Origin of the sequence: Spirosoma luteum DSM 19990, assembly GCF_000374065.1 — a bacterium.
Taxonomy (GTDB): Bacteria; Bacteroidota; Bacteroidia; order Cytophagales; family Spirosomataceae; genus Spirosoma; species Spirosoma luteum.
This window is the reverse complement of sequence record NZ_KB893256.1, coordinates 57,672-111,644: the sequence shown is the minus strand read 5'-3', so window position 1 is coordinate 111,644 and position 53,973 is coordinate 57,672. Positions and strand designations below refer to the sequence as shown.

Sequence of the window (53,973 nt, the reverse complement as noted above, 5' to 3'; positions counted from 1 at the left end):
CTTGGACAAACTTCTTCCGTCGGCTAGTAAAAGACTACGAACACACGCTGAGTTCATCAATAAACTGGCTTTATTTGGCTAACATTCAGCTAATGCTACAGAGAATACCCTCAGAATCAAGCACCTAATTCCCCAACACGCTCTAAATCTGACCTCTGCGGCCTGCAACCTGTCGACCGAACGCGTAATGAAAGCTAATCTATAAGACTTATATCCAACGCCATCGACGGACGATGGGCCGCAAGTAATTGCCTTGAACATTCGTAGCTTTCGCCCTTTTCGTCCTCGCTTTGTTGGGTACCAACGTGGCATACTTACCAAGACCCCAAGTGGCACATAGACTTATACTCTGAACCCCTTACCTAATGGCCTGTAAGACTTTTTCGCTAACTGAACTCTTTATGGATGCCAATCTGATACAAGCCGCTATTGCCGAACTGGAATCTCTGAACCTGTACACGCCACAGCCCCTCGAATTATGGGGATTGAATATAGCTTTTTATAATCAAGTGCTTGAGCGTGTGGGGATTGGAAAAGTTAAATTAAGCTACTAAAACACTCTTTCTATAATTGTTAAAGACAAGAATTAACATAATAACTATATAGAATAACAAAATTCCAGTTAATCCGAAAACCGAAAAAGCGATGTACTTAACACACTCCGTCAACTTTTGGTATTTCAAAATCATACCTGTACAATACAAAAAAAAAGAGGATACAACTATGTTTCTCAAATGATTATTTAATTGATTCCATTTTCTTGTTTGTACAACAAAAAGAGATGACCTACGCATCAAAGTTGGTGATACTTTATCGCTTTTTATTATATCACTAATTTCCCTTAAACTATCTTTTCTACTTAGTATAAAAGCATATAAAACAGTGAAAATCGACATTGCTATTCCGAACATAGTCAGATGAAAATTAACTACATCAGATAAGACATCTGAAATTACTTTATTTTCCATTGATTTGACTTAGATATTCAAATAGTATTGGCTTCATTTTACTTATTATAAAGTTATGATTATAAATTTCATTTACCAACTCTTCATCAGTAATTTGCACTTCTGAATTATATATCTCTTCAACAAGCTGCTTTATTGAATCGCCTGTTTCTTCATTTGAAAATTGAGTGAATTTTATTTCTTTTTTTCCTTTAATGAAACGCTTGACAGCCCTGAATACTACATTTGTAAGTACTGACGCATTGATAAGGCTTATAGCATTTTCAGCAGGCAAGTCTTTATAATGTTGTTCAGTAATTATCTTTGTTTGACCACCTACTAAATAGGTCCTGAACAGTGGCTTATCCGCTTCATAGTCATAATCGGTGGAAGTCAATCTTACAATAACGTCTGGTATAACTTCTTCCCTCTTGATGGATTCAAGGGCAGACTTTAACTTTACATTTCTTATCTTTATTTTAAGCACTTTACTTAAAGCTAACTTAGCAGTACTTATCAGGTCGGCACTATCCTTATTTGGATCTTCGTAAATTAAAATTACCCATTGGTATTTAAATGAATTATAATCATTGCCTTCAATAAGTGGATATATAAGTATAAAATTATTATCGCTACCAACCTTTGACTCTTTTGTGAACTCTATCTTACTTTCCTTTTTAAAGTACCCATCACTATAATTCGTGTTAAATGCTGAAATTTTTAGTAGTAGGATTGGCTCGGCATTTATATAAACATCTTCGTAAAAAATACTTTCAATACCTTTTTCATAAGTTTTATTTCTTTTTTTTGCTCTTAATGCAATTTCCTCTCTATTGAAATTATCTACATTTCTCTTAATATTACTTATCATTTCACGCTGCGTAATTGCCCCAAATAAACCAGCTGGCTTTGGTATTGATTCAGAAACATAAACTGGTATTTTAATTGATTTTTTTTCTTCTCCGGTGTTCATGTTATTGATTGTAACTTACAAGAGTGGGATATTAGGGCGGCCTGAGTCCGATTAAAGACATATAAATAAAGTAATTTATACAAGATAGATACTTGATTTTATATACGAAATAGCTCTCGTTGTCACCCAACCCCGCATACTCTCACCTTTCTACTCGCCAGCGCCAATCCTGACACGTCAACATAGCCCCGCTGGTGCGTTCTGAGAAAGCTAACAAAGCGGCAAACTTACGGATGGCTGCTGACAACAGGGCGGCAAATAGACTAATCAGACGTACAATATTTGTTGCAGGGTCGCCCGTGCGGGTGCGCGTAGCAAAAGTATAAACGAGAGCCCCCCAATAAAATATTGTACGCGATTTTGCGGAATTATTTACATACAAATCATTAACAATCACACCTTTATGATTTCTAAAAACCGCGCAAAACAAATCGGGATCAGATCCTGCTATTCAACAAATGAATATTTTTCACCCGAATTAAGCAATAGTGAGCTAACGAAGTGATTTAATGGTAAGTTGACGAGCGTTTTACTTCAGTTATCGGTGGTTAGTCGCACGAGTGAGCAGGAAACCCCAATCGATAGAATGTAGCGGAACGGGCGCTCTACAGAGCTATTCCGGCAACCGCCATTGAGGCTGAGGCTATTTTTCGGCCAGAAAAACCGACTTTCATTCGTCCCGCAAAAGTCAACGCTCATCCGGTTGATGTTTGCACTCATCGCCTTTCTTTTCCGTACGGTTGCCCCTTGCCCCATCTTTGCGGCAGTCAAATGCAACCAAAATGAAGACGAACAAATTATTCTCCACCTTTTTACTGGCCCTGGTCACCCTGCTGCTCCCGCTGGGCAGTCGGGCGCAGGATACGGCTGGCAAGTCATTAAAGGAGTGTATCGAATACGGGCTCAAGAACTTCGGCACCGTCCGCATTGCTCAGTACAAGGTAGAAACGGCCAACCAGCAGGGTCGCGAGGCTTTGAGCAAATACCTGCCGCAGGCATCGGCATCGGGTACCTTCACCAACAACATCAAGCTCCAGCAGTCGGTCATTCCGGCCGGCATATTCGGGCCCGAACCGCAGGTACTGGTCATCGGCTCGAAGTTTCAGAACAACGCGGTAGCGCAGGCGTCACAAACCATCTTCGACCAGTCGCTGCTGCTGGGTATCAAAGCCAACAAACCAAATCAGCAACTGGCCGAACTCAATACCCGCCAGACCCGCGAGGATATCGTTTATAACATTGCCAGCAACTACTATCAGGTGTACGTGGCCCAGCAGCAGATCAGCCTGCTGAAGGACAACATGAAGCGCACCCAGCAGGTACTGGACGTGCTCAAACTACAGCGCGACAACGGTGTCATTCAGCCCATCGACTATACCAATACGGAGGTAACGTACAACAACACCCGGTCGCAGTTGTCACTGGCCGAAAACGACCTCAATATTGCCCTAAACCGGCTTAAGTACCAGATGGGGATGTCGCAGGATGCCGAACTAACCCTGGCCGATTCGGTCGTCAGCGACCAGTTGCCCGTTATCGACGCGACACCCTTTGAAGCTAAAAGCCTGGTGAGTTTCCAGCAGGCGACCGCAAACCTCGACCTCCAGAAAATCCAGCTCCAGCGCATCCGGGCCGGTTATTTACCCACGCTTAGCTTTACCGCCAGCTACGGTGCCCTGACCAATGCCCGCACACTGGGAGATGCGTTCAACAACTTCAAAGGGTTTGGCGCCATCGGGCTGCGGGTCAATATTCCCCTCTTCGACGGGTTCCAGCGCGATGCGCAGGTGCAGCAGCAACGACTAACGGTGCTTACGCAAGAGGAGCAGCAAAAACTGAATACCGCATCGTACCGGCTCCAGTTCAGCAATGCCGTGTCGCAGGTACAGCGGGCACAGATAAACTCCCAGAATGACCGGCGCACGGTGGAGCTTGCCCAAAACGTGTACGATATCACGACGCTGCAATACAAGCAGGGCGTAAAAACCCTGACCGACCTGCTCAACGCCGATAACTCGTACCGGCAGGCCCAGTTCAACTACGTCAATTCACTCATCAGTTTCTACACCGCGCAACTCGACCGGCAGCAGGCGCAGGGTACATTACTGGATTTTTACACGGGATTATAAATTAATCGACAACCTCGAAGTCAATCATACATCAATGAAAAAGTCAACCCTATTCATCGTTGCCATTCTAATCGGTTCGCTTAGTCTAATCGGTTTCCGACTGGCTGCCAATAAAGCAACGATAGACGCGCAAAACGCGCCCGTTGCCACGGTAAATACCGCCATTCCCGTAACGGTCGCCACCGTTGCCGAGGGCATTGTGGACCAGCAGCTCGTTAAAACGGGCAACCTGATTCCCTTCCGCGAAGCTAATATCACCGCTACCACCGCCGGAAAAGTGATGCAGGTTAATTTCAACTTGGGTTCGTTCGTTAAAAGTGGTGCTACGCTGGTAAGTCTGGACAATGAGCTGAAGCAGATTTCGCTACAGGCTACGCAGCTCAACATCGACAAGCTCAAAAAGGACGTGACCCGGTACAACACGCTGCTGGCCGGTAACGCCACTACCGAGTTGCAGGTCAACGAAACAAAATACAATTACGAAAACGCCTTAAATCAGGCCGAGCAAATCAAAAAGCAGATTGCGGATGCCAACGTGAAAGCGCCCATCAGCGGACAGATTGTGAAGCGCGACATCGAACCGGGTGAGTACATCAGCCCCGGTACGGTACTCGGCACGGTGCTGGACGTATCGCGCCTGAAAGTGGAAGTACCCGTCAACGAAAGCGATGTGTATAAACTCAGCAAAGGGCAGTCCGTTCACGTATCGACCGAGATTTTTCCCGGCAAAACCTTCCGGGGGCACATCTCCTATATCTCTCCCCAGGGCAGCGCCGAGCACAGCTACCCCGTCGAAATCACCATCGACCAGGCGGGCGTGCTGAAAGCCGGAACGTTCGTCAGCGTCGATTTCACCCGTAAGTCGAACCAGAAAGCCCTCCAGATTCCCCGCTCGGCTCTGGTCGAAAGCGTTCAGAATCCGTATGTATATGTGCTGGAAGGCAACGTAGCGAAGCAGCGTAAAATTGAGCTAGGCCGCGAATTTGGCGACCAGATCGAGGTACGCAGCGGCTTGTCGGCAGGCGATAAAGTCGTCACCACGGGCCAGCTTAACCTGACCGATGGCAAAACCGTACAGGTAACTAATTAACTAAAGAGTGATAGAGTGCATGAGCGAAAGAGTGACTATCCACTCGCGCCAGCCACTCTTTTGCTCATTCACTCTTTCGCTCATTAAAACTATGTCTATCACAGAAATTGCCATAAAACGGCCGCTGCTGGTCACGACCATCTTTGTCGTTCTGATGCTGTTCGGGGGGCTGACGTATACCCAGCTTTCATACAACCTGCTGCCCAAATTTGAGGCTAACGTTATCGGCGTGACAACCGTGTACCGGGGAGCCTCGGCCGATGAGGTTGAAACCAACGTGACCAAACGGATTGAAGATGCCCTGTCGGCACTGGAAGGGCTTGACCGGATGACCTCCACCTCGCAGGAAGGTGCGTCTAATATCGTTATCCAGCTGAAAAGCGGTATCAACACCACCGAGGCCCAGCAGGATGCCCAGCGCCGGGTAGAACAAATCAGTAACCTGCTGCCCGACGGGGCCGACCGCCCAATCATCAATAAATTCTCGACCGACCAGGCACCGATTCTGCAAATGGGCGTTACGGCCAAGATGCCGCCCACGGCCTTGTATGACCTCATCGACAAGAACCTGAAACCCCAGCTTTCCAACGTGCCGGGCGTAGGGCAGGTCAACATCATTGGCGGCAATGAACGCGAAATTCAGGTCAACGTTAGTCAGGAGAAACTGAAAGCCTACGGGCTGTCCATTGGTCAGGTGGCGCAGGCCATCAACGCGGCCAACGCCAGTTATCCCGCCGGTCAGCTTGAAACCCGCGACGCGCAGTATTCCATTCGGTTTGATGCCTCGCTGGAAACTATCAACCGGCTGCGCGAGCTAATCGTAACCCGCCGGGCCAGCGGTGGTCAGGTATTACTAAAAGACGTAGCCGATGTGGTAGATGCCAGTGCCAAGCCAACGGCCATCAACCATATCAACGCGCAGCCCTCCATTGGTATTCAGATTCAGAAGCAGTCCGACGCCAACGCCGTGTCGGTCAGTCAGCTGGTGAAAGCCCGGATTGCGGGTATCGAAAAACAGTACGCCAGTCAGGACGTAAAATTCAATATTGCCTCCGACCAGTCGATTTACACGCTGGCCTCTGCCGATGCCGTTGTGGACGATTTAGGGCTTGCCATCCTCATTGTATCGGTGGTGATGCTGTTGTTTCTGCACAGTTTCCGCTCGTCGCTGTTCGTGCTGGTTGCGCTGCCATCGTCCATGATTCCGACGTTTGCGCTGATGTACATCATGGGCTTCTCGCTCAACCTGATGACCCTCATGGCCCTGTCGCTGGTAGTGGGTATTCTGGTCGATGACTCGATTGTGGTGCTGGAAAACATCAACCGACACCTGGAAATGGGCAAGAACAAGCGCACAGCCGCCCTGGATGGCCGGAACGAAATCGGTTTCACTGCCCTCGCCATTACCCTGGTAGACGTTGTGGTATTCGTGCCGTTAGCCTTCAGTGGTGGTCTGATTGGCAACATTCTGCGTGAGTTCTCGCTGGTCGTTGTCTTCTCAACGTTGATGAGTCTGCTGGTATCGTTCACCCTGACACCCCTGCTCGTATCGCGTTTCGGCAAGATGCAGGTGCTGAATCCCGGCACGCTGTGGGGCAAACTAAACCTGGGTTTCGAGCACCTGATCGAGCAAGTAACGGCCGGCTATGGGCAACTGCTGACCTGGAGCCTGGGCCACAAGCGGTACATTTTCCTGACCGTGCTGGGCCTGCTGATTGGCTCCATCTACCTGATTCCGGCGGGCTTTATCGGGGCAGCTTTCATCCCATCCAGCGACCAGGGCGAAATGAGTGTTAGCCTCGAACTGGCTCCCACGGCCTCCATTTATCAGACCAACGCCATCTCGCAGCGGGCCGAACAGATTATTATGAAGCATCCCGAAGTTACCAACGTATTTACCAGCGTTGGAACGGGCGGCAGCAGTGGGTTATCTACGGCATCCAGCAGTAATCTGGCTACCCTGAACGTAAAACTGGTGGACAAAAAGGAGCGCGCCCTCTCCACCGATGACATGGGTAAGTTGCTCAAGCGGGAAATCAGCCAGATTCCGGGTACGAAAGTAACCGTGAGCCCGTCCAGCATCAGCGGTAACAGTTCATCCCCCATTGCCATTTCGGTTAAAGGCACCGACCTGCCCACCATCCGTAAAGTCGCCGAACAGGTGAAACAGATTACGGCCTCGGTATCGGGTACGCAGGACGTGAAATTTTCGGTGAAAGACCCAAAGCCCGAAGTAACCGTCAAACTCGACCGCGAAAAAATGACCCAGTTGGGCATCAGTGCCACAGAAGTTGGGCAAGCCCTGCAAAACGCCTTTCGGGGCAACACCCAGTCGAAATATAAGCATTCGGGCAACGAATACGATATTCTGGTACAACTGGACCAGTACGACCGCAGCCAGCCATCGAACGTTCGTCACCTGAGTTTTGTGAACAAAGACGGCAACACGATTGAGCTGTCGCAGTTTGCCGACGTGCGGGAGCAAATTGGCGAGAGTGTACTGGAACGCATCGACCGGCTGTCGTCCATTACTATCAACTCACAGGTATTCGGTCGGCCGGTGGGTACGGTCGGCGCCGATATTCAGGCGAAGGTGAGCAAGCTGACCCTACCCGAAGGTGTCTCGATTTACTACGGCGGACAGATGCAGCAGCAGGCCGACGCGTTTGGCAGCCTGGGTCTGGCGCTGGCTATTGCCATCCTGCTCGTTTATTTCGTAATGGTGGGGTTGTATGAAAGCATTATCTATCCTTTCGTGGTGCTGTTCTCAATTCCGGTGGCTCTGATTGGTGCCCTGCTGGCCCTCGCCCTGACGATGGAAACGCTGAATATTTTCTCCATCGTGGGGTTGATTATGCTGCTGGGCCTGGTGGCTAAAAACGCCATTCTGCTGGTCGATTTTACTAATCACCTCAAAGAGCAGGGGCATAATGTGGTCGACGCGCTCATTGAAGCGGGTAAAGAACGACTGCGCCCTATTCTGATGACGACGCTGGCGATGGTATTCGGTATGCTGCCGATTGCACTGGCTTCCGGGTCCAGTGCCGAAGTCAAGAACGGCATGGCCTGGGTAATCATTGGCGGCCTGCTGTCGTCGCTGTTGCTGACCCTGTTGCTGGTGCCTTCCATGTACCTGGTCGTAGACCGGTTGAAGGAGCGTTTTTCAGGTAAGAAAACTGCTCCCCAGAAGGAACTGGACGTTGAGATGGCGTAAAAACGAGTAATGAAAAGCCTCCGGCCCGGCTGATGTAACCGGTGTTCTCAAATTCGGTTTATCCACCCGGCCTATATGCTCATGGACCATCTGGAACCCTGTAATAGCCAACGCCTGTTCGACGAAGATGGGTAGCCTGGGTATTCACCAGGTAAAGGCAGGCTAGACCGCTAGGTGTAAACGAGTGTTTGAGAAGACCCGGATTGAAAATTTAACCCGCTATGGTGGAATCAGTTCTACCATAGCGGGCTAAATTGCATAACGATTATGAAAAATAGTGTTTTTCACAGCATTTTCAACCTCAACTGGCTACTCACTCCGGTCATAGTGGTATGGCTCCTCGGGTGCCGCGCCAACGCTCCCGAACCGGCCATCATTATCAACACCAAAACCACAATTCCCTCGCAGGCGGCTTTAGTCTCGGTACAGCCTATAGGCGCGTCAACGGCCGGGATAGTCGTTAAACTGACCTCAGCCGTTGGCAATTCGGATTGGAAGCTAACCGTACTGCCGGTTTCGGGAGGGGGAACCTTCCTGCCGCTCGTGTCTGGCAAAGCCGAATCGCTCAACCTGTACAGTTTGAATTCCCTTACGCTGAGCGGCCTGAGCGTCGGGCAAACCTACCGAATGCGGCTGGGCTTTCGCTACAACGACAAGGATACGCTGACGGTAGAGCGTACGTACACCCACACGGCCTACAACCCCTGGAAAAAGCTGGCTGATTTACCGTTCGATAGTGGCGAATTTACGGGGGCCATCGTCTCACTTGACTACGACGCGCAACGGTCGAGCAACGTTGTTCGGGTAACCCGCTACGCCGATGCTGAAAAATGGCAGACGTTTGATTACGTGTATGAACGAAACGGCTGGTATCCGGGCAACCCACCCATCGTAAGTGTGCGCCGGGGGCTGATTGATTATGTTGTTTACTACAACGGCAAAGACCGTCATAATTTTTACGGCTTAGGCTACCAAACCGACGAGCTGTTCCCCGGTAAGTACGTTTACCTGCGCGATATGTTTGCCCTTTTGCCGGGTGCGGGCAGTTATGTCTTTCCGTTCTACGAGGGCGAGGATGGCGAGACAGCGTACTTCACCACCACCGAATGGGCCTTTTTCCTGACTAACAACGGCTCTCCCGCCATGCGGGGTATCTACGCGCAGTTTGAGCAGGAAAGCCGCGCCCCCCTGCCCGAAAAACCAGGCATACTGGCCACCTTCAGCATCGGCGAAACTGGCTATGTCGTCAATCAGGTGCCGGGTCGTCAGCCGCGCCTGTTCGCGTACGATTCCCAGCGGGATATCTGGAGTCGCAGGGCCGATTTTCCCGGCCCGCAACGGTCGCGGGGGGTGGGGTTTTCCGTGAAAAATAAAGGGTATTTCGGGCTGGGAACGGCCACTAGTCAACAGGGCCTGCGCGACATCTACCAGTATGACCCGGCTACCGATACATGGCAGTACCTGACTGATTACCCCGGACAGGGCAACCGGTATCCAATCGTTTGGAGCGGTCTCAACCGGGCCTATATCGGGTGGGGCTACGAAAGTCAGACGGTTGTTGGCTCGGCGGGGTACCGGCTGGTGGGGTGTACGGATTTTTGGGAATTCAAGCCGTAGTGGAACGACCATGAACAGACGATTGTCACTGATTTTGCTACTATTATTGCTAACGGCCTGCGTGGAGGAGGTGCGGTTGCCCATTCGGCAGGTGCAGCCGCGTTTGGTGGTAGAGGGCCTGATTACGGACGAAGCCCCGCCCTACCCGGTCAAACTCACGCTGTCGGGGACCTACGCGTCGGGGAGTGCCTTTCCCGAGGAGTTAATTATCAACGGGGCCGTTGTTACCATTACCGACAACACCGACCAAGCCGTAACGCTGGAACAGGACCCGCTGCAACCATCGTACTACTGGGTGCGTGATCCGGCTTTTCGGGGGAAACCCGGCCGCCACTATACGCTGAAGGTGCTTTTGCCTGATGGTACGGTCTATGTATCAACCCCGGAGTTACTGGCCCCCGTTGCTCCCATGGACAAGATCGATGCTACGTTCCGGCAGGGCATGGGTAGTCTTGGCCAGCCCGATTCGTACAACATCCTGATTGATACGAAAGACCCTGCCACGCCCGGCGACTACTACCGCTGGTCAACGTACAGTTACGTGCCCCGCTGGGCAAGTTTCGACCCGCAGCATCCACCCATCACTCCGTTCGGGTCGCCGTGCAGTACCTGCTCCTGCTGGGTACCGTATTACAGTCAGTTGACCAATGTGCTGTCCGACGCGCTCATCAACGGTAACCGTATCAGTGGCCGGTCGGTGTTCAACTCCCCGGTTTATGCCATTGGCAAACAGTACGTGGAAGTACGACAGTATTCGCTCACCCGGTCGGCGTTTCAGTACTGGACGCATTTTGAGGAGCAGCGCATTCGCACGGGTTCTTTGTTCGACCCGCAACCGGCGAGCATTGAAGGCAACATACATCAGCAGGGCGACTCTACGGTGCTGGCGCTGGGCTATTTCGGCGCTTCGGCAGTCAGTCGGCAGCGGCTCATTATACCGGGGGATACCATCAACTACAACAAGTTTCTGAACCGGCTCAACAAGGCCTTTATTCCACCCGGCAACTGCCAGAGCAATTTTTCGCAGTTTCAGCTAGGCCCGCCGGTGGGGTGGTAGCTGCGTGTGGGCACGGGTAATGTTCGATTGAAAAAGGCTTCGTCTGGCCAAATTAACGTAAGCAAAAGATCACATGTACCACCTGTTACAACCCCTGAAAATCGGCCTGTTCCTGACCCTTTGCCTGCTTTCTCTCACGGCTCGGGCGCAGGTCCAGGTTCGGATGCATGGGCGCGTAGTGGATGGCGTAACCAACAAACCGCTGGCCAACGTCTCCATTTATGACCGCAGGCAGGGCGTGGGCCTGACCACCGACAGCCTGGGCACGTTCGATACGCGGGTGCTGCCGGGGCCGTACACCCTGATCTTCTCGGCGGTGGGCTATTACACCCGGAGCCGGTTTCTGGAAATAAGCCGGGCGGATATCTTGCTGGATGTGGCCCTGAATCCCGATACCCGGCAGCTGGACGAGGTGAACGTAACGGGCCGCCCGCCCGATGCCAACGTGTCGGCTACGCAGATGAGCGTGGTGCGGCTGGATATGAAAAACCTGCGGAATATTCCCGTCGTGTTTGGCGAGGTCGATATTCTGAAGGCGCTGACCCTGCAACCCGGCGTGAGTACGGTAGGTGAAGGGGCGGGGGGGTTCAATGTGCGCGGGGGCCGTACGGACCAGAATCTGGTACTGTTAGACGGGGCACCGCTGTTCAGCACCAGCCACCTGCTGGGGCTGCTAAGCAACCTCAATGCCGATGCCATTCAGGACGTGACCCTCTACAAAGGGGGCATTCCGGCGGCTTATGGCGGGCGGCTGTCATCGCTGCTGCTCATGAATACAAAACCCGGCGAAACCGACCGGCTGCACATCAGCGGAGGTGTTGGCCTGCTCACCAGTCGGTTACTGGCGCAGGGACCGGTGACAAAAAATAAAAAGCTTACCTTTCTGGCCGGTGGCCGTCTTGCCTACCCCTCTTTTGTTCTCAGCCTGTTTCCGGCTCCCACTAACAAAAACCGCGCCTTTTTCTACGACCTCAACGGGCGATTGACCTACCGGTTCAATGCCAACAGCCAGCTATCGGCAACCGTCTATCGTTCGTTCGATACGTTCAGGTTTCCGCAGGACACGCTCTATACCACACAGTCTACGCTGCTGACGGCCCGGCTGAGTCAGCGGTTAAACCCGCGTCTGTCATTCGACCTCACGGCAACCCAAAGCGACTACCGGTTTTTTCTGGATGGACTTACCACCGCTAACACCTACCGCTACCGCTCCACCATCCGGCAGCGCGATACCCGCATGGACTGGCTCTATTTGCCCTCCGCCAGGCACCGGCTGGAGTTTGGCGGTTCACTAACGGGCTATGGGTTGCTTCCCGGAGCCATTGCCCCCACCGGCGACAATTCTAACATCAATACCCTGACGCTGCCCACCGAACAGGGCCGGGAGTGGGCGGGTTACGTGTCGGAAGAGTGGACTCCGGTTCGGGTATTGTCAGTACAGGTAGGGATTCGCTACGCGCAGTTTACCAACGTGGGACCGGGGGTAGCTTACCAGTTTGCGGAGGAGCAGCCCCGCACCCGCGAGAGCATTACCGATACGCTTCGCTATGGCAACGGGCAACCGCTGGCGCAGTATGGCGGCTGGGAACCGCGCCTTACCATCCGGGCCAGTATTACGCCCAACAGTTCGCTGAAAGTGAGCTATAACCGCACCCGCCAGTATATCCATCTGATTTCGAACACAACGGCCATTTCGCCGGTCGATTTCTGGAAACTCAGCGATGCCTTAGTCCCCCCCCAAATCGCCGACCAGTTTGCGGTGGGTTATTTCCAGAATTTCAACGACAACCAGTACGAGGCCTCGGTGGAGATGTACCATAAAACGCTGGAGAATTTAGTGGAATACCGCAATGGCGCAACGCTGCTGCTCAACCCAATCCTGGATGCCGACCTGTTGGGGGCGCAAGGTCGGGCTTACGGCGTGGAAGTGAGCGCCCAGAAAACGAGGGGCCTGCTCACGGGCCTTGTCGCCTACACCTATTCCCGCACCCTGGCGCGGGTACCCAGTCCGTACCCCAGCGTCCAAATCAACGGCGGCAACTGGTACCCCTCCACGTTCGACCGGCCTCATAACCTGACTATTGCTACCCAATGGAAATGGAGCCGTGGCTGGACCTTCGGCACCAATTTCGTGTACACCAGCGGTCGCCCGACAACTTACCCGGATGGCACCTACCGGCTCAACGGGGTCAAAGTCCTCGACTACTCCCAGCGTAACACCGACCGCATTCCCGATTACCACCGGTTAGACGTATCGTTCACCAAAGACGGCCGGCGGTCAGCGGAGCAGCAGCATTACAGCAACTGGTCGGTATCGTTGTACAATGTGTACGCCCAAAAAAACCCGTATTCCATTTATTTTCAGCGCGTCAACACCACGACGAAAAGCTACCAGCTAGCCGTTTTCGGCACGATTATTCCGTCAATAAGCTGGAATTTTGTGTTTTGATATCCCTGTTCCCCAAGGCCTTACTTCAGCGTACAGGTTACCAGCCATTGTCGTTGATGCGAATCTCAACGGCATCCCTTCATTAACTGGTACTTACTTCTGTGTCGTGCAAAAATCAGAAACGTACCCAATATCCAAACCCGGTACGGCACGAAGAAGCCACGCCCGGATGGAACCGGCGTGGCTTCTTACAGGTATTTTTGCGTATTGCCTGATGGATGAACAGAACTGCTTTTCTCCGGCAGTCAGTGCGGAGTAAGTTGTCAACGCCCCGGGGTGGCATGCCGTCAGAACTCCGGGAAGCTGTCCAGTCGTCGGTTCAGGTCATAGGCGGCACTAATCAGGCCCAAATGGGTGAACGCCTGCGGAAAATTCCCCAGCTGCTGCCCCCGGCGGCCCAACTGCTCAGCAAATAGCCCCAGATGGTTAGCGTAGCCCAGCATCTTGTCGAACAACAACCGGGCTTTCTCTACCTGCCCCGACCGCGACAGGCACTCGATGTACCAGAAACTGCACATGGAAAATGTGCCTTCTTCTCCATCCAGCCCATCGCTGGCACCGGAGTCGAGCCGGTAGCGGTACACCAGCGAATCGGAGACGAGCTCGCGCTCAATGGCTTCCAGCGTGCTGAGCCAGCGCGGTTCTTTGGGGTGAATAAACCGAACCAGTGGCATCAGCAGGGCCGAAGCATCCAGCACATCAGACCCTCTGTACTGAACAAAAGCCTGCTTTTCCTCACTCCAGAATTCGTCATAAATAGTTCGGTAAATCTGGTCCCGCACCGACCGCCACCGCTCCAGGGGCGATGGAAATGACCGGTGTTCCACTACCTTGATGGCCCGGTCCAGGGCTACCCAGCACATCAGCCGCGATTGCAGAAACTCGGCCTGCCCCCCCCGTACTTCCCAGATACCGTGGTCGGGTCGTTGCCAGTTGTTGCAGACAAACTCAATCTGCCGCTCCACGTGCTGCCAGAACGACCAGGTAATAGCCCCGTGGAATTTATCGTAGAGGTAAATGGAATCCATCAACTCGCCGAAGATGTCCAGTTGAAACTGGTCGTAAGCCGCGTTGCCAATACGCACCGGGCTCGACTGCCGGTACCCCTCCAGATTGGTCAATATCTGCTCCGGCATTTCCTCCCCGCCCTCAATGGTATACATTAGTTGCAGGGTGCCCTGGTGCTGTTCGATGGTGTCCAGTTCCTTACCAATCCAGTTCATAAAAGCGGCTGCTTCTTCCATAAAACCCAGTCGGATGAAGGCGTACATGGCGAAGGCCGCGTCCCGAACCCAGGTGTAGCGATAATCCCAGTTCCGGCTTCCGCCAATAACGGAAGGCAGCCCGAATGTGGGCGCAGCTACCATGGAGCCAAATTCGCAGGAGGTCAGCAACTTGAGCGTTATGGCCGACCGGCTGACCATTTCGCGCCACCGCCCGTTATATTTCGACTTGCCAATCCAGTTTTTCCAGAAGTTGAGTGTCTTGTCAAAATCATCGACCGTGTAGTGGTGCAGGGCTTTTTTCACCGACAGCTGTTTATCAACCTTAGCCGATTCGATGACAAAGTGCGCGGTTTCTCTCTCGGCCAGTGTGAACTCCGCGTACACGTCTTTACCGTCGATAACCAATGGAACGTCGCTGATGAGCCGAAACGACAGGACGAGCTCAGACTCACTCGTAAACGTCACTTCGTGTTTGGTACCGTCCACGCTGTGCTCGGCGCGGGCGTAGTCGAACCGGGGCTGGCAACGCATCCGAAACGGTATTTCTCCCCGGGTTACAACCACGCTGCGAACCAGGGCGCAGTTTTGTTCCGTGGTTTTTACCGGCATGAAGTCGGTTATTTCAGCCACACCCTCCTCGGCCAGCGAACGGGTAAGCAACACGGCCGTATCGGGCAGGTACATCTGCTTGTAATCAACATCGGCCAACTGGGGTTTTATATCGAAAAACCCGCCCTTGTCCGTATCCAGGATGGAGGCAAAGATGGTGGGCGAATCGAAGCGGGTGAAGCACATAAAGTCAATCGACCCCTGCATGGATACCAGCGCAACGGTGTGTAAGTTTCCAATGAGGCCGTAATTGCCGATGGCCTGGTAATCAGTAGAAGTCATAGAGGGTGAGCGTTGTACGTACGAATTATCAGAAGGTACTCGTAGTGATAACGCCCAAAAAGCAGTGGCTGTTAGAAATGTGTGCCAGACTCTCCTTCTCTACGATTTAAACTGCCGCAGGTTGTAAGTGAACGTGAGCATGAAATACTGCTTCAGCACCAGCGACCGATTATCCTCCAGGTAGGTTTCCGAAAACGACCGGCTCACGCTGGTATTCTGATTCAGCAAATCGAACACCGATACTTTCAGTTCACCATTCTGGTTTTTCAGGAATCGCTGGGCCAGGCTGGCATTCCAGAGCGTAAACTGCTGATTGAACCCGCTCGACAAACCTGCGTATCGCTGGTAATTGACATCCGAACGAACCACCAGTCCTTTCCAGACATTCCAGACTACATTAGCGCCGGTCGTCTGGGTATTATAGGATGTATTTAGCTGGGGTTGCAGCGTATTCATGACCTTGTTATAGCCGTAATTATACGACAGCGTGAAGTCGATTTTCTCGCTGATATTACTACTCAGCACCACGCCCTGACTCACCCCGTACGCGTTTGAGTTGTTCACCAGACCATTAATGAGGCTGGGCGTCTGGTTGTACGTTACCGAGGTATTCAGGTTCAGGTTGCTCTTCATGAACGTGAGCGGACTGCCGAACGACACGAACGCCCGCGAGTTCAGCGATGGGCCGGTGTTGATAGGGCGGGTCAGCTGGGTACCCTGTTGCAGGTAAATCGGTGTCCCCGCCGAGGATATAACGCCCGGCACAACGCCCGCCTGTTCGGCAATGTACAGCGACGAGCCAATGGGGTCCTGCGTGTAATTCAGGCTCAGCAACGCCACCAGGCTGTTTGCCTTCTGAATAGATGTTCTGGTTAGCCGGGCCGTTACGGCGTGGCTGTAGCTTTGTTTCAGGTCGGGGTTGCCGATGGTTTGCTGCAACGGGTTAGTATTGTTCAGCACGTTCTGCAACTGAGTAATACCGGGAGCATCGGTACTGGTGCGGTAGGTGAACCGCAGCCGCAGATCATCCGTAAACCGGTAATCAGCAAAAACGGTTGGCAGCAGATTGGTGAACGCCCGGTTTACCTGCCCGACGCGGGGAAAAAGCTGGTCGCTCTGCAAATCGGCCCGTTGCAGATTCAGCGCAGCCGACAGCCTGACTTTTTTATTGGACAGGTTATAGCCCACGCCCGCCCGCTGCGTCAGGTAATCATTATCGAAACGGTTACTGAGCAGGGAATCCAGTTGGTCGTACTGGTCAGACAGCGGGTTGAGCCGGTAGGTGAGCCGGTCCGAATTGCTGTGGTTAAGCCCGGCGTTGTACGACAACTGCAGGATGCCCTTACCCAGTGGTTCGGTATAATTCAGGCCCGCCGAAAACTGATACCCGTTCGATGCCGTGTTGGTGCGCTGGTCAATGACTTGCCGGGTAGTATCGGCCTGGAAAAATTCATTGACCGATGACAACGTACTCATCCCCGTTTTATCATTGAGGGCCGTCCCGATATTGAGCGAAATCGTGCGCCCCCGCGTCTCGAACCGGTGCCGGAACAACAGGGTATTATTGAACGTGTAGCCCTGATTGCGGGCTGCATATGTATTGGTTGACTGGTTCAGCAGCGCGTCACCAAGCTGCGTATTGCTATTGGTAAACGCGTTGGAATTATTGGTCTGAAAGCTCAGGCGGGGCGTAATCAGCAGGGAGTTATTTTTATCGAACGCATAGTCGAGCCGGAAATTGAGCCGGTGGTTGATGTTGTTGTTTTTGCTTGTCGACCGTTCGCCGTAGGTTTGGGTCAAATCGTTGATCGTCTGGTAGTAATTCCGCAGTAACGACTGCTCACTCCGGTTTTGGGTCTGGTTCATGAAGTACGAACCACGCACGGTGAGTTTTTCACCCCACTTGTCGGAGTAGTTGATACCCAGCGCGTTGGTTGTATTGATACCGTTTTGCTGGCCTATCAGAAAGTTATCGGTAGCACCTCCGCCCCCTCCACCGGAGCCACTCCGGCCACCACCACGCCGGCCCCCTCCTCCCCGACCACCCCCGCCATTACCCGCGCTGCTCTGCACCCCGAGTAAATCCTGGCTCGAAAAGTTCTGCTGGTTGATGTCGTTACTCTGCCCGATGATGGAAATCCGCTGGTCGCCGTTGAAGATATTCACGCTGGCCCCGGCGGCATACGTTCCGTTGGTGCCCACTCCGCCATATACCCGGCCAAACTGCCCGTTCCGTTTATCGGGTCGGGTTACGATGTTGATGGTTTTGGTGGTATTCCCGTCATTTACGCCCGTAAACTGCGACTGGTCGCTCTGCCGGTCGAAAATTTCAATTTTGGCGATTACCTCGGCGGGGAGATTTTTGAGAGCGATAGTCGGGTCATCACCAAAGAATGGTTTGCCATCGACCAGCACTTCACGGACGGTTTCACCCTGTACTTTTATATCCCCGCCACTCATGTCGATACCCGGCATCTTTTTGAGCAGGTCTTCGGCCTGAGCGTCGCGGTTTACTTTGTAGGCATCGGCGTTCAACTGAAGCGTATCGCCCTTCTGTTCCGCACTTACAATCTTCCCCTTCACCACTACTTCGCTGAGTTGCCGGGATGATTCGCTCAATACAATCCGCAGTGGCTGTACCTCGCCCGTATCGACCCGTACCGTCAGTGATTTCGGGGCAAAACCCACATAGGAAGCCTGGAGCCGGTATACGCCCACGGACAGGTTTTCGAACATAAATCGTCCGTCAACGTCTGTCACTACGCCCCGCCGACTGCTACTGTCGGGCAGGCCCGCGAGCCGGACCGTGACGCCAATCAGCGTTTCTCCTTTGGTATCGACCACGGTGCCGCTCAGCGACTGACCGTAGCCAACTGTAGCGGTCAGCAACAGAAACACGTATAACAGGTGTATTTTCCGGGTTTTCATGACGTTGAGGGGTGGTTTAGTGAAAGGATGGATAGCAGGGGCTGGCCGGGAGTTACTAATCCGGCCAACCTCTGCGTACTGTTTCTAGCTCTGCTTTTTGTCGCCGTGGCGACCGCCTTTGCGGGCAGGCATTTCGCGGTCTTTGATAATGTTGCCTTTGCTATCGGCAATCAGCATGTGCCGGGGCTTGTCGGTTTCGGTGAGCACCACGAAATACTGATTGTCTTTGCTTTTGGCAATGCGCTTCATCTCGGCATTCGGGTACTTGCTTTTGATGAATGATGTGGTGGAAGCCGGCAGGTCTTTGGCGGTCAACTGTTCCATTTCGCGGAAGTTCAGGCCACCCCGGTCTCCCCGCCGGTGCGTGCTATCCTGCTGCATTCTGGCCCGTTTACCCGTCGTCGTGGCGGTTTGGGCCATAGCGTCGGAAACGTAGAAAAGTGAGGCAACAGCGAGGGCAATGAGTGTCTTTTTCATGGTTGTTTTTGTGTTTACTGGTTCGATTTGTTGTTTACTGTTCAATTGACTTGGGTATTGGCTTAGCGATTCCCGACTACCTCATACCAGGTATAGCCCTGGTTATCCACGACGGCCCGGTAGTAGATGCCGTCAAACACGTAGTACGGTATTCCGTCGATATACACCTGGTCGTAACCATTAGGCAACTCCGGAATGCGGGCACCCACGGGGGGCGCAATGACCTGGTAACCGGCGTTGTAAGGCAAGGGCTGGTAAAACGCCCCGTAGTAATAATAATAGGGATTAGGCCCCACCATAATTTGGGAATATCCAGTGGGCAACACGTTCAGCCGGAAACCGATGGGCGCACTGACAATCTCAAACGAGGAACCGATGGGCCGGTAATACAGGCCGTTGTGGTAGCGGTACGACACGCCCCCCAGCGGATACGCTCGGGCTCCGGCCGGAACAAACGACACGCGGCTGCGGTAAGCAGGCAACGCACTGTAACGGGACCGGGCTACGGGTCGGGTGACGACGGTAGTACGGGCAGGCTGACGAACAACGACGGTGTTACGCACGGGCTGACGAACGACTATTTCCTTGCGGACGGGCTGCCGGACGACTACGTCCCGACGGTTGGATCGCCGACTTACGGCGGTGTTACGATTGTCTCGGTTTTGATGCTGAGCCTGCGCTGCTGGTTCGTTACCCAACAAAAAACTACCCGTCAGGGCGAGGGTAAGAGCGATGTATTTTGCGGTTGTATTCATGGTTGTATGTTGGTTGAGTAGTAGTCTCTAAAGGCTTTTCACATACTTAGGGCCCATGCCGGACAAAAACTTGCGGTCGGTTTGAAAAAAATTCATACCCTGACTCAGTTTCCTCACTACAGAGAGTACCAGGGCATTTCTTTCGATTTCTGCTGCATCGAAATGACAAAAAAATTTATTTTCAGTCGAATCGGGAAATGTTAAACGGGTCCAGCTGACACAAAAAAGGGAGAGCCAACAATGACCCTCCCCTTTTTTAATTTTGGTACTGCTGTTCATTTAAGCGAATCCAAGGCTTGCCTGCGCTCCCCCCGCGCCCGGTTACCCCGACCACCCTGACCCGGTAGCCGGAATGTGCCACCCGCCGTGGCCCGGCCCGGCAACTCGCTCAGTAGCTGGTTGAGCAGTCGCTGTTGTTTCGGATTGCAAATGGCCGCTACCTTATCGAAGTGAGCCAGCGTCATAAGCTCTACTTCGGCCGACCGCTGGTGAAACGCCAAAGCCTTCTGGCGTCGTTGCGCTTCGGTAAAGGACGAATCGGTTAGCCGGAAATAGGTCTTCCGCTCCTGCCGAAGTTGCCGCTGCCGGGGGCGAACCTCTTTAAAGTACACCGTTTGCAAATCGGCCAGTTGCTGTTTTTGCCGGGTATCGAAGCCAAGGGTATCGGCCAGGAAAGTGCGGCTGCTGGTTCGGGATGGCCGGTGTGCCGGTCGGTTGGACCGCAACCAAATCCAACCCAGCAAGCCCATGTTCAGGGCTACCAGCGCGATGATGATGCCCGTTAGCAAACGGGTGCGTCGTGGATCATTCATAAGGTGTAAGGATAGAATCTACCGAATAATCGTCCTGAAAAACACTGGCTACCGTCGTCCGTTCATTGTCGGCAGTAGGGGTATCGGCTACCGTTGCGGCCACCCCCACGTTGAGGAGTACCAGCACACACAGGGCCGAATAGGCGTAAGCCGGTCGACGCAGCCACCAGGGTAGCCACGTAGCCGACTCCACTGACTGGTTCAGCCGGGCCTGTAGCCGGGTATAAAAAAACGGGCGCTGTTCGGGCTGGGGACGTTTGCCCCACTGCCGGAAGTCGGTTTCCCACCGGTCCGGCTCATTGGGTTCATTGGTTGATTGATTCATGACCTGAGAGGAGTTAATTTTTTACGTAATGTTTGCCGGGCCCGGAACAGCAGCGATTCGACTGCCGACACCGATGTTTCCATAACGGCCGCTATTTCCTGGTACGATAATTCTTCCTGATAATGCAGGGTGAACGCTACCTGCTGCGATTCGGCCAGCCCCTGCACCGCCTGACTGATTTGTCGCGTCTGCTCGCTCGTTTCCAGCGTGGTTTCGGGCGTCTGGAAATCGGGCGGGTCGTAACTGGCCTCACCATCATCGCCAAAGAGGGTAGTCATGAAAGCAAACCGTTTCTTGCGCTTGCGGTCCCGTTCTTTTTTCAACGCCCTCGACGTGGTCAGCCGGTAGAGCCAGGTGGCAAGACTGGCCTCCCCGCGAAAATTACTTACAGTTCGGAACACCTCGATAAACACCTCCTGCGCCACATCTTCGGCCTCCTGAGGTGATGAAACGATGGCCAGAGCCGTTCGAAACACCCGCTTTTGGTAGGTATCCACGAGCCATCGAAACGTAGGTTCGTGCCCCTGCCGTAGCTGGTCGAGTCTGGTGGTTTCATCAATGGTTTCGTTCACCCTGGTTGTATTCTTTAGGTAATAGGCCCCAAAAGGAATAAAAACTTGCGGTCGAATAAAAAATAATTTAACCCAACGATGGATTTGTGGCAATTTCCAGGATAGTTATCCTCCGCAGGCGTTAGGCAAACTTATACGTAACCACGAAAATCCGTGTGTTTGTCAGCGTTCTGGCTTAATAGCGGGAACAAGCATGGGAGTCCGCTCTCGGTACTGCACGTAGGCATCACCAAACATTCTCACCAGTTTCTTTTCTTCAAAATGAATACCGATACGGATATACAAAAATGCCGAGAGGCCAAAAAGTACGTGTCTCCAGTCGGGGTGCTGAATAAAAAGGCCACTGATAGCCAGTATGGTAGCCGAATATAACGGGTGTCGTACATAGCGGAGTAGTCCCCGCTGCTGGAGATTGCCCGTTTTGGTAACCTGATTGGCAGGCCAGCCGATAAATTCAGCCAGATTATAGCTTTTCAGGGCAAACAGGCCAAGCAAAACACCCACCCCACTGACCAGATTCCCGGCCCAGGCTGACCCATGCCAGGCACCAGGGAATTCGGCCGGGGCCATATGCAAGGCGAACAATACAGGCAAAAAAGTAAGCAAAGAAAGGCCATTGTACAGCAACCGGTAATAGCGTTGCCTAAAAAGCGAAGACGACTGTAATTGTTGCTTGACCCGGCTGGTGGCCATAATGCTGTGTATCCCGCCAAACACCAGCCACGTCAAAACGATCAGGCTATACGCTGTCATAAATTTTACGGTTGAATGTAAACCGGTAGCTGATTATAAAACCAATAACCCGGCTGCCCGCCAGTCGGCCCAGCCATCGGTTTGCTGGAAGGCAGCGAAACTACCCTGACCAGCCTGCTCGAACAGGACACCTGTCTGTTGAATCGTTAGCGGCTCAGCCGCATTCAGGCTTAGTCGGGACCAGTGCTGCATGAGCCATTGCGCCGTTGTGAGGGGCAGGTCAAGTACCAGCTCATCCTGCCGACGGGCGAAGGTCAGTTCTGCCTGGGGCACCGACCTTACCCGCTGCGCTACCCGCCGTTCCCAACGCGGCTGCATCTCTGCCAGCGTGGGCGCGTGACCCGGCCAGACCACCAGTGCATGATTGCGCACAGCATCTTCCGTAGTATCAGCAATGGCCGCTTCAATGTAATCGGGCGGCACGGTGGTTGGCGGTACTTGGAAGGCAAACCAGTTGGATAATGGAAGGTCCAGCGCAACGTCGTGCATGTAATTGAACAGCGACTTGCGCAGTCCCTCGGCAAACCGGTCGTGGTCAGCTCCCAGCGGATCGGCGTGGTCGAGGTCATTATCGGCAAAGGGACCGTCGGCGGGGCCAATGCGCTGCACGTCGAAACCAGCCGGGTGCAGGCCCACCGGGCTGTGGGCCGTCATGGCAAACCGGTGCCAGAAGCCGGACTGAACCGCGCCGATGGCAAACAATTGCCGCACCATTTCCAGCGAGTCGATGGTTTCCTGCGTGGTCTGGGTCGGAAAACCATACATCAGGTAGGCATGCACCATGATACCGGCGGTGGTGAAGTGACCGGCCACGCGGGCTACCTGCGCCACCGTTACCCCTTTCTTCATCCGCTCCAGCAATCGGTCCGATGCCACTTCCAGCCCACCCGACACGGCAATGCAACCCGCCAGTTTGAGCAGCTGGCACAGATCGGCCGTAAAGGCTTTTTCGAAGCGGATGTTAGTCCACCAGACCACCGTTAGCCCCCGGCGCAGAATTTCCAGCGCCAGGTCCCGCATGAGCGCGGGCGGAGCGGCTTCATCCACAAAGTGAAAACCATTCTGCCCGGTTTGGGCCATAATGGTTTCAATACGGTCGCAGAGCAGTCCGGCGGTGAGGGGTTCGTAGCGGGCAATATAGTCGAGGGAGATGTCGCAGAACGAGCATTTGCCCCAGTAGCAGCCGTGGGCCAGGGTCAGCTTATTCCAGCGGCCATCGCTCCAGAGCCGGTGCATGGGGTTGGTCACCTCAATCACCGACAAATAATCGTTCAGTGGTAAATCGGCATAATCGGGGGTACCCGTATCGCGTTGGGCCACATCCCGGTCGGTGGCCCCATTCTGATACACTACCTGCCCATCTACCCGCATAAATGTTCGTTTCAGGCGGGCGGCTTCCCGCTGGCCGCGCAGGTGTTCGAGCAAGGAACGCAGGGGCGCTTCGCCATCGTCCAGACTCACGAAATCCACGTAATCGAACAGGCGCGGTTCCCGCAGACTCCGGAGTTCCGTGTTGGCATAGCCCCCGCCCATCACTACCCGAACACCCGGATACTGCTGTTTCAGGTGACGCCCGCACAACAACGCGCCAAAAAGATTCCCCGGAAAAGGCACGGTCAAACAAACCACGGTTGGCTGATACTGCCCCATCTTCTCGTCCAGCAGTTGCAGTAATGTTTGCCCAACCAGCGTATCAGGCGCGGTCAGAGCAGCCTGCAAGTCATCGAAGTGAGTGGCGGTGCGGCCCAGCCGTTCGGCGTACCGGCTGAAACCAAAGTGCGGGTCAATGGCTTCGGCCAGTAGATCACCGATATCTTCCAGATAGAGGGTCGCCAGATGCCGGGCTTTGTCGTGCAGCCCCATCGTACCAAAAGCCCAGTCCAGCTCGTCGACTTCGGCAAAGCGCGCGGCTTCGGGCAGGTAACTCCGGTCGGCGATAGCGTGGGCGAGGGTCGGATTCCGGTGCTGCAAAAACCGGATAGCTGGGTCAATTGTCGCTGCATAGTCGGCCCGTAAGCGGAGCATCCGCTGGCTGTTGTCACTCAGATTGTACACCGCAGCAGCCGCCGTAAACAACGCCGTTAGCCCTTGCCGGGAGAAGAGACGCAGGATTGTTTCGATACCCAAATCCGCCTGATGCGCCACGATGGAACCCCCATCAGCCAGGGCGAGGGTATTCAGGTAGCCTTTCAGATAGGCAGTAGCCGGGTAGGGAGTGTTGAGTTGGGTAAACGGGGGCGTCAACAGCAGCACGCGAGTGGTCATACGGTAGTCCGGGGTATTATTGTTAGTTCCCCAACGAATACAGCCGGGATATCATTCCGGGATACGCATCTCTGCCAGCATGAACAGCGAATCAGGCCAGCATCTGCGGCTATGGCCCGGCAGGATAATACGCCTGAAACCAGCCCGCATCTCTGGCATGAGGCTGACTCCTATCGACTCGTTATTCCACGACTTTTTGATTGACGGTCACATTTTTGAGGGTAAACCCGTTGATTATTTTTTTGTCGATGGCCGCGTTTTTACTGTCGACCATGAAGTTTTCAAACGTGAAATTAGACAGCCGGTCGTGTTCCGATATGGCCACATCGAAGAAGGTATCACAGGTAAGCCTGATGTTTTTCAGACGCACATGGTCGCAGTAGGAAAGGGGTACATCCGGGCGCCCCTGCAAATCGAAGAACTGCGTCCAGGGTTTCACGTAAAGCAGGCTATGCGCCTGACCAGTAATGTTCTCGACCGTAATGTATTCGTACAGCTGCGGGGTGTCGGGCCGCATCTTTAGCCACAATACCCGGCTGGCCTCGCTGACGTGACAGTTACGCATGACAATGTTCCGGTTATGAATCGCTTCGCTGCCGCAGGTAAGCGCCGAGTGACAAAAGCCAAATTCACAGTCTTCAATAATGATGTTGGTATTAGCTCCATTATTGGGCACCCGGTCGGCCCAGGGGCCCTTGCCCCCTTTGAGGGCTATTGCGTCGTCATTCACCGACATGTAGCATCCTTTAACCAGTACGTTTGTACAGGCATCAATGTCAATGGCATCCGTACTGGGTGCTTTTACGGGCTGGTAAGGCGAATAAATGTATACATCCAGTACTTTCACGTTTTGGCACTGGTAGTAGTGACTGGTCCAGAAACCAGAATTAATCAGTTTCACATCCTGAACCTGCACATCGTTGCTTTTCCAGATAAAAACCAGCCGGGGACGGGAAACCTCCAGATTTGTGCAGTTGGGATTTTCTTTCCGGCGAGCCCAGAATGCCTCCCAGAAGCGTAGCCCGTTACCATTGACCGTCCCTTTTCCCGAAATCGTGAAACCATTGACCTCATAGGCGTTGACCAGAGCCGCAAAGTAATCCAGACTTTGCCCTTCCATGCGGGAGGGTAGTTTCGGGTAATCGGCAATATTGTCGGAACCTTTCAGCACGGCCCCCTCGGCTACGTGTAAGTGCGTTTTGGGCTTAAAAAATAACGCCCCGCTCATAAACGTACCTTTCGGAATTACGACGACGCCCCCGCCTTTCCGGGCTGCCGAATCAATGACTTTTTGTATCGCGTCGGTCTGAACGAGGGTACTGTCTGCTTTTACGCCAAAGTCCGTGATAACATACGATTTCCCCAGTTGGGCAAGGCTTACTTTCTGGTTTTTCGTGAACCAGCTACTAATCGGGCTTCCATCGGGAAACAGGACTTTCGACCCGTTCTGCGCACTAAGTTGTGTACTCAGTGCCACCATATAAATCAGTACTACTACTATTGCCTTCATTTCGACTGCGTTCTGCTTATAAGACTGCCTGTCGCCCGGGAGACGTTGGCCGATGTCAGGATTCCGCACCGTACAGATAGCCCCTGACGCCGGGAATTCCCGTTGCATTCAGCTTAAAGGAGTAAGTCAGTTGGGCCGGTTTTGTACTCCTGTTGGTGACACGGTTCATTCGAAAATCCACATCACATATTAGTTTCATGAGCGTAAATCAACCCCATCAGAACGGGATAATGACCTTCATGCTGGCGTTGCGGCCCTGGTTATAGATACCAAAGCGACCCGTGGGCGAAGCCGTGTAGTACTCAAAATACTTGAGCCGGTTCAGGTTAGACTGGTAAGCCGTGTCGAAGAGGTTATCGACCTGAAAAAACAGTTGAAACAGGGGTTTTTCTTTCTGGTTGTTCACCGTTGCCCCACAGCCAACACCAAATAGGGCGTAGCCGGGCGTGGCCGTTTCGGTATTATCAACCCCGTAAAATTTGTTCTGGGCACCGTAGTAATCAACGTCGGCACGGACGTAAATGCCCGATAATCGGCCAACGGGTTCGCTGAAGGAAGCCCGAATTTCGGAGCGACCGTGCAGGGGCGGGATGAAGGGGAGGTAGCGGGCAGCATCGCCTTCCAGCGCAATCAGTTTGTCATTTCGATTCAGTCCCCGAATAAGCGCCAGACTATTATTGACCGCCAGCCACTTTACCTTTTGGGGGTGTAGATTGATGCTGAACTCAGCCCCGTACAACTGCGCTTTCGACTGCTGGTATTTGTAGGTGAAGTTACCCGGCACAATCACCACCGGCTGATTATTGTTGTCATATAACCGGGCCTGGTAGATGTAGTTGTCGATGGTGTTATTGAATAGCTCCATGCTGAGATCTACTTCCTTCAGATAAGCCATGAAGGCAATATCCGTTTGCAGACTAAACTCCGGGTTGAAGTCCCGATTACCCTGGTACACAATGTGGGCACCGGGGTCAAGGCCGTTCGAGCCAACTTCGGTGCTATTGGGCGCACGATACCCGCGAGACAGGTTCGCCTTTATCAGCAGTCGGTCAGAGACGTTATAAGTGGCTCCCAGGCTACCAGAAATGCCGGTAAAGGAGCGTTGGTAGGCCGGAAACTGGAGCGTTGCCGAGGTATCGGTCGGTTGGTTAACGAGTTCATCGAACCGTTGCTCCGGTCTGCGCTGCACGTACTGATCGGCCCAGTTATACCGGCGGGAATCGTACCGAATACCCCCACTGATATCGAGCTTACCGAGCGATTTTTTAACGAACAGAAATGAACCGATGTCCAGCAGTTGATAATCAGGAATAGGGAAATCAGTGCCCTGCACATTCTTGTTGGTCTGATACATGCCGTTCAGCCCCAGGGTTGCTTCCAGCCCGTTCCAGGTTGGGAAGTTGTATTTCAGGTCGTAGTTGTAGGTATTGAGCTGCACGTAGAGGCCGGGCTGGCTGGGAACCGTGGGGTGGTTATACTCCCGCCGAACGCTTTGCTGAAACCCAATAGTAGCCGTCAGATCACTCTTGCCCATGATAACATGATTCCGGGTAAATAACCGGTAATGCTGAATGTGCTGGTACAACGGACTAATGCGATACGTCCGTAAATCGCTGACGGGTACAATCGGCCGTCGTTTGATATCATCGTCCTTATTTTCGAGCACCTGCCGCGTAAACCTGCGGGTTAGCGAATCCCGGCTACCGTCCGGAATTTCCTGCAAATTGTTGTACAGCGTGGCGTAGAGATACGTAGACCCCCATTTTTTTTCCACACCCGTCATGGCCGACAAATTCAGTTCATTAAACGCCGTGCCATACACCCGCCCATCAACGCTGTTTTTGTAAGCGGTAGCCATTTTCCGGGATACGCGGAACGAACCCTTCCAGCCATTCCTGTTGTAAGCAGCCCCGGCCGACAGGCCAATCATACCGTTGTTAGTATGATACTCGCTGATCAGATCTCCTTTGAGTTTGCCTTCCGGTCCTTTGGGAACGTACGGAATAAAATTAATGACCCCGGCCACGGCATCGGAACCGTAAATAAGACTGGCCGGTCCTTTCACCACTTCGGCTCGCTCTATACCGTATTGATCGACTTCGATACCGTGTTCATCGCCCCACTGCTGCCCCTCCTGCCGAACGCCGTTGTACATGGTCAGCACGCGGTTGTAACCCAGCCCCCGTATAAACGGTTTCGATACATTAGGACCAGTCGTTACCGCACTCATACCGGGAACGCCTTTCAGCACCGCATCAACGATGTTGTTGTTGACATTGTAGTTCATTTCCTTCCGGTTCATTACCGCAATGGCCACCGGGCTTTTACGCAGTTCAGTAGCCCTCGAAACGCCCGTTACCACCACTTCGCCTAGCGTTGTATTCACGGATGGCAGGTCAATAGTAAGGTCCAGGGAATTGTCGGAACGAAGGTTAATCGTCCGGGTATAGGGTTGAAAACCAATGGCCGATGCCTGTAATACATAGCGCCCTTCGGGCAAATTCGTCAGTGAAAAACGCCCGGTACTGTCGGCCTGGATGCCGAAAGCCGTTTTATCCAGCACCACCGACGCGAATGCCACCGGTTTACCGTCCGAGCGGATAACACCCGATATCCTGTTGGTTTGGGCGTAACTAACGGATACAGTAGCCAACAAAACAGCCAGTAAAGCGGTAAACATTTTCATAAATTCTGCGATAATATAAACTGCTTTTGTACCCCATCCGGCTTTGCGCGCTGTTTTCGTTTTTTCAACTGAAACACACGAAATCCGAGTTTGAGTAAACCTTAGCTTATGGATACTGGGTCATTCAGGGTCGTGTTGGACAATCAAGTCCCTAATCACTCCCTACATGATTTGTCCTTGTACTGTGTCCCATTACAACAGGATACAAAAATAAAAGTTTAGACAAATCTAAAAATAGTTTTCTATATACAAAAAATAGCCAAAGATAAATTCTCCGTTGAAAAGCAGTGCTTTAGAAGAATTTACTTTGGCTATTCAGGTAGTAGTGCAGCGTCGGCTGATAAGCCTTCAGCCACAAACACTCCTTTTACTTAGTAGTCAGAATAATTTGCCCCTCCGGGTTTTGGCGGTCGATACCATCTTCGGCGGTAATAAACACCCGCGTAGGTTCAGTTACGGAAGTAGCGTTCAGACTAGCCTTGAGTGATTTTGACGAGGGGCTTAGCTGACCCAACTTTTTTACGGCATTTCGGCCATCTTCCATCCAGACAATGTAAGCTTCTTTGGCAGGGGTAAGATTCTTTGGTTCTGCCAGATTTCTGACATCTATGGAGAGTGTGTAGTTATCATTCTTATCCTTCTTTGTTTGTACCGCGCCGGTAGCAGCCGGCACAATAGACGAAGTAAGAAAGTTCATACCTGTGGTACAGGCGCTCAGCGTGAAGACGAACAGGCAGATAATAGCGATTGATTTACTTGTTTTCATAGGATTAGACTGTTTGTTACTGTATTAACCGTTAAACTGACGGAGAGTTTTACCAGGACGTATTCCAATTAGTATCTGGAGAAAATAAACGAAAGATCAACGCTGAGCATATTCCAGTCGGGTTTACATCCGTTTGCCTCTTCCTGATTTCTATTGTTCCGTTGCGGGCGTTGTGCGGTTAACCTCCTGTTTGCCAGCGGTAGTTCGGCTACTGTCCCGCTGCTCGGCATTGCGCAATTCCCGTTCGAGAAAATAGTTAAGGGCCGTTCGAAGCACGGCAATAGCGGCCAGTAAACCAACGTCGTTCCAGTTTGGTGCTACGGCCGTTTTCAGAATATCGGCACCTAATTCAAGTTCCAGCGCCAGCGCCAGTGACCGGCCCAGCGTTAGCCGAATTTCCTCTTTAGGCACCATCAGACCCCTTCCTCCTTCGGCAATACGAAGGTCCTGCCGAATGGCAAGGAGGGCAGCTGTAAAATTCCATAAGGCTCGCAGTGAGGCCAGCGCGATAACAATTGCGGCTCCGGCTTCAATCCAGCGGGCCAACGATAGCGTAACGTTTTTTATCAACTCGTCCATTCCTTACTTGCACCTCCCTTACGGGTCAGGTCCATTTTTCTTTCATCGCATCATACAGTGACCGTACCTCCTTTTTTTCGTAATCGGTAGCCAGCGTTTCTTCGGCATGGGCTACCGTTAGCAACGCCTGCTCACGGATAGTGGCTTTCCGTTCCTCATCCACTGCACAGTCGCTTATCAGAACCAGTGCCCGAATCAAGCGCCGGAGAACAGCATGATTCCCTTTGGCATTAATCCGGACCAGATCGAAAGCCAGCCGGATATAGTTTTCAAAATCAGCCGATAACACCACTATTCTCAAGTGTTTACCGTCGGAACGGAATGGGGCAGGAAACTCGCGGTGGGCCAGTTGCGCCACGATAGCCCCCAGGTAATCGACTGCCATAACGGCCGTTGTGGTGTCGTTGATACCGGGCGACAGGGCTTTTAGCGCGATATCGACCAACTGCTGAATACCGAAGGACACATCCTGACTGATACTCCGGTTCCGGCCAATGCTAACATATTTGATTAAATCATCAGGCCAGTCGGCTTCATCCGGGTCTGGCCGTTCCAGGCCACTACGCACGCTGAAAATAACCGAGTTCTCACCCACAAAGGCGCCCATGTCCCGGTCGATCCGCAACACTACCTTATGCTTGGTAGCCCACCGGAGTAACCCAACCGTGTTAATTCGCTGTAGATAACCCGTATGGCTGGATACAACCGGATGCCAGCCCGTGTCGTCATTGCTATACTCCAGCGCAATTTTGGTTTCTTCCGGATCGTCGATAGGGTCACCAAACTTATCGGGGTAAAGGCTCTCAATGGCATCGACCGTTTCCTGGTGGATGTGCCGGACAATGGTACCCGTCTGTAGCGATTCGGCGATGTGGTGGATAAACAAAATGAGGGCCGCCACCCCGCCCAAGGCCAGAATGAGCCCTACCAGCACGGCGGTACCCGGTACGAACTTATTTTCATCGGTCCCCCGAATGGTACCCAGTACGATCAGGCAGTACGTAAAAACGCCTACAAAATAGCCCATCACGACCTGATTGATCCGATCGGCCATAAAGTTCCGCAACACCCGGGGTGAGTACTGGCTGCTCACCTGCGTAATGGTGGTTAGCGTCAGGGAAAAAGCCAGGGCGGCAACGGTAAGCATGGAACCGGCAATGGCCGTGAGCATACCCCGCGACCCCTCCGCTCCCACACCAAATAGCAGTGGGTAACTCTTGGTACCGTTCCAGGAAGTGTTGGCATCAAATTCGATCAATCCACCGGCCAGTCCTATGGCCGTAATGACCATTAGCCCCGGAACAAACCAGAGGGATTCCTGTAGTTGCTGCCAATAGTGTCGAAATCGGGTATTCATCGAGGAAAGGGGTATAGCTATCCTGATTAACCAGTACCGTGAGAAATGGTTACAAAAACCGACCGACCATACCTTTCCCGTTTATCGGTCTATTACCCGAATACGCTTATTTATTGAGCGCAGAGGACGCCTACTGCCAGCCGCCACCCAGCGAGCGATACAGTTCCGTCAAGGCCAGGAACTGAGCCTGCTTGCTACTGATCAGGGCCAGCTCTGCTTCCAGCACGCTGCGCTGCGCCGTAATCACTTCCAGGTAAGAGGCATACCCACCCGCAAACAGGTCATTGGACGTAGCGACAGCTTTACGTAATACATCGACCTCCTGCCCCTGCAAATCGGCTACGGCCCGGTAGTTCTCAACACCCCGCAAATTGGTAACCACCTCGCTGAAGCCCGTCAGCACGGTTTGCCGATAGCGGTAAAAAGACTCCCGGCTCTGCGCAACCGACTGCCCGTAGTTGGCTTTCAGAAAACGGCGGTTGAACACGGGGGCAGTGAGGCCACCCAGCAGACCGGCCGCAATGGATGCCGGGTTGATCAGGGTTTCGAGCCGATAGGAATTTACGCCTACGTAGGCCGATAAATTCAGCGACGGCAGGAACGACGCACGGGCTACGTCGATGTCGATATTAGCGGCCTGTAATTCCAGTTCGGCCTGCCGGATATCGGGTCGGCGGGTAAGCATCTGCGTGGGTAGTCCCGCCAGCACCTGACCGGGCAACTCCCACTCCTGAAGCGATTTGCCCCGCTCTATGGGTTGCGGGAAGCGCCCCATCAGTCGATTCAACTGATTTTCTGTCTCGATGATTTGCTGCTGAATCCGGCGTTGCCGACTTTGGGTGTTGAGCAACTGAGCGGTAAACTGCTGCACGGCCAGTTCCGTTACCCGCCCCGCCAGCTTCTGTACCTTTACCAGTTCGACGGCGTTTTGCTGAAGGTCCATGTTTTTCTGGATAATCTCCAGCTCACCATCCAGAGACAGTAAGGTGTAGTAATGCCGGGCAACTTCGGCAACCAATGAGGTAATGACCAGATTGCGGCCTTCCTGCGAAGCCAGGAAGCGAATGTAAGCGGCTTTCCGGCGATTGCGCAGCTTGCCCCACAGGTCAATTTCCCAGGTACTGCGGGCACCCAGAAAAAAATCGGGCGTGGGGTTGGGAATGAGCAGGTTTCCCTGCACATTGCTGGACAGGTTGGTATCAAAGTTGCCAACTCCATTCAGGGTGGTTTTGCCGTAGCGGTCCAACCCCGCCGAAGCGGCCAGATCGACCTGCGGCATCAGGAAACCCTGACTATAGTTGTAAGACGCCCGTGCTACCTCGATCCGCTGCGTGGCTATTTGTAAGTCCATATTGCCAGCCAGCGTCGTATCGATGAGGTGAACCAGATAGGGGTCATCGAAAAAGGTATGCCAGTTTTCGGTACCGATACTGGTCGAGTCGTCACTACCGATAAAGGCAACGGGCGTGGGCCGGGCAGATGGCTGTTGCAGAGGCTGGTAGTTCATCTGACAACCACCCATTGCAAACAACAGAAGGTAGGGAAGATAATACGGTATTTTAATCAATTTGTTCTTGAATGACTGCACCATTAGGGTGGGATTGGCTAATTTCTAAAACAGACTCGTTTTCGTTGAGAGGACTGAGATGCCCGTCCTTATGGGCTGATTTACCGGGCTTTCCCCGCTCGGCCAGGCTGGCGAAAATGACGTACAGACCCGGAATCACGAACAGCCCAAACAGGGTTCCCGTGAGCATTCCCCCGGCTGCCGCCGTACCGATAGAGCGGTTACCCACGGCCCCAGCCCCGGTTGCCACCATCAGCGGAACAAGTCCGGCAATGAAGGCGAACGAAGTCATTAATATAGGACGCAGTCGGGATACGGCCCCTTCAATGGCAGCCTTCACAATGGGTATGCCTTCCTTTTGTCGCTGATTGGCAAACTCCACAATCAGGATAGCGTTTTTCCCCAGCAGACCAATGAGCATAACCAGGGCTACCTGCGCGTAAATGTTATTCTGCAATCCCAGCACCTGCAGCAGCAGGAACGATCCGAAGATACCCGTAGGCAATGACAGGATAACCGGTAGTGGCAACAGCATGCTCTCATACTGCGCTACCAGCAGCAGGTAAACGAACAGGAGACAGATGGCAAAAATATACAGCGCCTGATCACCCGACAGAATCTCTTCACGGGTCATGCCCGACCACTCATAACTAAACCCTTTGGGGAGCGTTTTCTTGGCTACTTCCTGAATGGCCCTGATGGCATCGCCACTGCTGTAGCCCGGTGCAGGTTCGCCATTAATCATGGCCGAGGTGTACATATTGTAGCGGGTAAGCTGCTCCGGCCCATAAACCCGTTCAAGCCGTATAAAGTTGGAGTACGGCACCATTTCGCCCTGGTCGTTTTTCACACGCATCGTCAGCACATCTTCGGGTTTGGTGCGGTAGCTGGGGTCGGCCTGCACGTACACCTTGTACATTTGGCCAAACCGAATAAAGTTCGATGCGTAGTAACTGCCCATCAGGGTTTGCAGAGTGCTCATGGCATTATCGGTAGAAACGCCTTTTTGAGCGGCCTTTTCATGATCGATGTGAATCATGTACTGCGGGAAGTTGGGATCGAAACTCGTAAAGGCGTTCCGAATCTCGGGTCGCTTATCAAGAGCCTCAATAAATGCTTTGTTTACATTGGTCATCTTTTGCAGATCGCCACTGCGGCCCACGTCGAGCAGCCGCACCTCAAAACCACTGGCGTTACCAAATCCCGGCACGGTAGGGGGCGGAAAAAACTGAATGCTGGCATCCGAAATGGTTTTGGCTTTCTCTTCGAGCTTGGCAATCATGTCCTGCATCGACTCGGTGCGCTGGTCCCAGGGTTTGAGGTTAATCATACCCATCCCGTACGAAGCCCCTGCCCCGTCGGTCATCAGGCTGTACCCAGCCAGGGTGGACACGTTTTCAACGGCATCTTCCTTACTGGCCAATGCCTGAATTTCATCCAGTACTTTCTCCGTCCGGGATACGGTTGCTCCGGCGGGCGTAGTGACGTTGGCATAAATCATGCCCTGATCTTCGGTTGGAATGAAGCCCCCGGGCAGAATAGCACTAACGCCCCAGGTACCAACTATAAAAGCAAGCAGCACCCCCCAGGTGAGGACGCTTCGGCTCAGCAACGGGCGCAACAGACCGCTGTACTTGTTGGCCAGTTTATCGTATCCGTGGTTAAACCGGGCAAAGAAGCGTCCCAGTAAGCCCTTTTGTCCGTTGGGATTGTGGGGCCTCAGCATAATGGCGCACAGCGCGGGCGTCAGTGTCAGGGCGTTGACGCCCGAAATAACGATGGAAATAGCCAGCGTCAGCGAAAACTGCCGGTAGAAAATACCCACTGGCCCACTCATGAACGCCACCGGTACGAATACGGCCGACATCACCAGCGTAATAGCCACAATGGCACCGGCAATATCACCCATTGCCGAAAACGTGGCGACTCGTGGCGAAAGGTGGTCCTCTTCCATTTTGGCGTGGACAGCCTCCACCACTACAATGGCGTTATCAACCACGATACCGATGGCCAGTACCAGCGCAAATAGTGTAAGCAAGTTGATGGAGAAACCAATGGCACTCATAAAGGCAAACGTACCCACCAGGGCCACCGGCACAGCCAGAGCGCAGATGAGCGTAGCCCGCCAGTCCTGCAAAAACAGGAATACTATGATGAACACCAGAATAAAGGCTTCAAACAGCGTGTGCAGCACGTTATCGATGGATGCGTCCAGAAAGCGAGACACGTCGTAGGCGTAGTTATAGGTCATACCCGCCGGAAACGACCGTTCTTTCAACTCCGCCATGCGCTTTTTTACGTTGGCAATTACCTCGCTGGCATTGGAACCGGGCCGTTGCTTGAGCATAATGGCCGCCGAAGGCTTTCCGTCGTTCTTCGACAGTACCCCGTAGTCTGCCGAGCCGAACTCCACGTCGGCCACGTCTTTGAGCCGCAACAGGGAGCCGTCGTCGTTGGAGCGCAATACCAGATTTTCGTATTGGGCAGGTTCAAAAAACTTACCCGTATAGCGCAGCACATACTGGATAGTCTGGGGGTCGCGGTCGGCACTTTCACCCGCTTTACCAGGGGCAGCTTCCACGTTCTGCTTCCGAATACCGGCAATCACATCGTCGGCCGATATTCCATAAACCGTCATTCGGTCAGGCTTGAGCCATACCCGCATGGAGTAGTCACGGCTGCCCATGATAGCGGCAAAACCCACCCCATCAATCCGCTTGAGCTCCGCCAGAATGTTAATGTCGGCGAAGTTGTAAATGAATTTCTCATCAACCGCCGGGTCATTACTCACGACGTTGAGGTACAACAGCATACTGTTCACCTCTTTTTCAGTAACAACCCCCGCCTTGATTACCTCCTCGGGCAATTCGTCGAGTACGGTCGTTACCCGGTTCTGTACGTTTACCGATGCCAGGTCGGGATCGATACCCACGTTAAAGAACACGGTGATGATGGATGTGCCATCGTTGCCCGACACCGAGGTCATGTACGTCATGCCCGGTACACCGTTGATGGCCCGTTCGAGCGGGGTAACAACAGCCTTGACGCTTACGTCGGCACTGGCTCCGGTGTATCGGGTCGTGACCGTTACCGAAGGGGGAACAATATCGGGAAACTGCGTGACGGGCAGTCCGAACAATGCCAGTATCCCCAGCAGGACAATCAGCACCGAAATGACCCCTGAGAGTAAAGGTCTTTTGATGAATAATTCAAACATAATAGCGGTTTTTCTGACGGTGAAAGACGGAACCTATTGGCGTGCTGACGAATACATAGCCAGCAGACTATCGGCAGGCATTGTTTTCGGGATAATGGTCATGCCGTCTTTTATGTTCTGGACTCCCTGGTACACAATTCGGTCGCCCGGACGAAGGCCGGACTGAACGATATAGAACTGGTCTACCCGGCTGCTGGGTACAAAGCTCCGGCTTTTGACCTTATTCTGCGCGTCGACTACGTAAACAAAACTTTTGTCCTGCACGTCGAACACGGACTTTTGCGGCACCAGCACGGCATCGGTCACATCGGTACTCAAGCGGACTTTACCCGTGGCCCCGTGGCGGAGCAACCGGTCGGGATTAGGAAAGCGTGCCCGGAAAGCAATGGTCCCGGAGTTGCCTTCAAAAATGGTTTCGGTGGTCTCTATTTTGCCTTTGTAGGGGTAAACCGAGTCATCGGCCAGGAGGAGTTCTACCTCGCGGGCCATCGTTTTCTCGGGATTGAGCCTTTTCTTGATGAAAGCAAGATATTCTTTTTCCGATACGTTAAAGTAGGCATATATCTGTTGTATGTCCGTAACACTGGTGAGCAGTGCCCCTTCTTCAATCAGGCTCCCCTGCTTATAGGGTATCCGGTTGATGACCCCATCGAACGGTGATCTGATATCCGTGAGCGATACCATACGTCGGGCGTTGGACAGGGCCGCTTTTGCCTGATCGATGGCTCCTTTGGCTACCTCAATTTTTGCTTTGGCAAGTTTCAGTTCGGAGCCGGAAATAATATTCTTGTCGACCAGTAGTTTTATCCGGTCCATTTCAATTGTTGCGGATCGGGACTGTGCTGTAGCACTCTCCAGGCTGGCTCTTGCCCTATCTACCCCTACCTGATACTCGGCCGGGTTGAGCCGGAAAAGAAGCTGCCCTTTCCGAACGGCCTTCCCCTCATCGACCAGTATTTTATCCAGGTAACCGGCCACCCGGGCGCGTACTTCAACATTCTGTACCGCTTCGAGATTACTCGCGTAATCGTGGTCCAGCGTGGCACTCTGGCTACTAAGCTGAATAACCGGAAACGGTTGGCTAACCACCTTTTCTTTTTCTTTCTTTTCACCTTCTGAAGTGCAATTGCTCAGCAGGAAGCTCAAAAGCAGGACGCTGGTGCCTAAATGATAATTCATACAAGTATGTTGATCGGAATAATTTCAGTTCGTTTGTTAAAGAGATAATTAAGGTAACCGAGAAATGAGCCACCTGTTTACCTGCTTTGGCAAATAAGGAAATGAGTGTATATAGGGGCTTAGAAAAGTATTAGAATTTACTTAGAATTAGAGGACAGGGACAAATTAATCGATAAAGCCAGTCATCCAGCTACTCAGAAAACGATGTAAAATGAAGAGTATCAATTATGAAGCCTGCCGCCAACAAACCATCGCTGAGAGCTGGCGGGTGGGAAAGTCAAAACGGGCAAGACTACACGTGGCCCGGTAGCGGCAGAAATATCCCGTGACCGGCTATTAAGGCCTGCTAACAAATTTGATTTACACCGTTAATAGTGCAAATTCTGCAAGGGTACTCTAGTGAACCCAAGCCTGATAAACTAGGCATCTGTATGGTCTTGTGTTCTATGGAATCGAAGAAAATGACATACGTCATTGACCATTCCCATAGGTCCTCAAGTTACAAATTTCTGTCTTTCCGCGATAGCCAACCTGTTCTGTCAGTCACTTTCCCCGCATTACGCTACTTTTGTCTCTCCTTTACTACACGTTCCTCCTGCCAACCAACCGCGTCCGGGTACCTGAATAACTAATGAAGATGAAAAATAAATTAGTCCTGTTTGTCCTGCTTGCCTTTGCTACCAACGGAACGGCTCAGGTGCTTGGCACCACAAGCGACCCTGTGGAACTGGTCAATCCGCTGGTGGGTACCGATTCCAAACCGAGCTTATCCAACGGCAATACATACCCGGCCATCGCCTTACCCTGGGGGATGAACTTCTGGATGCCACAAACCGGCAAGATGGGGAGCGGCTGGGCCTATACGTACGGTGCCGACAAAATCAGGGGCTTCAAACAAACCCATCAGCCATCGCCCTGGATGAACGATTACGGCCAGTTTTCGCTCATGCCCGTTACCGGTAAACTGCGTATCAACGAGGACGAACGCGCCAGTTGGTACTCACACAAAGCCGAAGTGGTGAAGCCTTATTATTATAGTGTCTATCTGGCCGACCATAATGTTACGACCGAAATTGCCCCAACCGAACGGGCAGCCAGTTTTCGCTTTACGTTCCCCAAAACCGATAGTGCCTACGTGGTAGTCGACGCCTTTGATAAGGGCTCGTACGTAAAAATCATACCGAAGGAACGTAAAATCATTGGCTATACTACCCGCAATAGCGGGGGGGTGCCGGACAATTTCAAAAACTACTTCGTCATTCAGTTCGACAAGCCGTTTGCTACTGCGCAGGCCTGGCACGGCAAGACACTGGCCAACGATACCCTGGAGATTCAGGCAGCCCATGCCGGTGCAGTGGTTCAATTCAGCACCACCAAAGGAGAAGCGGTCAATGCCCGCGTGGCCTCCTCGTTTATCAGCTACGAACAGGCCGAACGAAACCTGGACGAGATTGGGAAAGATACTTTCGAGATGGTTAGGAACAAAGCTAAAACGGTCTGGAACAACGAACTGAGCCGGATAAACGTGGCGGGTGGAACACCGGCCCAGATGCGTACATTTTACTCCTGTCTGTATCGGTCGCTGCTATTTCCGCGTAAGTTCTTCGAGTTCGATGCCGATAAAAAAGTAGTGCATTACAGCCCATATAATGGTAAAGTACTTCCCGGCTATATGTTTACCGACACGGGTTTCTGGGATACATTCCGATCCATGTTTCCGTTTCTGAACCTGATGTATCCCTCGCTCAATGCCCAGATGCAGGCGGGGCTTGCCAACGCCTACAAAGAGGGGGGCTGGTTGCCGGAGTGGGCCAGCCCAGGTTTACGAAACACGATGGTCGGCTCCAATTCGGCCTCTGTCATTGCCGATGCTTACCTGAAAGGGGGCCGTAACTACGACATCAATACTTTGTACGAAGCCGTTCTGAAGAATTCGGAAAATGAGGGACCGATGGATGCCGTTGGCCGGAAGGGCGTAACGTATTACAATGAACTGGGATACGTACCGTACGATGTGGGCATTAACGAAAACGCGGCCCGGACGCTCGAATACGCCTACGACGATTTTGCCATTTATCAACTAGCCAAAGCCCTGAAACGTCCGCAGGCCGAGATTGACCGGTTTGCCAAACGCTCCCAGAACTACCGTAACCTGTTCGACAAACAGACGGGGCTGATGCGCGGTAAAAACAAAAACGGGTCGTTTCAGTCACCGTTCAACCCCTTTAAATGGGGCGATGCATTCACCGAAGGCAATAGCTGGCACTATACCTGGTCGGTGTTTCACGATGTGCAGGGCCTGGTCGATCTGATGGGGGGCCGGCAGGCGTTTGTGAGCAAGCTGGATTCGGTATTTACCATGCCACCTGTTTTTGACGCCCGTTATTACGGGAGCGTTATCCACGAAATTCGGGAGATGCAGATTGCCAATATGGGTCAGTACGCGCATGGCAACCAGCCGATTCAGCACATGATTTATCTCTACAACTACGCTGGTGAGCCCTGGAAAGCCCAGTACTGGCTCCGGGAGGTGATGGACCGCCTGTATCTGCCAACACCCGACGGGTACTGTGGCGATGAAGATAACGGACAAACCTCCGCTTGGTACGTATTTACGGCCATGGGTTTTTATCCGGTTTGCCCGGCTACGGATCAGTACGTACTGGGAGCACCCCTGTTCAGGCAGGTGACGGCAACGCTGGAAAGCGGCAAAAAAATTATTATCAATGCGCCAGCCAATAACGACCGGAACCGGTATATCGACGCAATGCGACTCAACGGAAAAGCATACGAAAAAAATTGGCTCAGTCACGAAACCCTGCAACAGGGTGTCACCATAGACATCGATATGTCGGCCAAACCAAACAAACAGCGGGGCACTAAACCAGCGGATTACCCCTACTCGTTTTCGACCGAAAAGACGAATTAGCGCATTAAAGTGACTCCGGTCCAGTAGGCTAGTCCTGCTCAATACCCGTCACTCATCCCTATTTTAGTTATACGCATCAACGAAATCGTTATAAATTAGTACCTTTGTCTGAACCGTCCTCCTTGCCGAGTGAAGTCATTTGTTGCTATCGGTTTCTTGATTCTGTTACTCTATCACCTGATCGGGTTGCCACTTGCGGTACTCACTTTCGAGCAATCGTACGAGTCAGCTACACCGGTTTCGCTGGCAGATCAATGGAAACTGGTCAAACTCCCCATCTCTTTACCCTACACCAGTACCTGGGAAAATACTGATGGGCAGGATGGCCTGATTCAGGATGGAAACGTTTTTTACAACATCGTTCGACAACATTATGCGAACGACACGCTATACACCCTGCTCAAAACGAACCAGTCGGCCAGGGAGCGTTTCTTTGATCTGGCCGATCAACTTCAGCAACTTAACAACGACCAGGAAACAACCCAGTCACCGCTGAGCCGCCTGCTCAAACTGCTGAAAGATCGGTTGACGACCTATCTTCCGCCATTAGTACTCCATCTGGCGCAGCCCGGCCAGTCGTCCGCTTTGCCCTGCGTTCGCTATGGCAGCGTACCGCTGTCCCTCTACGATACCGACCTCGATTTTCCCTCCCCCCCACCCCGTAGTTAGTCTGTTCTCTGTTGATTTTCTGACAAGCCTGGTCAATCGGTCTATATAGACAATTGTACCGGCTTGCGAATTTGGCTGGGTCGCTCTACCGCAACCCCTCAACTACTTATAGGCTATTTACGCATGAAACGTATCCTTTTCGTACTCTCCTTACTGCTGATTGGCCTGGTGGCTTGTCAGCCTGACGCAACGCCCGATCAGTACAACACGCGGGCTGCCAACCCGCAGTTGCTCAACGACTGCTCCCAGCGGTTGACAAGTATTATTATTCACGATATTTTCAAACCACCCGTTGCCAGTCGTATCTATGGTTATACGTATCTGGCTACGTATGAAGCCCTGCGCCCCGGTTATGCCGGTTACCCCTCACTGCTGGGTAAATTAAATGGCTCGACACCCGCCCCAGAACCCCGGCCGAATGAAGCTTATTGCTTTCCACTGGCCGGTTTGACAGCCTTCCTGACCATTTCCCGTGCGCTGACGTTTTCAGAGAATTTATGGGATGAATTCGATCAGGAAATGGCGCCAAAATTAAAGGCGCTCAACATTCCCAATGATGTGTATGAACGCTCCACGCACTATGGCGAAGCAGTAGCCAAACATGTATTGGCCTATGCCGGCAAAGACCACTACAAGGAAACACGCGGTTTCCGCTACAGTGTTACCAACAAGCCGGGTACCTGGGTCCCTACCCCCCCGTCGTACGCCGATGCCTGCGAACCCCAATGGAACACGGTGCGCCTGTTTGCGCTGGACTCGGCCCGGCAGTTCCGCTGCCCCCCTCCGGCTACCTACGATCTGAATCCGAAAAGCAAGTTCTGGAAACTAACGCAGGAAGTGTATGACATGGGTAAACGGCAGGATAAAGAGGAACAGGCGACTGCCTATTTCTGGGACGATAACGCCTTTGTAACCAACATATCCGGGCACGTTATGTTTGCCAGCAAAAAGATGACACCTCCTGGTCACTGGCTGGCTATTGCCACAACCCTGGCCCGTCAACAGAAATTCAGCCTGATCCAGAGCGCGCAGTTGTACTCTCTAACCTCCATTGCTATGTACGATGCCTTTATTGCCTGCTGGGAGGAGAAATATGCCAGCGTTCGTATTCGTCCCGAAACCGTGATAAACAACAACCTGGACCCAACCTGGCGGCCTTTTCTGGAAACCCCGGCTTTCCCGGAATATGTGAGTGGCCACAGCGCTATTTCGGCCGCTGCGGGCCGGGTCATTGCCCGTCTGGTTGGCCCCAACGTAGCCTTTACCGACTCAACGGAGCACCCGTATGGTCACGGCGTGCGCCATTTTTCATCAGTTGAGGCCGCGTATCAGGAAGCGTCCATCAGCCGGGTTTACGGCGGTATTCATTACCGCGATGGCGTTGAAGAAGGTACTCATCAGGGCGAGCATGTCGGGCAATGGGTATTAACGAAACTGGTACCGGAACCCGTCATAGCGGCCAAATAATCCGGTCGCTTGTTTAGCCTGAGTAGCCCAAACGGGCTACTCAGGCTACCGTTCAATCAGGCCAGGGATGGGATTATTGGGCAATAGCCTGTTCCTGAATGACGCCCTTATTTTTTTAGTCAATTGCCGGGCACACGTGATGGCTCGTACATGAATTGTACGCGCTAATAAGGTCATTTAAAATTAATTGCCTACATTCGTCAACTAACCCGCCCGACCGTTTATCCTGCCCGCTATCAAAAATTACATGGACGTTCAGTCGCTTGGCACCATACTCGTTCCGGTGGATTTTACGGAACCCTCCCTGAATGCTCTCGCCGTTGCCGTGCGATTAAGTAAGCACCAACAGACTGAAATTCACCTGATTTACGTTTTCAATTCAGCAACAGTCAGCCCTCCGGCTACCAATGGACAAGGGCACGATTTATCGCCGGAACAGCTAATTCAGGAAAGAACCGACAGGATTCAGCTGCTGGCAACGGTAACCGCTCAGGAACATCAGGTGCGTTGTTCGGCCAGTTATTGCCAGGGTAAGATTCCGGAGGAAGTGGTGCGTACGGCCAGCCGTATCAATGCCGATTTAATCGTGATTGGCACCCAGAACGGGGCAGATCCGGAGACGTTTCGATTGGGAGCGGATGCCTATCAGATTATAAAAACCGTTTCGTGCCCGGTATTAACGGTTCCAGTCCACCAGAAATGGATTACCTTTGAGCGAATTCTGTTTCCGGTGCGCCCAGTTCCGGGCACGCTGGAAAAATATACATTCACCCGGAAGATTATTCAGAATGACCAAACAGCGGTAACCATACTGGCACTCTGTGCGCCTGATGAAGTAATCAGTATGCATCAGTTGACGGATGAGGTTGCGGTATTGACGGAAAAACTGACGCAGGATAACATTAGAAATCAGGCGCTATTTTGTCAGACCGATTCAATGGCTGAGACCGTTCTGGAAAAAGCAGATGAGTTGAACACCGATCTGCTGATTATAACGGCCAGTTTGAACGTGACGACTGAGAACTATTTTATGGGGCCTTTTACGCAGCAAATCGTTTATAATTCCCGCGTACCAGTACTTGCGATACGACCCGAATCTGCACTTAATGAGCAGACAACCCGAATTTCCTGGCAGTATGGCCAAAATGAGTAAATCGTACCATTCTTATATTTTTTCGCTTCATTGCTTAAACCCCGTTACCAATGCCGAGTAAACAAGACTATATCCTACGAGTGGCTGCCTGGGCCAAATCGCGTGGCTTTAACGACATAAAAGCCAACACCGATGGCTTTGAAACGCCAATTTCCTACGGGCGGCAACAGGATGGAGAAGCGTTTGTTCCGGATGTAACGGGTCAGCAGTTTGAGCAGAAGTCCTATTTCGAAGTAATTCTTAAGACGGATGATGTTAATCACCTCACATCGAAACTGAAGCTTTTAGGTCAACTGGCATCGGCCCGGGGCGGTCAACTCTACCTGATGGTACCCAAAGGGCACCTTCCCTTTGCCAAGGCAGTGGCTGCTGATAGCCGGGTAGTTGCGGAGTTGATCAACCTGCTTTAACTTATTTGAGGGTAGGTATTCCCTCAAAAACACGAAACCGCTACCAGAGATAAGTACTCCAGTAGCGGTTTTATCGCGTTCAACAACCCGAAAACAATTATTGCGGGGCAGTGTCCTCTTCAGGTTCCGCAATTTTGGCCAGATCTTTATTGTTGGGGAACAGTGCCAATCCTTTCTTCAGCCACTCTTCACGGGTTGCCTGATTCTTGGTAACCAGTTCCTCGTAAGAAATAAGGTACTTAAATGCCAGAATAAGGTCCCTGCTATACCGCTTTACATCATCTGGTTTATCGGCTACCATGGTGATAAACTGTTCGAAGTAGGGCCTTGCTTTCCCATTACGCACAGCCGTTTCAGGATCGTATGCGTAGTAGTTGGCCTTGGCCCGGTACAAAACGGTTGGTGAATACTCTGGCGATATTTTCTGGGCCAGGGCCAGGGCAGAATCCGCCATGGCGAAGCGTACCGTGTCCCGAACCAGTTTGTTGGCCGTGTCGCGCTGGAAACCCAGGGTATAGTTGCTCATACCATACCGAAATAAGTCCTGCACATCGGCCTTGAAGCCATGTTTAGCCGCCGAATCGAGCGTAGCTACCGCCTGAGGATGTTTCTTGGTCCGGTAATAATACCGGGCAATCTCACTGTACAGATTATCAGTCGTATCGAAAGGGGCCGCTTTCTCCAGGTAGGTCACGCCAATGGAATCATTGATGGCCTTGTTCATGGCACTAAGTGAATCAGTACCGGCACTTTCGATACCCATGTATGCCTGCCCCAGGTATTTATAGTCATCGGGAATCACCTTTTCGGGTGCTTTCTCAATAAACGTGGTGAGGTTTTCGATAGCCTTCTTCGGCTTTTTCAGCGATGAATTCGACCACCCCTCTATCCGGTACACAATAGGATTCTGCGCTAACGTTGTCCGGTTGCTGTCAATCAAGCTAACAGCCCGATCATAGTCTTTTGCCAGAAAGTGAAACTGCGCCTGCCGAAGCAGCGTTTCCTGTCGCCGGTCCTTCGATACATTTACATACTGGTCTTCATAACTTGCAGCTTCCTTATACCGGTTTACCAGGAAGTACAACTCGGCAAGCTGGTTATAAGCTGGCGAATAATTCGGGTTCGCTTCAATGGCTTTCTTATAATAGTCGACCGCCAGATTCAGGTTGCGCCCCTGCCAGTAAATATCGCCGATACGCTGATCGACCCTGGAGGCATCCATACCCAGTTCAATGGCGTTTTCGTAACGCGTCACCGCCGTACCGGCATCTTTATTAAGGTAATAGGCATCCCCCAGGGCCAATTGGATAGCGGGATTTTTCTTATCCCGTTCGGCTGCCTTGTTCAGGTATTCCATAGCCTTATTGGCATCTACCGCTTTTGGATAGGTTGGCTTGATGGAACCATCGCCCGGTGTTAGATAGCCCGTATACGCTTCCCCAATACGAAAGAGAATATCGGCGTTTTTACTTTTACTTTTTTTCAGCACTTCTTCCAGCTTTGGACCGGCATTAGCCACATCATTGGCAACGAGGTAGCTGATAGCAATACCGGTTTCGTTCAATGGCTCCCGTTTCCCATCCAGAGGAACACCTTTTTCGAACCATATTCGGGCCGAATCAGGCTGACCAGCCCGCAGGTAACCGTACCCGGCATCGAAATAACTTTGTACGGTTGGCGTTTGCTGAGCATTTCGGCTAAGTAAGTACTTGGCTTCGTTCACACGCCCCATGCTCATGAGGGTGGTTGCATCGGGAGTGGGGGCCTGTGCCAAAGCCGTTCCGGCTAAGCCCGTCAGAAGAGAAAAGATAAGTTTCGTTTTCATGTTAGTTATGGTTTTTATTCCCTTGCAGGATAGAACGCATCGCCGGGGAAGTAACGGCAAGAAGCGGTCAAGACCTAAGAGCAGGCTTAAAGACTGCTTAGAATTGTCTTAGAAATACCAAAATAACTTGCTATAAATGACTCGGCACCACAGGGAAGTGTGCCTGGTCCATGTACACCACCTAACCAGTTTACCCTGCTATAACTCTATAAAACAGGTAATGTTACGGTCAAAATAGGGGGAAAGTACCGTTTTCCGCCACTTGGCAAACCCGTTACTTTGCCCTATAATTTACTGATAATCAGAATAACCATTTCACCATCTTAAGTCAATTTATCAAATACCATGAAAAACCGCCGAATATCCGCCCATGAGTTTCGCTACCATGCTGCCGACGTAGCCTACAACCGTCCCCATCCCGTTCAACGCTCCAACGGAGAGGAAAGCCGTTACCGGATTTCCAATGAACCAGTTTCAACGATAGACCCAACCAAACCGGATATTAAGAACTATCCTTCCTACATAGCCGCTTTCACGAAAGGTTTCCAACACGATGAAAACGGTTTCATGGCTTTTCCCGACAAAGGCTTCTACTCCGACTTTATCCGTACCTGCGATGCTGGCGATCTGTCTTCTATACAGGCATTAAAACTAAATGAAAGAATTCCGGCAACTTCGGCAACCCCAGCCAACCCGCTCAATGAATGGAAGTCTCAAATTGCCCTCAGCGCCAACGGGAATGATGGAGCTGACGTACGTGGCTGGGAGAGTATGGGAGCTGGTCTGGTGTATGACCTTGAAGGACCCGACGCCCAGGCTCTGACAATTCCACCTGCCCCCACTCTCGATAGCGATGAACTCGTTGCCGAAATGATAGAACTCTATTGGATGGCCCTCTGCCGGGATATTCCCTTTAAAATGTTTAAAGGAGGTCCAGGTTCAATAGCCGCCAACAACACTAAAATCCATAATGCTCTTGATGATCTAAACTCACTACCCTGGTTTGACAGAACCAAAACCTACGGACTCCACTCGTATGAATTAGCGCGAAAAAGAGGTTATTTTAAAGCTGTTGAGGACCTGGAGCGTCAGAAACCAGGCTCATTACCTTTCACTTATGCCGATATTTTCAGGGGTAACGTAAAAGGCGATGATGTTGGCCCTTATGTATCTCAATTTCTACTGGTTGGAAACAAAGCATTAGGCATAAGCACCGATGATTTGGGGAATCATACTGATTCCTTTACTGAAGATCAAGGGCTTATCGCTTACGGATCGGCTACCATTGACCAACGGGTACGCATTGCCAAAGCCAAAGTGGATTATATGACTACCTGGGAGCAATGGCTTGACGTTCAGAACGCGGCTAACCTGAGAAAACTGGAAGTGTACGAGCCCATTAATAATGACAATAATGTTAATCGTGAAAAAGGCTACCGATTTATTTCTACCCCGCGTGATCTGTGTACCTACGTACATTATGATGCGTTACACCAGGCTTATTTCAACGCCTGTCTAATTTTATTAGACTTTGCGCCCTTTGACCCTGACTTACCATTTCAACTACCCGACAGTGCGGATAAACAAACCGGTTTTGCTCAGTTCGGTCCTCCCCATATTCTGAACTTAGTATCTGAAGTAGCTACCCGTGCGCTGAAAGCAGTTCGGTTTCAGAAATATAACGTCCACCGCCGGGTGCGCCCTGAAGTGGTTGGAGGCTGGATCCATTTATATGCAACTAACGCTGGAATAACAACCCCTGGAAAACCCTCCGTCAAAAAAACGCTGGATGTAATAAAGAGGATGGTTACTACCTTCGAAGGAGATCCTACCACTACACCATCTACCCCAGCCAAGGCTGTTTGGGAAGCGGTGAAGGATTATAATGCTACTCAAAATGTACTGGCTGACCGGTCAGCAGATGCTTCTGCCAGTAGTGATTCCTATTTGCTACCAATGCCTTATGTAGAAGGTTCGCCTATGCACCCATCATATGGTTCAGGTCATGCTACGGTAGCTGGTGCCTGCGTAACGATCCTGAAAGCGTTTTTTGATGAAGGTTTTATATTGCCCTACGCGTACGAAGCCGATTCAGCGGGGAAAAATCTGGTTAAAATTCCCGATCTGGAAGGCAAGTTGACGGTAGAAAACGAACTCAATAAGCTGGCAAGCAACATTGCTTTCGCCCGTAATTGGGCCGGAGTTCACTACTGGTCTGATCAGGCCGAATCACTGAAACTTGGCGAGCAGATTGCCCTCGGCATTCTGGAGGAGCAGAAATTACAATACGGTGAAAACTTCTCGATGACCGTGCCACTCTTCGATGGCACAAGCGTCCGAATCTAGCAGCCTTTCTTTCTGGCAAAAAACGGCACAGGTATAAGACACTGCGCCGTTTTTTTCTTTAATAGGCAACCAATCCAGGCAACGCAATAGTAAGCACAGGATTAAAAAACGTTTTTTTGCTGACCCATAGGCCCAACAGTTTGTTAGGATGTAATAGCGTCTTACCAGTTTACCGAACAGCGCCGTCCCGGTCGCTCTATACGATGGAAAAGTCACCAAATAGTGAACGCAGGCCCAGCAACCCGGCTGAGCAGCATGCCCAGAATTCCCCTAAAAGCGGTGAACGTCCTGATCAGGGCACCGAAATGGCCGCTGATCACTACGAACCCGTTGGCAAAGAAACGATGGACCAACCCCTTACCCCGGCTCCCGATAACGTAGGAGCCAAACACAGAAACGCAATACTGGCCCAGCCGCCCGAAGAATTTACGGGCCTCAAACTGGCTGAACCCGCAACGGTAGCAGCTGGTGTTAGGGCAGTGCTACAATCGATGGTGTTTTCGTGGGGCGAAGCCGGTGTAGGTCGGGGAACGCAGGCCCTGTTGAAACTCAACCAAAAAGACGGGTACGACTGCTCATCCTGCGCATGGCCCGACCCGGATGGCGAACGGTCGGTAGCGGAATTTTGCGAAAATGGTGCCAAGGCCACCGCTTCCGATGCGGATACCCGCCGGGCCGACCCTAACTTTTTTGCCCAGCATAGTGTAGTGGCCCTGTCGCACATGACCGACCGGGACCTGAACAATGCCGGTCGTTTAACGCACCCAATGGTACTCCGACCCGGTGCCACCCACTACACCCAAATCTCATGGCCCGAAGCCTTCCAACTGGTTGCTACTGAGCTGAACGAGCTTAAATCGCCCGACGAAGCCATTTTTTACACGTCGGGGAAGGTACCCAACGAACCGGCTTATCTGTACCAGCTCTTTGTGCGTCAGTTTGGCACGAACAACCTGCCCGACTGCTCCAACATGTGCCACGAAAGCAGTGGTTCTGCCCTGAGCCCTACACTGGGTCTGGGCAAGGGGTCGGTTACGCTCAACGACCTGCACGAAGCAGAAGTGATCCTGATTATGGGGCAGAATCCAGCCACCAACGCCCCGCGCATGCTTACGGCCCTGCAGATAGCCAAGCGTAAGGGAGCAAAAATCATTGCCATCAACCCCCTGCCCGAAACCAGTTTTCAGAAATTCAAGAATCCGCAGGAGTTCATGAATCCCATTAAAGCCGTGGGCGTGTTGGCAGGTTCAGGAACCTCCATAGCAGATATTCACCTCCAGGTACGGGTAAACGGCGACATGGCCGTATTGCGGGGCATTATGAAACACCTGTTGCAGGCGGAAGAAGGGAGTCCCGGCAAGGTGCTGGACGACGCGTTCATTCAGGAATTTACGGCCGATTACGCTGACTTTCTGGATGAACTAAACAAAACCAGTTGGGAGGCTATTGAGCACATCAGCGGGATAACGCGGGAGCAACTCCTCGAAGCAGCAAACCTGATTGCGCCGAAGCAAAAGATTATTACCTGCTGGGCTATGGGTATTACCCAACAGAAAAACGGCGTGGCTACCATCAAAGAAATTGTGAATATGCACCTTATGAAGGGAGCCATTGGTAAACCCGGCGCAGGCACATGCCCGGTGCGGGGCCACTCCAACGTGCAGGGCGACCGAACGATGGGCGTTTGGGAAAAACCAAAAGAGGAGTTTCTGGACGCGCTCGCAAAGGAATATGGCTTTGAACCGCCCCGCGAACCCGGCTTTGACACGGTAGATTCCATCAAAGCCATGCACGCCGGAAAAACGAAGGTATTCATGAGTCTGGGCGGCAACTTACTATCTGCCGGACCCGATACGGAATTTGTAGCCGAAGGTATCCGGAAACAGAACCTAACCATTTATGTCAGCACCAAAATCAACCGGGGGCATCTCGTTACAGGTAAAACAGCCCTCATCCTACCCTGCCTGACTCACCTCGATACGGATATACAGCGTTCAGGGCAGCAGTTCACCTCCTGCGAGAACTCGATGGGTGTGGTGAGTATAAACAAAGGCACAATGGAGCCACTGGAGGGGGAAATGCTGAGCGAAGTAGCCATTATTTGTGGCATTGCCATTTCCACACTGGGCGAGCGGACAACCACCAACTGGGTTCGTTATGTGGAAAACTATGATACCATCCGGGATGATGTGTCGCGGGTGATTCCCGGTTTCGATAAGTTCAACGAAAAAATCCGCAAACCGGGCGGTTTCTACCTGCCTAATGGCCCGCGTGAGCGCAAGTTCACTACTGAGAGTGGCAAAGCTCACTTTTCAGTGACGGAAATGAAGGCGCATGACCTGGCACCCGGTCAACTGGTGCTGATGTCGATACGAAGTCACGATCAGTTCAATACAACAATCTATGACTACAATGACCGGTATCGGGGGGTGTTTGGTGAGCGACGCGTAATTTTCATGAATCGGCAGGATATGCAGGATCGCGGCATTCAGGCGCGTCAGTTGGTCAATATTACCAGTCATTTTGCGGGACAGCAGCGACATCTGGAGAAGTTCATTGTCATTCCCTACAATATCCCAAAGGGTGATACGGCGGCTTACTTCCCCGAAATGAATCCGCTGGTCCCCATTCACAGCGTGGCGGATGTCAGCAATACGCCAACGTCGAAATTTGTGGTTATCACCGTGGAGCCCGTTGCCGAGCTAATGCCGGAGGGCAGTACAACAACGGTGCCCATAGCCGAAGCAGTGGCAGCCTGACAAACCTTGACCAATGTAGCATCAATAGCTCGTCCAATCACATAAAAAGGCCCCGCCATTACTAGCAGGGCCTTTTTATGTGATTGGAACCGGTTTTATCAGAAGAACCAGAAACTGTCGCGAAGCCGGAACTCGGCAGTGCCCAGATACGCATCTTTCGTGTAAACCGATGCCCGGTAGATACCCGGCTTGATGTTGCTATCCGGGCTGACGCTGAACGAAATACGTTGTGGGTTCTTATCGAAGTTCACCGATTGGGTAGCGTGTACCGGCACCACCTCATTTTTACCCGACAGCGTAACCGTGCTGGTACTCTTTGATGGCATTATTCCCGTGTTCTGTTCATCAGTCAGGCTCAGGTATACTTCCTGCGTGCCTGTCAAACCCATTTCGGCCGGAACGCTGAGGGATACCATCAACGTATTAACTTTTTTGGCTTTTGCCGTTTCTTTCTCATTGCTCTTCACCGTCTCGACACGGAATGCATCGCCCGTCAGTGCCGTACGGGGCACCTTTGTTTGCAGGTCTGCCTTGAGGTCTGCTACCTGCTGTTTCAGCGGAGACAATTCACCGTTCTCACTGGTTAATTTGGTATTGGTATCGGTCAACCAGGTTATTTTGTTCTGAACGGCATCCATCTGACTCTCCAGGCTATCCCGTTTGGTCGTCATCATAACAATGTTTCGGTTAAGTCCCTGAATCGTACGGGTCCGTCCCATATTAGTCTGGCGGAGTTGCGCTACCACTCTATCCCGACTTGTCAACTGAGTATTCAGATCTTCCACCCGTTTGTCAAGGCTGGTCTTTTCGTCGGCAGCGGTTTCGATTTGGCTGTTAAGGCCGCGGATATCGCCCTCCAGTTGTAATTTTACCGACAGCAGCGAATCGGCTCGCTGTTCGATCAGGTCATTCTGGCGGGTTAATGTCCCACTTTTGTTCCAGAAATAGATTCCTCCAATTAGTAGCAAGGCCGCTAATGCCGACAGGCCGTAGGTAACTGCTTTGTTATTTTGTCCAGTGTTTTCCATGAGTTCATAGTGCGTTGGTTAGCAAATTCATGAAACAAACCTACTACCCAACCATAACAGGAGACTTAAAGAAAACTTAAAATTTGCTTAGAATGTAACTAATGTTCAATCAGATAGCGCAAAAGAACGTTACTTCTCCAACTACTCTACTCCTGAATGGCCAATAATCCTTCCCGTTACGTACAGCTACTCGCCTGGCTCGATCAACACATAATTCGTCGTCTGTATACCGAGCGCGTTCGTCGTGTTATCCTTCAGAGTTTACCTTTTTGGGTAGCGTCCGTATTGACTGGTTTAGTTGCCGTGGGGTATGAGCAGGTGTTCAGCTGGGCCGAACAACTTAGTTTTACCTGGTTACGCACTCAGCCCCTTCTGGCCTTTATCATTACCCCGGCAGCCTTCCTGGCGGCCTGGTATCTGGTTGTCAGGCTGGCTCCGGCCGCCAGGGGCAGTGGTATTCCGCAGGTAATGGCGGGCATTGAACTGTCAACCCCGGTAACCCACGGTCGCACGGCTTATCTGCTCAGTGTACGGGTGGCGGTTGTAAAACTATTGAGCAGTGTAGTACTGCTGGCGGGTGGTGGTGTTATTGGCCGCGAAGGACCAACCATTCAGATTTCGGCGGCTATATTCCGGGCTATCAATCGGCTGCAACCGGCTGGCTGGCCCCAGCTATCCCGGCAGATTGCCCTGGTTACGGGTGGAGCGGCCGGTTTGGCGGCTGCCTTCAACACTCCGCTGGGTGGTATTGTGTTTGTGGTTGAAGAACTTACCCAAACTCATATTACCCGGTTCCGAACGGCAGTTTTTACGGCCGTTATCATTGCCGGTATGACGGCTCAGGCCATCCTGGGCCCTTATTTATACCTGGGCTTTCCCAAAGTTACGGTATCCACGGGCTGGTTTCTGGGCATTGTTGTTTTTACGGCCATGTTTTGCGGTTTTGCCGGGGCCCTGTTTGCAAGGGCTTTGTTGTGGATAGGTAATTATCGTCGTCGGTTTTCCACCCTGGCACAAAAAGCCGGTTGGGTTGCCGGGTGCGGACTGTTGCTGGCTGCGCTTGCGTATTTTGTGGGTGCCGATGCCATTGGAACGGGCAAACCCATTATTAACCGACTCCTGTTTCAAAATCAACACCAAACACCCTGGTATCTCTTTCCGGTACGGTTTGCCGGAATGGCCCTAAGTTACAGCAGTGGAGCAGCCGGGGGCATCTTTGCTACTTCGCTGAGTGCGGGTGCCATTATTGGTGATGGCCTGGCCCGGCTGGCCCGCGTAACGCCGAGTGACACGAATCTGGTTATCCTGGTCAGTATGGTTAGTTTCCTGACCGGTGTTGTCCGCTCTCCGTTTACAGCCGCTATTTTGGTGCTGGAAATGACGGATCGACATTCGGCCATCTTTCAGTTGTTGCTGGGCGGCCTGATGGCTCAGGGTGCAGCCTCACTGGTTGATCAGCTATCATTTTACGAACACCTGAAAGAAGACTTCATCCGCGAAGCCATGGCGCAACCTGCCACGAAAAAAAATCCTGCGGTAGCAGTAGCGGGCGATTCCGATTAAGCTATTGGGCACCGGGCACCGCTGTCTTTTTCAGTTCATCCATATCCGTTGGGTAAAGCCGCCGGATGAGTCGTTCCATCGATAGCCCCTGGCCAATAACGGAGAATAAAACTACCCCGTACGTAATAGTTACAATCAGGTCTTTGTGGGGCAGTGCCTCCGGAATGGATAACGCCATGGCGATAGAAAGACCGCCCCGTAAGCCACCCCAGGTAAGCATGATAGGGGCTTTATCGTCCAGGTCGAGCCAGCGCCGGGCAAGCCGAAACGGAATCCAGATAGCCATGAACCGGGACATCAGGACCAGCACAATCGTTACAACCGCAATCATCCAGTAGTTGTACTGAATATCGATCAGTAGCAGTTCAAGACCAATCAGCACAAAGAGCAGCGCGTTGAGGATGCTGTCAATCAACTCCCAAAACTTATCGACATATTCTTCGGTGGTATGGCTCATGGCACCCTGCCGGGCGTAGCCGCCCA

At 52.2% G+C, this 53,973-nt stretch carries 37 protein-coding genes (1 of these 37 cut by a window edge); 15 read left to right on the top strand and 22 right to left on the bottom strand.

Features of this window, described 5'->3' with window-relative positions; genetic code table 11:
* The first annotated feature begins 401 nt into the window (after positions 1-401).
* Positions 402-554 carry a hypothetical protein gene (locus B156_RS31400; protein ID WP_018620157.1) on the top strand — a complete coding sequence of 51 codons (153 nt, stop codon included), beginning with the start codon at positions 402-404 and terminating at the stop codon, positions 552-554.
* Here the strand turns inward: B156_RS31400 and B156_RS31940 are convergent.
* Complete coding sequence (locus tag B156_RS31940) at positions 543-968, bottom strand: hypothetical protein (RefSeq protein ID WP_018620156.1); 426 nt, start codon at positions 966-968, stop codon at positions 543-545. The two genes, B156_RS31400 and B156_RS31940, sit on opposite strands and share 12 nt — an antisense overlap.
* Positions 958-1,920: a hypothetical protein gene (locus tag B156_RS0112960; protein ID WP_018620155.1), complete on the bottom strand. Its 963-nt coding sequence runs from the start codon at positions 1,918-1,920 to the stop codon at positions 958-960. Before B156_RS0112960 ends, B156_RS31940 begins: the two co-directional genes overlap by 11 nt.
* Positions 1,921-2,702: 782 nt before the next feature.
* Between B156_RS0112960 and B156_RS0112955 the strand changes: the two genes are divergently transcribed.
* The 6 genes from B156_RS0112955 to B156_RS0112930 all read left to right on the top strand — a co-directional run bounded on the left by B156_RS0112955 (position 2,703) and on the right by B156_RS0112930 (position 13,476).
* Positions 2,703-4,049, top strand: a complete 1,347-nt coding sequence (locus B156_RS0112955; RefSeq protein WP_018620154.1) for a TolC family protein — start codon at positions 2,703-2,705, stop codon at positions 4,047-4,049.
* 34 nt (positions 4,050-4,083) lie between these two features.
* A complete protein-coding gene (locus tag B156_RS0112950) occupies positions 4,084-5,139 on the top strand; it encodes an efflux RND transporter periplasmic adaptor subunit (protein ID WP_018620153.1) in 1,056 nt (351 codons plus the stop codon).
* 91 nt (positions 5,140-5,230) lie between these two features.
* Positions 5,231-8,353, top strand: a complete 3,123-nt coding sequence (locus tag B156_RS0112945) for an efflux RND transporter permease subunit (protein WP_018620152.1) — start codon at positions 5,231-5,233, stop codon at positions 8,351-8,353.
* Between the two features lie 267 nt (positions 8,354-8,620).
* Positions 8,621-9,970 (top strand): Kelch repeat-containing protein, encoded by a 1,350-nt coding sequence (locus B156_RS0112940; RefSeq protein ID WP_018620151.1) that lies wholly within the window; start codon positions 8,621-8,623, stop codon positions 9,968-9,970.
* A gap of 10 nt (positions 9,971-9,980) precedes the next feature.
* A complete protein-coding gene (locus B156_RS0112935; RefSeq protein WP_018620150.1) occupies positions 9,981-11,027 on the top strand; it encodes a DUF4249 domain-containing protein in 1,047 nt (348 codons plus the stop codon).
* A gap of 73 nt (positions 11,028-11,100) precedes the next feature.
* A complete protein-coding gene (locus B156_RS0112930) occupies positions 11,101-13,476 on the top strand; it encodes a TonB-dependent receptor (protein WP_018620149.1) in 2,376 nt (791 codons plus the stop codon).
* A 287-nt stretch (positions 13,477-13,763) separates the two neighbouring features.
* On the opposite strand, the gene B156_RS0112925 is transcribed toward B156_RS0112930, so the two are convergent.
* From B156_RS0112925 to B156_RS0112840, 17 genes are all read right to left on the bottom strand, one after another.
* A complete protein-coding gene (locus tag B156_RS0112925) occupies positions 13,764-15,593 on the bottom strand; it encodes a glycoside hydrolase family 15 protein (RefSeq protein WP_018620148.1) in 1,830 nt (609 codons plus the stop codon).
* Positions 15,594-15,692: 99 nt separating this feature from the next.
* Entirely contained in the window at positions 15,693-18,521 is a 2,829-nt protein-coding gene (locus tag B156_RS0112920) for a TonB-dependent receptor (RefSeq protein ID WP_018620147.1), read from the bottom strand.
* An 84-nt stretch (positions 18,522-18,605) separates the two neighbouring features.
* Positions 18,606-18,998 (bottom strand): hypothetical protein, encoded by a 393-nt coding sequence (locus tag B156_RS0112915; protein ID WP_018620146.1) that lies wholly within the window; start codon positions 18,996-18,998, stop codon positions 18,606-18,608.
* Between the two features lie 62 nt (positions 18,999-19,060).
* Positions 19,061-19,753 carry a DUF6515 family protein gene (locus B156_RS0112910; protein WP_018620145.1) on the bottom strand — a complete coding sequence of 231 codons (693 nt, stop codon included), beginning with the start codon at positions 19,751-19,753 and terminating at the stop codon, positions 19,061-19,063.
* Between the two features lie 275 nt (positions 19,754-20,028).
* Positions 20,029-20,565 (bottom strand): periplasmic heavy metal sensor, encoded by a 537-nt coding sequence (locus tag B156_RS0112900; RefSeq protein WP_018620143.1) that lies wholly within the window; start codon positions 20,563-20,565, stop codon positions 20,029-20,031.
* Positions 20,558-20,890 (bottom strand): hypothetical protein, encoded by a 333-nt coding sequence (locus tag B156_RS0112895; protein WP_018620142.1) that lies wholly within the window; start codon positions 20,888-20,890, stop codon positions 20,558-20,560. Before B156_RS0112895 ends, B156_RS0112900 begins: the two co-directional genes overlap by 8 nt.
* Positions 20,887-21,462 carry an RNA polymerase sigma factor gene (locus B156_RS0112890; RefSeq protein WP_018620141.1) on the bottom strand — a complete coding sequence of 192 codons (576 nt, stop codon included), beginning with the start codon at positions 21,460-21,462 and terminating at the stop codon, positions 20,887-20,889. Before B156_RS0112890 ends, B156_RS0112895 begins: the two co-directional genes overlap by 4 nt.
* Positions 21,463-21,624: 162 nt before the next feature.
* Positions 21,625-22,215 (bottom strand): methyltransferase family protein, encoded by a 591-nt coding sequence (locus B156_RS0112885; RefSeq protein ID WP_018620140.1) that lies wholly within the window; start codon positions 22,213-22,215, stop codon positions 21,625-21,627.
* A 33-nt stretch (positions 22,216-22,248) separates the two neighbouring features.
* Entirely contained in the window at positions 22,249-24,480 is a 2,232-nt protein-coding gene (locus tag B156_RS0112880) for a B12-binding domain-containing radical SAM protein (protein ID WP_018620139.1), read from the bottom strand.
* Positions 24,481-24,661: 181 nt separating this feature from the next.
* Positions 24,662-25,990: a rhamnogalacturonidase gene (locus B156_RS0112875; RefSeq protein ID WP_026260805.1), complete on the bottom strand. Its 1,329-nt coding sequence runs from the start codon at positions 25,988-25,990 to the stop codon at positions 24,662-24,664.
* 217 nt (positions 25,991-26,207) lie between these two features.
* Positions 26,208-28,676 carry a TonB-dependent receptor gene (locus B156_RS0112870; RefSeq protein WP_018620137.1) on the bottom strand — a complete coding sequence of 823 codons (2,469 nt, stop codon included), beginning with the start codon at positions 28,674-28,676 and terminating at the stop codon, positions 26,208-26,210.
* A 367-nt stretch (positions 28,677-29,043) separates the two neighbouring features.
* A complete protein-coding gene (locus B156_RS0112865) occupies positions 29,044-29,442 on the bottom strand; it encodes a hypothetical protein (protein WP_018620136.1) in 399 nt (132 codons plus the stop codon).
* Between the two features lie 150 nt (positions 29,443-29,592).
* The gene (locus B156_RS0112860) at positions 29,593-30,021 is read right to left on the bottom strand and encodes a DUF1622 domain-containing protein (protein ID WP_018620135.1); all 429 of its coding nucleotides are present in this window, start codon (positions 30,019-30,021) and stop codon (positions 29,593-29,595) included.
* A 25-nt stretch (positions 30,022-30,046) separates the two neighbouring features.
* Positions 30,047-31,378 (bottom strand): DUF2254 domain-containing protein, encoded by a 1,332-nt coding sequence (locus B156_RS0112855; protein WP_018620134.1) that lies wholly within the window; start codon positions 31,376-31,378, stop codon positions 30,047-30,049.
* 130 nt (positions 31,379-31,508) lie between these two features.
* Positions 31,509-32,969 carry a TolC family protein gene (locus B156_RS0112850; protein ID WP_018620133.1) on the bottom strand — a complete coding sequence of 487 codons (1,461 nt, stop codon included), beginning with the start codon at positions 32,967-32,969 and terminating at the stop codon, positions 31,509-31,511.
* Positions 32,938-36,162: an efflux RND transporter permease subunit gene (locus B156_RS0112845; RefSeq protein WP_018620132.1), complete on the bottom strand. Its 3,225-nt coding sequence runs from the start codon at positions 36,160-36,162 to the stop codon at positions 32,938-32,940. The genes B156_RS0112850 and B156_RS0112845 overlap by 32 nt, the downstream gene beginning before the upstream one ends.
* 33 nt (positions 36,163-36,195) lie before the next feature.
* A complete protein-coding gene (locus B156_RS0112840) occupies positions 36,196-37,341 on the bottom strand; it encodes an efflux RND transporter periplasmic adaptor subunit (protein ID WP_018620131.1) in 1,146 nt (381 codons plus the stop codon).
* Positions 37,342-37,978: 637 nt separating this feature from the next.
* Here B156_RS0112840 and B156_RS0112835 point away from each other — a divergent pair.
* From B156_RS0112835 to B156_RS0112815, 5 genes are all read left to right on the top strand, one after another.
* On the top strand, positions 37,979-40,270 hold the full coding sequence (locus B156_RS0112835; protein WP_018620130.1) for a GH92 family glycosyl hydrolase: 2,292 nt from the start codon (positions 37,979-37,981) through the stop codon (positions 40,268-40,270).
* A 129-nt stretch (positions 40,271-40,399) separates the two neighbouring features.
* Complete coding sequence (locus B156_RS0112830) at positions 40,400-40,939, top strand: hypothetical protein (protein WP_018620129.1); 540 nt, start codon at positions 40,400-40,402, stop codon at positions 40,937-40,939.
* Between the two features lie 123 nt (positions 40,940-41,062).
* The gene (locus tag B156_RS0112825; RefSeq protein WP_018620128.1) at positions 41,063-42,406 is read left to right on the top strand and encodes a vanadium-dependent haloperoxidase; all 1,344 of its coding nucleotides are present in this window, start codon (positions 41,063-41,065) and stop codon (positions 42,404-42,406) included.
* Between the two features lie 247 nt (positions 42,407-42,653).
* Positions 42,654-43,559, top strand: a complete 906-nt coding sequence (locus B156_RS0112820) for a universal stress protein (protein ID WP_018620127.1) — start codon at positions 42,654-42,656, stop codon at positions 43,557-43,559.
* A 50-nt stretch (positions 43,560-43,609) separates the two neighbouring features.
* Complete coding sequence (locus B156_RS0112815; RefSeq protein ID WP_018620126.1) at positions 43,610-43,969, top strand: hypothetical protein; 360 nt, start codon at positions 43,610-43,612, stop codon at positions 43,967-43,969.
* Between the two features lie 97 nt (positions 43,970-44,066).
* Here the strand turns inward: B156_RS0112815 and B156_RS0112810 are convergent, their stop codons facing one another.
* On the bottom strand, positions 44,067-45,794 hold the full coding sequence (locus B156_RS0112810; RefSeq protein WP_018620125.1) for a tetratricopeptide repeat protein: 1,728 nt from the start codon (positions 45,792-45,794) through the stop codon (positions 44,067-44,069).
* 345 nt (positions 45,795-46,139) lie between these two features.
* Here B156_RS0112810 and B156_RS0112805 point away from each other — a divergent pair, with 345 nt between their 5' ends.
* Both B156_RS0112805 and B156_RS0112800 read left to right on the top strand, forming a co-directional pair.
* On the top strand, positions 46,140-48,140 hold the full coding sequence (locus tag B156_RS0112805; RefSeq protein WP_018620124.1) for a vanadium-dependent haloperoxidase: 2,001 nt from the start codon (positions 46,140-46,142) through the stop codon (positions 48,138-48,140).
* A 203-nt stretch (positions 48,141-48,343) separates the two neighbouring features.
* Positions 48,344-50,899, top strand: coding sequence for an FdhF/YdeP family oxidoreductase (locus tag B156_RS0112800; protein ID WP_018620123.1), 2,556 nt, complete (start codon positions 48,344-48,346; stop codon positions 50,897-50,899).
* 98 nt (positions 50,900-50,997) lie between these two features.
* On the opposite strand, the gene B156_RS0112795 is transcribed toward B156_RS0112800, so the two are convergent.
* A complete protein-coding gene (locus B156_RS0112795) occupies positions 50,998-51,927 on the bottom strand; it encodes a hypothetical protein (protein WP_018620122.1) in 930 nt (309 codons plus the stop codon).
* Positions 51,928-52,083: 156 nt separating this feature from the next.
* Here B156_RS0112795 and B156_RS0112790 point away from each other — a divergent pair, with 156 nt between their 5' ends.
* Complete coding sequence (locus B156_RS0112790; protein WP_018620121.1) at positions 52,084-53,490, top strand: chloride channel protein; 1,407 nt, start codon at positions 52,084-52,086, stop codon at positions 53,488-53,490.
* 1 nt (position 53,491) lies between these two features.
* On the opposite strand, the gene B156_RS29150 is transcribed toward B156_RS0112790, so the two are convergent.
* Positions 53,492-53,973: the 3' end of a cation:proton antiporter gene (locus tag B156_RS29150; protein ID WP_018620120.1), read on the bottom strand. 802 nt of this gene lie beyond the right edge of the window; the window shows 482 of its 1,284 coding nt (coding positions 803-1,284); the start codon falls outside the window, past its right edge; it ends in the stop codon at positions 53,492-53,494.

What these genes read in the sequence shown, in the direction of transcription:
- B156_RS31400 (WP_018620157.1), top strand. Translation starts at nt 402, where the DNA reads ATGGATGCCAATCTGATACAAGCCGCTATTGCCGAACTGGAATCTCTG.
- B156_RS31940 (WP_018620156.1), bottom strand. Translation starts at nt 968, where the DNA reads ATGGAAAATAAAGTAATTTCAGATGTCTTATCTGATGTAGTTAATTTT.
- B156_RS0112960 (WP_018620155.1), bottom strand. Translation starts at nt 1,920, where the DNA reads ATGAACACCGGAGAAGAAAAAAAATCAATTAAAATACCAGTTTATGTT.
- B156_RS0112955 (WP_018620154.1), top strand. Translation starts at nt 2,703, where the DNA reads ATGAAGACGAACAAATTATTCTCCACCTTTTTACTGGCCCTGGTCACC.
- B156_RS0112950 (WP_018620153.1), top strand. Translation starts at nt 4,084, where the DNA reads ATGAAAAAGTCAACCCTATTCATCGTTGCCATTCTAATCGGTTCGCTT.
- B156_RS0112945 (WP_018620152.1), top strand. Translation starts at nt 5,231, where the DNA reads ATGTCTATCACAGAAATTGCCATAAAACGGCCGCTGCTGGTCACGACC.
- B156_RS0112940 (WP_018620151.1), top strand. Translation starts at nt 8,621, where the DNA reads ATGAAAAATAGTGTTTTTCACAGCATTTTCAACCTCAACTGGCTACTC.
- B156_RS0112935 (WP_018620150.1), top strand. Translation starts at nt 9,981, where the DNA reads ATGAACAGACGATTGTCACTGATTTTGCTACTATTATTGCTAACGGCC.
- B156_RS0112930 (WP_018620149.1), top strand. Translation starts at nt 11,101, where the DNA reads ATGTACCACCTGTTACAACCCCTGAAAATCGGCCTGTTCCTGACCCTT.
- B156_RS0112925 (WP_018620148.1), bottom strand. Translation starts at nt 15,593, where the DNA reads ATGACTTCTACTGATTACCAGGCCATCGGCAATTACGGCCTCATTGGA.
- B156_RS0112920 (WP_018620147.1), bottom strand. Translation starts at nt 18,521, where the DNA reads ATGAAAACCCGGAAAATACACCTGTTATACGTGTTTCTGTTGCTGACC.
- B156_RS0112915 (WP_018620146.1), bottom strand. Translation starts at nt 18,998, where the DNA reads ATGAAAAAGACACTCATTGCCCTCGCTGTTGCCTCACTTTTCTACGTT.
- B156_RS0112910 (WP_018620145.1), bottom strand. Translation starts at nt 19,753, where the DNA reads ATGAATACAACCGCAAAATACATCGCTCTTACCCTCGCCCTGACGGGT.
- B156_RS0112900 (WP_018620143.1), bottom strand. Translation starts at nt 20,565, where the DNA reads ATGAATGATCCACGACGCACCCGTTTGCTAACGGGCATCATCATCGCG.
- B156_RS0112895 (WP_018620142.1), bottom strand. Translation starts at nt 20,890, where the DNA reads ATGAATCAATCAACCAATGAACCCAATGAGCCGGACCGGTGGGAAACC.
- B156_RS0112885 (WP_018620140.1), bottom strand. Translation starts at nt 22,215, where the DNA reads ATGACAGCGTATAGCCTGATCGTTTTGACGTGGCTGGTGTTTGGCGGG.
- B156_RS0112880 (WP_018620139.1), bottom strand. Translation starts at nt 24,480, where the DNA reads ATGACCACTCGCGTGCTGCTGTTGACGCCCCCGTTTACCCAACTCAAC.
- B156_RS0112875 (WP_026260805.1), bottom strand. Translation starts at nt 25,990, where the DNA reads ATGAAGGCAATAGTAGTAGTACTGATTTATATGGTGGCACTGAGTACA.
- B156_RS0112870 (WP_018620137.1), bottom strand. Translation starts at nt 28,676, where the DNA reads ATGAAAATGTTTACCGCTTTACTGGCTGTTTTGTTGGCTACTGTATCC.
- B156_RS0112865 (WP_018620136.1), bottom strand. Translation starts at nt 29,442, where the DNA reads ATGAAAACAAGTAAATCAATCGCTATTATCTGCCTGTTCGTCTTCACG.
- B156_RS0112860 (WP_018620135.1), bottom strand. Translation starts at nt 30,021, where the DNA reads ATGGACGAGTTGATAAAAAACGTTACGCTATCGTTGGCCCGCTGGATT.
- B156_RS0112855 (WP_018620134.1), bottom strand. Translation starts at nt 31,378, where the DNA reads ATGAATACCCGATTTCGACACTATTGGCAGCAACTACAGGAATCCCTC.
- B156_RS0112850 (WP_018620133.1), bottom strand. Translation starts at nt 32,969, where the DNA reads ATGGTGCAGTCATTCAAGAACAAATTGATTAAAATACCGTATTATCTT.
- B156_RS0112845 (WP_018620132.1), bottom strand. Translation starts at nt 36,162, where the DNA reads ATGTTTGAATTATTCATCAAAAGACCTTTACTCTCAGGGGTCATTTCG.
- B156_RS0112840 (WP_018620131.1), bottom strand. Translation starts at nt 37,341, where the DNA reads ATGAATTATCATTTAGGCACCAGCGTCCTGCTTTTGAGCTTCCTGCTG.
- B156_RS0112835 (WP_018620130.1), top strand. Translation starts at nt 37,979, where the DNA reads ATGAAAAATAAATTAGTCCTGTTTGTCCTGCTTGCCTTTGCTACCAAC.
- B156_RS0112825 (WP_018620128.1), top strand. Translation starts at nt 41,063, where the DNA reads ATGAAACGTATCCTTTTCGTACTCTCCTTACTGCTGATTGGCCTGGTG.
- B156_RS0112820 (WP_018620127.1), top strand. Translation starts at nt 42,654, where the DNA reads ATGGACGTTCAGTCGCTTGGCACCATACTCGTTCCGGTGGATTTTACG.
- B156_RS0112815 (WP_018620126.1), top strand. Translation starts at nt 43,610, where the DNA reads ATGCCGAGTAAACAAGACTATATCCTACGAGTGGCTGCCTGGGCCAAA.
- B156_RS0112810 (WP_018620125.1), bottom strand. Translation starts at nt 45,794, where the DNA reads ATGAAAACGAAACTTATCTTTTCTCTTCTGACGGGCTTAGCCGGAACG.
- B156_RS0112805 (WP_018620124.1), top strand. Translation starts at nt 46,140, where the DNA reads ATGAAAAACCGCCGAATATCCGCCCATGAGTTTCGCTACCATGCTGCC.
- B156_RS0112800 (WP_018620123.1), top strand. Translation starts at nt 48,344, where the DNA reads ATGGAAAAGTCACCAAATAGTGAACGCAGGCCCAGCAACCCGGCTGAG.
- B156_RS0112795 (WP_018620122.1), bottom strand. Translation starts at nt 51,927, where the DNA reads ATGGAAAACACTGGACAAAATAACAAAGCAGTTACCTACGGCCTGTCG.
- B156_RS0112790 (WP_018620121.1), top strand. Translation starts at nt 52,084, where the DNA reads ATGGCCAATAATCCTTCCCGTTACGTACAGCTACTCGCCTGGCTCGAT.